Below are 42,334 nucleotides of genomic sequence, written 5' to 3'. Positions count from 1 at the left end.
TTCTACGACATACTTCCTTGATGTACCTGGCATCTCTGATCCTCCTGTACGAGATGCCGAGAGCATACAAAAGCATGACAATTAGAGATAGAGCAACTACTACGGGGGTGCGTGGCCATGTCTCACCCGATGCATCGATCGATGCTTCGGTAACCCTCGCCAGGCACGGCCTGACCTACTGTTTTAGCGTAGGTCAGGTTCCACCTGACGCCCCGGCCGATGCTTCGAAAGAAGCGAGGCGTGCAATCAAAAACGCTGCTCATCGCGGGCGAGTCGACCGGCCGGCGACCTTCGTCAGGCACGGCCTGACCTACGGGTTTTGCGGCTATTTCTTACACGACGATCGACCAATGCTTCGGCAAACCTCGTCTGGCATGGCCTGACCTACGGGGTTGAGAGGCCAAAATGCTCGGCGACAATCTTTCGGAGCCGCTGGGTGATCGGTTGGTTGTTGCTTGCTTCGTTGTCAATTTCGTGCGGATCACTGCGGTGATCGTATAACTCTTCGGCGATCAAATTGCCTTCTGCGATGGAACGCCACTGGGTGTATCGGTGGTGTCGGGTTCGCACGGAATATCCCCACGCCGTCCAACGTTCACGTGGTTGATAAAAGGGATGCTGATGCTGAGTGAAAGCGGCTCGTTTCAACTCTTGATCGGGATCATTCAGCAATTGGGAGACATCCATCCCCTCCAGGTTTCCCGGCAGGCCCTCCGACACGCCGGCGATGGCGGCTAGCGTCGGGAACAGATCCACCAACTCGGTCAGCGATGGAGTGCGTTGACCATGAGATGCCTCCCGTCGCGGATCAGCGGCGATGAATGGAACGCGAGCGTCGAGTTCAAAATTGGACGTCTTGCCCCACAAGGCTTTCTCGCCCAGGTGAAACCCATGGTCCGATAGAAACACAACCACGGTGGATTCGCGATATCCACTTCGATCCAAAGCCGTCAGCATTTTGCCGACTTGGGCGTCTAAGAAACTGATGGATGCGTAGTACCCATGTCGTAAGTGCCTGATCTGCGATTCTGACACCGGGCCTTCATTCGATACCCCGTCGTAACCACGGACTTCTCGGGACGGGTGCAGTGCAATATCCGGAGTGGATTCGCCGGGCTTATCGATGACCGGCAGAGGGATTTGCTCGGGATCGTACAGGTCCCAGTACTTTTCCGGTGCAACGAATGGCAAATGAGGTCGCCAGAAACCGACCGCGAGGAAGAAAGGCGGAGCGTCCTCGGGGTAGCTCTCGATCACCGAGCTTGCCAAATTCGCGATTTGACCATCGCGATAGGCAAAGTCGGGAACCGCGTGGCTTTCGGTGACCGGAGCCTTCTTCAGTTTGTGGCGGCGAAGAGCCGGCGGCGTGTTCGAGTACACGGTGTCCGCGGCGTGTGTGCCTTGATGAAACACTTCGTCGATGGACCAAGACCGGCGATCTTGCGTGTCACCCATGTTGTGAAAAATCTTGCCGATGTCTTGGCAGAAGTACCCGTGATTCTTGAAATGTTCCGGCAACGTGGTCAGCGTCTTGCCGGACGGTGCTGTTTCGCGAAAAGATTTTCTTAGATCATCCACCCCGACGGTGTTGGGTCGCAGTCCGGTCAAAAACGACGATCGCGACGGGTTGCAAACCGCCTGTTGGCAATAGGCTCGATCGAAGGTCAGACCTCGTGCAGCAAGCGAATCAAGATGAGGCGTGATGGCGGTTGGGTCGCCGTATGGACCAATCGCACAATTCAGGTCGTCGGCAACAATCAGCAAGACATTGGGCCGATCGTTTGCAAAACAGTTGGTTGCAAGGAAGCAAGTGAAGAGCCAGAGCAGCGGAGTTCGAATCATGTTGAGAGGGCGGGCAGTGGTGTGAGGTGGGAACGTCGACCACGAATGGCCGGACGTCGCCTCAGGGTATCTCATCGGCCGTCCAAATTCACGCGTTCGGCGTGGTGGACTCAGGCGGTCATCATCCGAAGCTCTTGGGGAGCACCGCGGCAATCACCATGCCAATGACCAAACCACCGACGTGGGCACCGTTGGCAATGCCTTGAATCAACGGTGTCATGCAAGCGAACATGAACCCGAGCATGAGGTAGACATTGAAAGGTGGGATGCCAACCGGATAAGAAGGTTGAAATTTTGGGCGAATCCAGATGTATCCAAACACACCGAACACGGCTCCTGACGCACCGATCGCCATCGGCGATTCCAACCAGTCGGGCAGCAGCACTTGAACCAGCGTGCCGACGATCTGACACACGATCAATAACAAAGCGAGGAACCACGAACCGTGCAATCGTTCAATCACACTACCCAGTGTGAACAAAGCCATCATGTTGAACACCAAGTGCATCGGTGATCCATGCAGAAAGGCTGGTGTGATAAATCGCCACAACTCGCCTTTCTTGATCGATACCCATGGGTCGTCGGTCTTTTGATATTGGATCGGATCAGCGAAGCAGAACGCAGAAAACAGCTTCTGTTCAAACGACAAGAAGTCGCCCGATTCAATGGCTTCCAGGGTCAGGCGATCCGGCAGGTTGCGATTTGGCCGTGGATTCCCAAAGCTGGTCGCGTAGCTGGCCAGACCGCAGACGATGATCATGCCGATCACCACAGGGATCGGGCCGGACATCGTCGCCCGACCACCAAAGGATCCTGATGACCCACGCAGCGATTGTTGGGACTTCCGCTGCATCGACAGTTTGCGTTTTTTCTCCGCTTCCTGTTCTTTGCGAAGCCGGGCAGCTTCCGCGGACACGTCAAATTTTGCGGAATTGGGTGACTGAGTGAATTCTTGCAAGGCTGTACGGGCGTGATCCACGTCCTTCTCGTCGCGAATCCAGATATCATGGGACTCGCCGTCGTGATCGACTTTTGACGCAATTTGTTGCGTTTGCAGATAGTCGTTGAATTGGTCCGCCAATTTGGGATCGGTAAAGCCGCCGATTCGCCGCATATCAGTCTTTCTTGTTCGAAACGAAAATGATCCCCATGTTCTACGTTGATTGCTCGAAAAATGCACGGGTGGTGAGCCGAGCGGTCGCGCGATGCGTTGGAAGCTTTTGGCTCGGCTGCCTCTTTGCAGGAATCTTCGCCAGCGTGTTCGTGACGACGGACGCGGCAGCGGACGATTTTCCGACGCCGATCAACACGGAGCCATTGGCCGAGCCTGGTGAAAACGGCCAGCCCGCGGGACCACCTTTGTTGTCCGCCGAGGAAGCCGCGAAGGCGATCCAATTGCCAGACGGTTTTATGACCACGGTGTTTGCTCACGAACCCGAGGTTCAAAACCCGATAGATTGTGCTTGGGATACCATGGGGCGTTTTTGGGTCGCGGAAAACTACACCTACGGTCAACGCGGCGTTGCTTGGCGGGCAGATCAACGCGACCGAGTCTTGGTGTTCACCGACGAAGACTTGGACGGAGTCGCTGATTCACGCAAGGTGTTTCTGGATTCCGTGCAGCAGTTGACCAGTGTCGAAGTCGGCCGCGGTGGTGTTTGGTTGATGTGCCCGCCGCAACTGCTTTTTGTTCCGGATGCCGATGGCGATGCTGTTCCAGATGCCGCACCCGAAGTTGTTTTGGACGGGTTCACGATCGCCGAGCAGAACTATCACAACTTGGCGAACGGTTTGCGGTTCGGTCCCGACGGATGGTTGTACGGTCGTTGCGGTGGATCTTGTCCGGGACGCATCGGGCGACCGGGGACGCCTGACGAAAAACGCATCGCGATCGAAGGCGGGATTTGGCGGTATCACATAGAAACGCAACAAGTCGAAGTCCTTTGTCATGGAACGACGAATCCGTGGGGACATGATTTCGATCGTCACGGAGAGATGTTTTTCATCAACACGGTCAATGGGCATCTGTGGCACGGCATTCATGGAGCTCACTTCATGCGGCCGTTCACATTGGATCCCAACCCAAATGCGTACGAATTAATTGACCAACACGCGGACCACTTCCACTTTGACACGACCGGTCGATGGCAAGACTCGCGTGATGGTGCCGCGAATGATTTCGGGGGCGGGCACGCACACGCGGGCATGATGATCTATCAAGAGTCGACTTGGCCAACGAAGTATCAAGAGCAACTGTTCACGCTGAACTTCCATGGCCGACGAGCTAACCAGGAACGCTTGGAACCCGTGGGCACGGGGTACGTCGGGCGACACGAGCCTGACTTTTTTCTCAGCGGAGACCCGTGGTTTCGTGGAATGGAATTGACCGCCGGTCCGGATGGGAACGTGATGGTCCTGGATTGGGCGGACTTGGGTGAGTGCCATGAGCACACAGGAGTGCACCGGTCCAGCGGTCGCGTTTTCCAGATTCGGTACGAAGCCGGCGTGCCCGACGATGTATCCGAGCGTTTGAAAAAGCTGAATGCAGAAACGCTCGACGCCGCAAGCTTAATCGAATTTCAACTGTCCGATTGGCGTTGGTTCTCGCATCAATCCCGATTGCGAATCGCTCAGCTAATCGGGGATGGCATGGATGCGACGCATTTGAACCAAGAACTTCTGGCTGCCTACGCGGATCCATCGCTTACCCCGCAACAACGACTGCGGTTGCTGTGGACACTGAACGTCACGGGCGGTGCCACGCGGGAATTCCTGATTGCCGGAATCGCGGATGAGTCGCCTCATGTCCGGAGTTGGTGCTTACGTTTGCTGACCCAACACTGGCCGATCGACGATGTGTTTGGGCCGACTGCAGCGAGCCGTGATGCGGCAGAACGCGTCACGAATGAGTATGCAGGTTTGCAGAGCGATTTCCTCTCGCTGGCCGAAGCCGATGTGCCCTCGGTGCGATTGACCGTGGCGTCCATCATGCAGCGATTGCCCATTCATTATCGTGGTGAGATTGCTGATTTCCTGACCGAGCTGAATAGCGGCATCGAAGACGCGGATGATCACAATCAAGGATTGATGATTTGGTATGGGCTGATGTCTTGTGCTGACGCCGACCTCGATCAGCTAACGTTCGGCGTGGAGCAAAGCCAAATTCCGTCCACCGTTCGGTTGGCCAGCCGTGCTTTGGCGGAGCGAATGAGCGAGTCTCCCAAGCCGTTTGCGGAGTTGCTTGCCAGTGTGACGCGACGTCTAAAAAGTGACGGTGATTTGAAAGGCGAGCCCAACGTGCGATGTGCGGATGCCTTCCTGGACGGCGTGGCGGCTGGCATGGTGGGCGTGCGGCGTGCCGAGCGACCCGAAAGTTGGGATACGTTCTATGAAATCATTGCGCAGCATTCGGATCTGCGAGAAAAGCATGCCGAGACGATTCGAAAACTGGCAACGTTGTTCGGTGACGGACAGAGTGTCGAAGCTTTGATCAAGGTGGCAACGGACCAGCAAGCCGATGTGCTGGAGCGTTTGGCGGCAATCAAGGGTTTGATCGAAAGCCGATCGCAATCCGAGAATGATTTGGATCAGGAGATTGTCCGTTTGGCAGCCCCGCTGATGAAGGATCCTCGGGTGAACGCCAAGCTGGCTCCCTCATTGGCCACGATCAAACGGCCGGAAGTCGCGAAGATGTTGTTGGACAACTACCGGCGTTTTCGTGCTCCCCGCCGTTCGGCGGTGATTGGATTGCTGTGTTCTCGCGACGTGTTTGCCGATCCATTGTTGAAAGCGATCGAGGAGCAGAAAATGCCCAAAGACGTTTTGAATGCGTCCCATGTGCGAACGATTTTATCGCTCGACAATCCAGAACTTCAGAATCGTGTGGAGCAAGTTTGGGGCAAGCTGCGCGACACTCCGGCCGACCGTGAACGTGAGATCGCCGAGTGGACAAGGACGTTGACGTCCGCTCGTTTGCAGACGGCCGATCGGTCGCGAGGTCGAGTGTTGTTTGAAAAGTCGTGTTCGGCATGTCACCGAATGTTCGGCAGCGGCGGACAAGTCGGACCGGATTTGACGGGTGCCCAGCGCAGTGATTTGGGATACCTGCTGCACAACATCATCGACCCCGACGCGGTGGTCGGCGCGGACTACCGAGCGACAAAAATTGTGACGGTGGACGGGCGATTGCTGGTCGGATTGGTGACCCAGCGTACGCGGCAATCCGTGACGATTGTCGCTGCGGATCAAACTTGGGTGTTGGCCAAGGACGATATCGAAATGGAAGCGGCGACGGATCAGTCGCCGATGCCCAGCGGTCTGTTGCAGCCGTACAGCGAAGACCAAGTCGCGGATTTGATGGCGTACTTGCAAAGTCCCACGCAAGTCGAAGCCGCGAAAGAGTGACGTGGGTGTTCTTTGGGTGGACGTCGGCCAGGAGTGGCCAACCTACGGGGGTTTGAATAAAGGTTGGGCACTCTTGCCCGACCACTAGACAGGCAGCGATCGAACCGTCATCGCAACGTGTACCAGATGGGGTGGCGCGGCTTCGGGTCAGTGCGGACGTCGGCCAGGAATGGCCAACCTACGGGCGATGCTGGTGGAGCTGTATCGCTTGCGCGTACTGACCTAGCACACTTCGTTTGGTCAACGACCGCGGCGGCGGCTGGCTTTCCCGCGAGCCGGTTTGGGGCCGGGTTTCTTGCCGGCTGTTCGTTTGCGAATGATGTTGGGATTCGATTTCGAGCGTTCTGGCTTGTCGGCGGCTTGCGGTGCATCGCCACCGATGACGGTGCCTCCAATGACGCTTCCGCTTCCGAGTTTGCTTGATTTGGGTTTGCCTGCTTTCGGTTTCCCCGAGTTCACTTTGCCGCGTGGAGTGCTCGACGATTGGGACTTCTTGGTCGCCTTGCGAGCCCCTTGGTATGCACCACGACCCGAGGCTGGTTTGGCAGCCACATTGCGGTTGGCACCGCCCGGACGGCGTTTGATCGACTGCCCCGATCGTGGCCGCGATGCCGCTTCGGCTTTCGCGGCACGTTCGGCGTGCTCGACGCCTCGCCGCAACTTGTCGACTTCGTCTCGCGTCAATTTTCGATAAGCACCGCGAGGAATATCGCCGAGTTTCAAAGGGCCAATCGCGATGCGTCGCAATTGTTGAACCTTGTGGCCCATGCGAGCGAGGATGCGGCGAATTTCGCGATTTTTGCCTTCCTTCAACCGAATTTCCATTTCAGTTGCTTTTGGGCGTGCCTTCAAAATCCGGGCCCCGTCGACTTGGACGAAGCCTTCCGCGATGTAGATGCCCTCTCGCATCTTCTTCATCGTTTCGCCGCGAACTTCGCCGGCAACCACGACTCGGTAAACCTTTTGAATGCCGTATTTGGGGTGAGCCAACTGTTGGGCCAAATCACCGTCGTTGGTGAGCAGGATCAGGCCTTCGCTGGACAAATCCAAACGTCCCACTGGAAACACGCGTTCCGTCGGCGGCACCAAGTCGATGACTCGAGGTCGGCCTTTGGGATCGGAATTTGTGGTGACGATCCCGGCTGGTTTGTTGACCGCGTAATAGACCAACTTCTGCGGACGCAGGTTGGCGCCGTCCACGCGAACTTTTTGGACGTTGGGATCGACCGTGACGCCCAGCTCGGTGATGGTTTGACCGTCGACTTCCACGCGTCCTTCGCGAATCAGTTCTTCGCACTGACGTCGACTGCCAAAGCCGGCTGACGCCAAAAGTTGATTGATGCGCTTCGCTCCGGAGTCCGATTTGTTTTGGGCTGAGGATCGGCTGCGTTGCGATTTCGAGGGTTGGCGTGGCATGAACGACGAACAAAGAAAAAGGTAGGGCTGGCAGGACTTGAACCCGCGACCTAGGAATTATGAGTTCCCAGCTCTAACCAACTGAGCTACAGCCCCGAAATGCGAGATTCGCAGGGGGAGATGATAGCTGCCACACCGTTTTTTTAACAGTCGTGAAGTTCGCGAACGGACGGGGCTAGTTGCCGGCGGAGGTCAATTCCGGGGCTTGTAGATTCGGGCAGACTCGATGAATGATCTCGGCCAGCAGTTCGATGTCGTGGTCGCGATGGGCGGCTGTGATCGAGACTCGCAAACGCGATTTGCCGTCGGGCACGGTTGGCGGACGAATTGCCGGGACGAAGAATCCGTTGTCGCGAATCGCTTGGCTGGCGAGAACGGTTTCCTCTTCATCACCGATGATCAGCGGCACAATCGGGATCCCCGATTCGAGACCGCTGGCATCGAGATTCATTAGCCGACGGAATTGCCGTGACATCATCGCCACGCGGTCGCGTCGGTCTCGCCAATGAGGCAAGCGCTGGATCACACGATGGGCACCTTCGGCAATCACGGGTGACAGAGCGGTGCTGAAAATCAGTGATCGACAGGCGTTGACGAGCGTGTCGATCACGATCTGCGGTCCCGCGACAAAGCCGCCTTGATGGCCAATGGCTTTGCTCAGCGTTCCAATCCGCACGGTGACTCGGTCGGTGACGCCATACGCATCGCACAGTCCCGCGCCACGTGGTCCCAAGACTCCGGTGCCATGGGCCTCATCAACGATCAGGTGGGCACCAAAACGCTCGGCCAAATCAGCCAAACCCGGCAGCGGTGCCACATCCCCGTCCATGCTGAACACGCCGTCGGTGACGATCCAAGTCATCCCGGATACGTCCGTTCGGTCACGAAGCACGTGTTCGACAAAATCCAAATCGCGGTGCGGGTAGATGACCCGTTCCGCTTTCGAGAGCCGGCAACCATCGATCAGAGAAGCGTGATTGAGTTCATCGCTGAGAATCAAATCACCGGCTTGCGGCAACGTGGCCATCGTGCCGGAACACGCCGCATACCCGGAGGGAAAGATTACTGCGGCGTCGGTCCGTTCCAATTCAGCGATGGATTGGGCCAGCGCGTCATGGCGAGGCGTCCATCCGCACACCAATGCGCTGGCGGACGCCCCATGAGTCGAACATGCGGTTTGCAAGTCACAGCCGCGAGTTTCGTCGGCGATGACACCGAGGTAGTCATTGCCGCCGAAGTTCATCAGCCGACGCCCATCGTCCTCGACGATGTGAACGCCCTCGACTCGTCGGCGATGAAGCTTTCGAGTCCGGCCGTCCTTGGCAATGGTGTTCAAACGATCGTGCAGAGGTTGAAGTGACATCGGTCTGTTCTCTCGTGAAAAGCGATCAATCCGCAGTAAGGTATTGGAGCAAACGTCCGACGTAGGAGTCCGCTCTTTCGGGCGAAAGTTTTGTTTTTCTCGGAAGTTTGCCGAGTTGCGTTTGCCAGCCATCCGATAGTTGGTCGCGATGATTGTCGATCAGGTTCAACGCGGTCATAGCGACGTAGTGGCCTTCGTTGTCGGCGTTGGACAAATCGAGCAGCAACGCTTGAGCTTGGTCGCGTTGTTGGTCATTGCCTGCCACCAACAAACCTTCCGCAGCCGCGGCGCGAACGATGGGGGCTTCATCGTCAGCAGCAGACTTCTCGAGAATCGACAGAGCCTTGGCTTTGGTTTCATCCGAGAGATCGGTGTTCGGCGACGTCAGGCCCAGAGCCAACGCACGGACTCCCCAGTAACGGTCGATGCTGGACGGGCGCTGCGTGACTCGTTCCAGACGTTGCACGGCGGTGTCGGGCAAATCATTCCAAGCGGCGGTTGCACGCCAAGCGATGTTGACCAGCTTTTCCCAATTGAGATCGCTGTTCAGTGCCCAGGTGCGAGGATCCTGTTTGCCGCTCAGCCGATGCAGTTCCGCTTCGGGCAACACACCCAGGTCTCGCGTCGAAACCATCCAATTGCGGGTCGCATTTCGCAGTTCACGAAGCTTGTCAGCGTGAGCCGGATCGTTCGCCAGGTTGTTGACTTCATCAGGATCCGATCGCAGATCGAAAAGCTCTTCGAGCGGTTTGACTTCCCAGACCTTGGATTGAGCCTCGTTCAGCTCACCCGCGTCGTACATTTCTTTCCAAACTTGCGTCGTCGGTGTTTGGAACATGTAGTCCAAGTACGCGAAGTAAATGCGTTCCGGATGGAAGTGACGCAGATAAACAAAGCGTCCATCGGTGCAGCTACGCACCATGTCGACTCGTTCATCCATGCGACCGCGATAGCCGAACAAGAGTTCTTTCGATTCGCCATTGAGTGGACCGGCGAAGGGAACACCCTGCATCGAATCGGGCACGTCGGCTCCGGCGAGGCTGATCGCGGTGGGCCCCATGTCGACGAAGCTGACCAAACGCTCGGTGACTCCGCCACTGGCGTAATCTTGTGGGGCCAAATGTTTGTACTTCTCAGGCACGTGCAGCAAGAACGGAACGTGCAAACCGGAATTGAACGGCCAGCGTTTGCTGCGAGGCATGCCGCTGCCATGGTCACCGTAGTAAAAGACGATCGTGGAATCGGTCAGTCCGTCCTCGTCCAGTTGCTTCAAGATGCGTCCGCACATCGCGTCCATCTCGGTGAGCCGGTCGTAGTACTGGGCCCAATCACGCCGGACTTTGGGGACGTTGGGGTGATAGGCGGGAACAGGAGCCTTGTCCGGGTCATGCACCAACGTGTGCTCGTTGCGAATCTTGCTTTCGTGGCTGATCGTGAAATTGAAAATGGCAAAGAACGGTTGATCTTTTCGCGGGCGGTTGCGGAAGTGGGCTTTGCCATCGCATTGGTGCCAGCCTCCTTTGCCGAGACCTTTGACGAAGTTGTAATCGGTCTTCGAATTGTTGGTGCAGTAGTATCCGGCTTCACGCAACACGTCGGGATAGAACTGGAACCCATCGGGCACCTTCACTCCGCTTCGCATGTGTTGTCCACCGAGGCTGGTGGCATACATGCCGCTGATCAACGTCGTCCGCGCGGGAGCACAAACGGGCGCGTTGGACCAACACTTTTGATAACGCAGCGAGCGAGAGGCGAGTTGGTCCAGGTGAGGTGTGTCGGCGTATTCATCGCCGTAGCAACCGAGCTGCGGACCGTTGTCTTCGCTGGTCAGCCACAGAATGTTGGGTGGTGCCAACGTTTCGTCAGCGGCGCGCGTTGATGTTAGATAGGCGGGGGAGACGAGCCAGCAGCCCAGTACGGCCGCGAGGGTCCAGCTTCGGATCATGGTGGGAAACTTCGTTCAAGGCGGGATTTAAAGGAGCGTGCTTGCCCCTTCCGCCTCTCATCGTAACCGAAGCGATGGCTCGGTGGCGCGGGTGAAGTGCACCCTTTGGCTAACTTCCCGGCTGATTTTGTGCGCGGGCGAGTTTAGGCGTCAGAAATCGACCCAGCGGCGATGCCAGTAACGCCGGTAGCAGCAAGACATCGCCGACCAAAGCCGCCACCAGCAGACCAAACATCATGAAGGCAAAACGCTGGGTGGGTTGGAATTCTGACAGCCCGTAAACCAAAGGTGAGATCGCGCAGACGGCGGTCGTTTGCCACATGGCGGGGCCGCATTTGTGAAGTGCCGCGATGGAAGCCTCCATTCGCGATTTTCCCTGCCGCGATTGGTTTTGGAATTTCGTCAGGAAGTGGATTGTTCCGTCGACCGCGATTCCCAGTGCGACACTGGCGGTCATCACCGATCCGATGTCCAGCGGGGTCTGCATCAAACCCATGGTGCCGAACAAGGTGATGGTTGGAAACAAATTGGGGAACATCGCAACCAAGCCACCGGACACACTTCTCAGCAGCAGCATCATGATGATGGCGACGATGCCAAACGCGGCTAGAAAGCTGCGAAAGAGGTCCTGCAGCAAAACGTCTTGCGATTCCGTTGTCATTGGAACGCCCCCTGTGAACGTTCCCGTGATGCCGTCGCCGGCTTCTTCCAAGATTGGGGTGAGTTCCGCCTGAACGCGTTCGAACTCTGACCGATAGTCGATGTCCTCGTCAAACGGAAAACGAAAACTGATCCGCCACAATTGGTTGCCGGCTTCGTCGCTGGCGATGTAGCCGGCGTCTTGCAACGCGGAATCGGGGTCGTTGAGTTGCCTGCGAATGTTGGCTTCCAGCACGGTGGAGCGAATGCTGCGGCTCTTTTTCGACGGCGGACTGGGAAGAAATGATCGTGCCGAGAAGACTCCGCCGACCAATTCCGTTTGTCGAAGATGGTCGTCCACGTCACGGACCAAGCGAAATCGATCGATTGGATCAGGCATCGCCTCCGGAGCGAACTGGACCACGACTTCCGCATTGATCGTGGGGCCAATGTGTTCTTCGAACCAGGCGTAGTCCGTCCGTATGCGGCTCTCGGCCGGAAACATACGTGGGATGTTCACGGAGGTTGTGAGGTCCGGCAATCCGGAGGCCGCAACGGCTGTGATGAGTGTAAAGATGGTGACGACCGTGATCGGCACCTTCATGAACTTTGCGGCAAAAGCCTCCCAGGCGTGGCCGATGTTCTTTCGCCACGTTTGAACAGGCAAGGGATCATTGTCCTCGGCATTCGTGCTCTTTCGGCTCGCACGATGTTTGGCTTGGTGACGGGCTCCATGCCACTGCATCGCGCCGGGCAGGAGAAGCAACAGCAACAACAGCGTGCTGAAGACTGATCCGGCGGCGATTAACCCAAAGGCACTGACTGGAACCAGTCGCACCAGCCCCAGCGAACCAAGGCCGATGATCGTCGTCGTCGCGGCCAACCAGCACGGCAAGATGCCCGCCTTCATCGCTTGGCGTGTTGCCGCGGTGGGATCGATGTCAGGATCGCTGCACATCGCGTCGCGGTAGTAGTTGCACAGGTGGATGCCGGCGCTGGCGGTCAAGACAAACACAAGCGGTGGCAACACAATCAGAATCGCGTTCATCTCGATTCCGGAATACAGCACCATCGCCAATGACATGCCTTGGCCAATCACCGCCACGATGATGATGATTGCTGTCAGAACAAGCGACCTCAGGCAGAAGACGCAGATCAATGCACCCAAGATCACCGAGGGCAGGGTGTATCGGTCGATCGATGTCTGAGCCTCCGCGTCCACGAGCGCCCCGTCGGTCGGTGGTCCTGCGGTGTAGATCTGCTCCGCGTCGACACCGATTTTGTCCGAGACAATTTGTCGGATGTCATCAATGACTTCCTGGCGTTTTAAACTGCCGGCTTCCGTAAAAGTCGCCAGCACGATCGTTTGCTCGCCGTCTTCTCCAATCAGCGAGCCACGCAGTCGAGCCCTGGTGGCACGCTCGGAGAAACTGGTTGGCGGGCTGGTCAGCACATCAAACACGCGTTGGCCCGAGCTGACCCCTTCGAGGTACGCCGCACGCTGCGGCGTGGACTCAGTCAGAGGCAGCAACGCTTTGGCGGCTTCGTCGACGGATTCGCTTCCGATCTTGGCCCCGTCCCAACCAATCATCAAAACGTCTTGACCCTGAAACAGCTTTGAGAAGTCGTCGTACTGTTTGCGGACCGGCATGTCTTCGGGCAACCACAACGCGGGGGCGTTGTACATCGTGCCGAGTGCACGAGCCGAATCACGAATCGCCAGCGGTGCGAGAATGCATACCGCGACCAGTCCGATGCAGAACCGCACTCGGTAACTGGTTGCCTGGTCCGCCAAAGATTTCAAAGGCATGTCGCATTCGTCGATGAAGTGAGTCCCGAAGAGACGCGGAGCGTACCTCATTCAGAACGTTCTGACGACGGTTGATTCGATGCGTTGATGCTCGTTCGCAGCAGAACCTATCCGATCAGATGGTTCATTTGATTCAGGCAAGAGAGTTTGCCTGACCAACGCAAATTACCGGACGTAGTGACGCGTCCACGCGAACTTGGACGGCGGTGGATGCAAATGGTCTGCCGTTCGAACGAGACCAGCCTGCAATGCCATGAGGACCCGCCACGCGAAACAAACAATCGCCGCAGGGACTGAACCAGCTTGCCGGTGATCCTGTCGACACAAGGTCCGATCGCCGCGGGTAACCTCAGAATGCGACTCGCAGGCAAGACACCGCTATCCCTTCGGCGATGGGCGATTGGCGTCTTTGCGTGCGGGTGGTTTGTGCAGTTTCAACACCGGAGTGTCCTCCGTGACAACGCGATCGTCGTTGACACGGGCACTTTCGCTCATCGAATCCAGTTCGACCCCGCCAATTTCACTCGCGGCGGCAATGCCAGATTGCCCCGGATCAAACGTGGGCTTTCCCAGATGGTCATGCCGGGGTTTGAAAACCTTCCCGAGCGGTCCAGCCAGCAAGGCTGGAAGCAAGATCAAGTCGCCGATCAAGGCCGCGGCGAGCATCACCAACATCAACGTTCCAAAACGCTGTGTCGGCGTGAACGTTGACATCGCGAAAATGAACAATCCTAATCCGCCGACGATGGTGGTTTGCGTCATCGCAGGCCCCACTCGACGGTAGGTCTCGATCACAGCTTCGCGACGAGTCTTGCCTTCTTCCAAGAATTGGCGAAACCAAGTCAGAAAGTGAATGGTGTCATCGACGGCAACACCCATCGCAACACTGGCCGTCATCATCGTTCCGATGTCGACCGCCGTTCTCAAGTGACCCATCAAGCCGAAGACCAGCAAAACCGGGAAGACATTGGGGATCATCGAAACGGCACCGGCCAACAATCCGGATTGGATGTTGGCGGGCATCAACCAGCGTGTTGGGAACGCCCCGGGGTTCAGCAAGACGATCATCACGATCCCAATCAACACGAATGCCAACAGGATGGACTCAACCAAGCTGCCCAAAAGCGTGCGTTGGGCTTTATAGACCACGGGGACGACGCCGGTGTAGATGACTTGCGGCGTGGCGGGTTCGTCCAGTTCAAAGATTGGCAGTCGATCCGGTTGCCCACTGGCGACTTTGTCCAGCGCCAAAATGTGTTTCGGAATCGACTTGGCGATCACATCCCGCGCGGTCAGCAAACGAGCCGCACCCTTTGTCGCCAATGCCGCACTGTCATCCGCCAATTCCGCAGAGTCAGCGAATGGCAAATCCGAGACATCGACCACCACGTCGGCGGCGGCAATGCGGCGGTCCCAATTGTCGTCCGTGGTTCGTGCGATGGCGTCTTCCGCGTTGGGATCGATCCAGCTCTGACGAATGCGTTCATTGCCGAGCAACTCACGAAGCGTCGACAAAAAGATCGCTTGTTGATCGACCACTTTTTCGCCCGTCGCTTCATCGACCTTCACCAAGGAAGCAGAATCGAGATCGACCACGTTCTGTGCCCCGAGCACCAACACCTTGGCTTTGGGAATCTGAGTGCCGTCAGGCTGTTGAATTTCTCGAATCAGTTCCGATCGCACTCGATAGGCCTGGACCACCGGATCAACGGCGTCTTTCAGTTCATTGATGAACAGTCCGTAGTCAACGTCGGACAAGGCACTGACGCGAAGGCTCAAACGCCACAACTCGCTGTCTTTCAGCGGGCCGTTCTTTTCGAGTTTGACGTAGTCGCTTTCTAACAGCTCCGATCGCGATTCCGTCAACCGGTTGTTGAACAGATTGCGTTGGGCACTCCAACCATTGCTGACGTCGGGCAGCGGAGCGATGAAGGTGTCCATGCTCGACGCTTGGCCAACTTTCGCGATGCCTTCCTCACCCAGTGATCGGGTGACGACTTTTCGAATTCGCGAGACCGCTTCGATCCGCTCGAGCAGACTCAGCGACACCGGATCGGACAACTTGTCTTCCGCTTCGGTTTCCTCCTCTGTGGTGGCGTTTGCCAATCGCATCGGACGTTGGATTTCGGGCGGCATGCGGACCACGATTTCCATCGGCACTAGATTGCCGAAGTGATCTTCCAACCATGCATAGTCGCGAAGGATACGAGCCTGAGGATCGAATAGCTTTAGCAACTGCACCGATGTGGTGATCTTGAACAACCCCAGCGAAGCCAACACCAACCCGACCAGGCAAACGGTGCTGACCATCGCATGGTTGCCCGTGATCCAACGCCCCACGCCAGCCCACCAAGCCGCCAATTCCAGTTCGCCGGACACGGCGCCCTTTTGCGGTTTGGTTGTGTCGCCGGGCGACGTGCCTTCCGCGTTCGCGGCTTTCTTGGCAGCAGCCAAACGTTTGCGTTCTTCAGCTTTGTCTTGTCCGAACTGCGGCGAGAATGTTTCCAGAGCGGCTGGGAGATAACTGAACAGCACGCCCAATGTCGAAATCACACCGATCGCGGAATACAGACCGAAGTTGCTGATCGGTTTCAGATTGCTGGTGAACAGGGACGCCAAACCAATGGCGGTCGTTAGCGCGGCCAAAGTACACGGCAACGCGGCGTGTTTCAGTGCTCGAGTCGCCGCGCCGCGACGGCCTCGGAAACGCACTTCGTCGCGGTAGTAGTTGATCACGTGAATGGAACCGGACAGGCCCAACACATACACCAGTGACGGCATCGACATCAAAATTGCATCGACTCGGCCGCCGGTCCAACCGACGACGGACATGCTGAGCATCGCAGCGGACCCGCCGACGATGAACAACATGATGGTGACTTTGAAACTGCGGAAGCAGAAGTACGACAGCAACACGCCAACCAAGATGCAATAACCGACCAGACGCACCAAAGTGACGGTGCCTTCTTCGTCGATGGCGATGTTGTCGACGGGAGGCCCACCCATTCGCAACGGCGGCATGCCACCGATCGATTCCGGTGGTTCGCGATTGAACGGTGGCGGTGCACTGCTGGGTGGCAGCGGCGGTTGAATGCCGGACTGTTTCGCGAGTTGCAACAAGCGTCCCTGAGGCATTCCGAGCGTGCCACGACCGATTGCGAACGCCAGGTTGTCTTTGGCAAGGTCCGTCAACGTGACCAGCAAGCATGTCAAACGTGGCGGTGGTTCCACACCGAGCGAATCGTAAACCGCGTACCAGGCATCCGTTTGAATCTGCGTCAGCGCCGTCGGCAATCGTGATGCATCGCCTTCCAATCGCGAATCAACGAACTCTTGCAATGTGGTTGCGATGCGTTGGTCGGCGTCGTCGGGAACTTCGGATCGCCGATCAGCCGGCAACTGCTCGACAAAGGATTCAGGCTTCCAGTCGAATTCGAAAGGAACGGCCGGAGCGAACAAGGTTCCGGTCAAACGCTCCATCGCCAAACGCTTGGCCACGATGGGCTTCTTCGTGACATCGGTCAAATCGATTGGCCACAGAGGTCCATCCTCGGCTGCCAACTCTTCCGCGATGGTGGCTCCCGTTTGCACCGTTTGAAACAGCGGCGCGCAAAGCAACATGGGATCGTTGTAGAACGGGTTGACTCGTTCCGGTGTGGATGGATCCCCAAAGGCGGTCACAAATTGCCCACGCAGTTCGTAACGACCCGCTGCCTTGTTGACCTTGCGGATGAGCGCCGCGGGGCCATTCATGGACTCTTCCCAACGGAACAGTTTGCCGTCGGGTTGGATGTAGTACCACGTCCCATCAGCCGAGGCCAACCACTTCTCGTCTTCGCCACCCCAGTTCGTCAGTTCCTGGCCGGGCGGCAGCAGTTGCAACTCTTCGCCGAGTTCACGCGCGCGAACGCGAGCCTGGATTTCGGCCAGCGACAACGCATCTTCGCCCCACGCTTCCTCGGCAGCCAATTGCTCACGGTAATTGGCGGATTCATGCAGCAGTTTCTCTTCCAGCAAACGCAGACGTTGATCGCCGACGTTGCAACCTTCCCAGGTCAGCAGCACAAAGCTCTCGCCGGCGAAGTGATCCGCGAACCAGTCGAGTTCCGCGGTCTCTGGGAAATCGCTGGGAAGCCAATCTTTGACGTCATTCTCTTTGTTCTTCAAACCCATGCGAGCCGCGCGGAAGGCGGAGGGCAAGAAGAAGAAAAATCCCATCAAAATCAACAAAGCCACGGTCAGCCCCAACGGGCCGGGTCGCTCCAGGAACGACGGCTTGGCTGAATCTGCGGTCATGAAGGATTCCGATGAAGAGAAGTCGATTCGGGTCGGCAATCACATGCCGATTTGAGTTGGACGGACGTTGTCAATCGAGCAGTAAGCTATCGGGGACTTGGCGTAAGGTCCACGTCAATGCGTTTGCACGGGCCAAACGTTTCACAGCTTGGAACACATTTGAACGGATTAGAAAAAATAGGAAGGTTTGGCTTGGATCATTTACCTTCGCGAAGGAATCCGGGATGAATCTTGAATGTGACCGATTGCCCCACCCCCACAAATCAGGCTCAATGCAGTCTAATTGGCAAAACAGCCCATTTCGCAACGCAAAGTGCTGTCATTTGAACATGTTTCAAGGTCCATTTTCAGGATCCACCCGTCCTGTGGTGGGGAGCTGTTCTTCTTCGACACACGGCGATCTGCATTTTGTGCCGCGACGCCCGTCGTTGGACATGGAAACCAGGTTTTCGCCCGTCGGGATTTCGGATCGCATTTTGCACGATTGGCCTGGTCGTTTCCTTTGCCCGTTCGCGTCGTTCGTGAAATCGTCAGCGATTTGACGAATGAACGTTTCCACTCTGCTCACTGAAGAGAACCGATGTCTGCATCCCTCCAGTCACTGATTGATTCCGGCACCAAGCTGTACCTGGATTCCGTCGAACCATCCGAAGTCGACCAAAACCTCGCTTGGGGCGCCGTCGGGGCGACCAGCAATCCGGCCATCATCTCGGGAATCGTCAAAGCGGGCGGTTTCGATTCGCGAATCGACGAACTGCTCAGCGAAGGTCACGACGACGAAGCCATCGCGTGGGCGTTGACCGACGAATTGGTCAACGACGCGGAAAAGAAATTCGCGTCGATCCACGAATCCACCGGCGGCAATGCGGGCTGGGTGAGCTTCGAATTGGATCCGATTTTGGAAGACCCGGATCAGAAGTTTTCAGCGGCGGACATTGCGGAACGCTACATCGAGCTCGGCAAGCAGTGGAACGCGGGCCACACCAACCGCATGATCAAAGTTCCTGCCACGGAAGCCGGCTTGGCCGCGTTGGAAGAACTGGCCGCCAACGGAATCACGCTGAACGTCACGTTGATGTTCACCGCGGACCAGTACCACGCGGCTCGTGAAGCCGTTTGGAAAGGCGCTCAGCGCGCGGCGGAAGCTGGCATTCGTTCGCTGGATCAATTCAAGTCCGTGTACAGCATCTTTATTTCGCGAATCGATGTTTACACTCAGAAAGAACTGCCGAACCTATCCAGCGATGCTCAAGGCCAGGTCGGCATCTTGAACGCCAAACGCATTTGGAAAGAGAACCAAGAGTTCTGGGCCGACAAAGGTTTGAAGCTGGAGCAGGAGTTGATCTTCGCCAGCACAGGTACGAAGAGCAAAGACGATCCACCGTGGAAGTACGTGGCGGCGTTGGCTGGCAGTGACATTCAAACCAACCCACCATCGACCAACGAAGCGGTCGACGCCAGCGGTGAAACGTTCAAACGTCAAGTCGACGAGATGCCTTCGCAAGCTGTCCAAGACGAGATTGATGGCGCGTTGGACGTGGCTCACATGCACAAGTTTTTGATGGACGAAGGGGTCGACAAATTTGTCAAACCCCAGCGTGAATTGCTGGCGATCATCGCCGCCAAGCGAGAAGAATTGTCCAGCAAAGCTTGATCGATCAGTGATATCCCAAGCGTCCGGTCCGGCCGGGCGCTTGGGGTGTTCGCACGGTTTCAGGTAATTGTCCTGTGGAACCGGACCTACGTTTTTGCGGCTTGGGCCGGGACAGTCTTTATTGAGCCGACTGGCCCAGGAACTCGATGGCTTTTTGAAGCACGTCGTCTTCCAATTCCGTGACCAAACGTCCGCTTTCATCGGGACGAGCCGCGATGTAGGTCGGTGGGACGGAGATATGAGGCTCCACGCCGTTGCGGCTGATCGCTCGGCCGCTGGGCGAATAGAACTTTGCGGTGGTCAAGCACAATCCGAACTGGGCGGCTTGCATGCGGAAGATCCCCTGCACGCTGCCTTTGCCATAGCTCTTTTCGCCCACCACCGTTCCGCGATTCGCATCGCGAATGGCACCCGAGAAAATCTCGCTGGCACTGGCACTGTTTCGGTCGATCAAAACCGCCAGCGGAACGTTCCAAGTGTTCGGACGGTGTGCCGTGTAATCAAAGTTTTCGCGAGCGTTGCGTCCGCGAGTCGTCAGAATACGGCCGGTCGAGATGAAACGGTCCGCAACCTCGACCGACGCTGGCAACAGTCCGCCTGGGTTGTCTCGCAGATCGATGATCAGTGACCGCATGCCTTGACGGCTCAGGTCCCACAAAGCCTGTTCGACTTCTTTGGGCGTCGACTTTTGAAAGTTCGTCAATCGGAAGTAACCAACCTTGGCTTCTGTATCGACCAGGTGCACGTTTTCAACGCAAGGCACATCCACACGACGGCGAGCGACCTGAATTCGGCGGGCGGGTTGATCCACCGAAGCGATCTCCAACGACACCGACGAGCCTTCTGGACCACGCAGCAAATCGGCAACGAAGTCTGGGTCGCGGTCGGCGGCCGAGGTTGTGTCCACACCCATGATACGATCGCCCGCCTTGATACCGGCTTCATCGGCCGGCCCGCCGGGAATCACAGACAAAATCTGCAAGCAGTCTTCGCCTGGTTTCAGCTCGACCCCCAGCCCAACGAAATTGCCGTCAATCGTGCTGAACATATCGTCCAACTGACCGGGCGAGAGCAATCGTGTGTAGGTATCCAGTGTCGACACGGCTCCGCTGACGAATTCCAGCACGGTTGCTGTTCCGCTCAGCCCGAGTTCTTGGTTGGCCATCGACGCGACTTGAGACACCGTGGCTCGCAAATCGAAACGACTCTGGGTGGAGCGGTTGCTAATGCGGTGATGGATCTCCATCCGGAACTTTTCAATTTGCTCCCGGCTTGTGTTCGGCAACATCGTTTGAACGAACGTTTCGTCGTCCAACGCGGTTTCGAGAGCCGCAGTGCCGTGCAACAGCACTCGCGACCACTCGATCGTGTCAACATAGTGTGTTTGCAGATTTGCCAAGATCTCGCTGTACAAATCCAGCGATTGCGACGTCGTCATGTCGCGGAGCGATTGCAGGTAGGTTTGATCTTGGTAGCGACGTTCGACATCAAAACGCAAACGGCTGATCAGCAGACGCTGGTACAACATCCGGTCTTGCGGGAAACGACGGGTGGCCGCTTCGTAGTGATCGATCGCATCGCCCCATTGTCCGGCTTCTTCTAATTCGATGCCATCGGCGAGTGCCTTGGATCGTTCTTGTTCGTCGAGCTGGCGTTCCGCGTCATTGGTTGGGGCGGAAGCAACGGGACCGCGCGAGGGCACGAAGCCTTGTGCCTGGGCTGGCAGGGCGGAACCGCCCACGGCGAAGGATCCGACAATCAACGCGAACGTGCGAAGTCGTTGCGAGGTGCGCTGGCGACCAACACGCGAAACAACTGCGTTGTCTTGGTGCGACACGTTGGTTTGCTTGTCCAAGGCAAAACATCGGTTGATCGTCGTTAACAAATCCATGCGCCGATTCCATCGAGAGTGTCGTTGGAGGGGGAATGCTGGACAGGGGTGTGTCCAAGCCCCGCGGAAGACACTCCGAACCGTGGGGCTGAGCAAACTTAGGTCACAAAACGTGCCCGGTCAAAAAACCGAGTCGATGAAATATCACCCTGTTTGCTCCAAACCGGACGACCCGATGAACGAGCCGTCGGTTGTCGCGGCGACGGAAAGATTGCCGGTTAGAGCAAGCTTGTCGCTGGGGCGGATCACGCCAATTAGGCGTGGTCTTCATCGCGTGTTGCGCCTCCAGTGCGCAGAAAGAGTCAACTTTGATGACAGGTTCTCGAGGAAGACTTGTCATCCGTTTCCAATCTGGGTTTCACACCCAAGTTGTGAAACGATCGCAACGCTCATCGTCGCGGGTTGACTCTTGGCATCGCGGTAAAGATAGGCAGTGTCCCGCACGCGGGCAAGCAAAGCGAAGCCAAGTGCAAGGCTCTATCTGGTGGAACCGGCCGTGCGACGCTGGAAAAGATGGACCGACGATTCGTCGCCCATCACGTCCGGCAACAGTTCGTTCGGCACTCGCTCGTTTGCCGGTGCTACTTGTCGGCACGAGCGGCGTTCGCGTCTGGGCTCTACACAATTGCTGACATGCCACCGCGATTCATCAGGGGGCGATGTTCGTCAACCGATGACGGACGCGGCGATGATGATCGAGATTCCAAGCACAATCGCTGCGACAACGATGGAAACGGCCAAGTTATGCTCTTCGCCAATCTCATGCAGGATCGAAAAAGGGGTCAACTTCTCCATCAACACCAGGCATCCCAAGAAGACAACGATGCCCACAATTGAAAACACACACGCCGCAATCAAGTGTTGCAGCAGCAGATCCAGACTGGTGACGGGTTCGACTGGGACGGCAACAGTGGTGCTTTGAGCAAGTTCGGTCCATGGTTGATTCATCGTTGGGCCTTCAATTTCGATTGTGTTGTGATGTGGTCAGTGAGAGGTCTGTTTCGCGAGCAAGTTTTGGACGGCTACTTTCCGCCACCCCATGAACCGCCGTAGGCTCGGCCGCCGCCGCTGCCATTGTTCATGTTGTCGACGATGCCAAGGTTGACGGCTTTCCATCCGCGAACGGCGGCAATCGTGTACCAGCCGCAAACCAGAAAGCCGACGATCAAATAAATCCGTAGCAGTTTCATCAGCTGTCTCCACTGGCGTATGGGCTGAAGTCACTTTCTTTCCAGCGGGAGACTTCGAAGTTGTATTTGAAAACGATGCAACCGATGGGAATGGCTGATACGAAGATCGCAGCGTAGAAGAACAACCATCCGTCAGCCGATGGCGTTGCCGATGCGCTGCGTTGGTTCATTACGAACATCACCAGCAGATAGAACAGAAAGAAAAACCATCCGCTCCAAACCCCGATCGAGATCGGCGGCGAAGGTTGAATGACGCCGACACCCCATGGTCGCGTCAAGTTTTCCACCTCAAACGCGGATTCAATTTCAGCGGGCGTCATGTAAGTGCCCAACGACACGACGCGTTCGCGAGTTTTGCCGTCGCCGCTGTCTTCGATCGATAGCATTCGAGGCGGTGCGATGAAGTCGGCGGTTTCGACACGGTCGCCTTGCTGCACTTTCCAGTAGAACTCACCAATCACATGACGCACGATCGCGGTGGCCCGATCGTAGACACGGAACGAGTCACCGTCGTAGCGGAGGCTTCGCGACATCGGGTTCATTGCGACGCCCGGAACTGGCTCGACAAACGACCAATGTCGGTCGTTCTCGACTAGCCAGCGGAAGCCCACACCGGGGGCGTACAACAAGTATTCCGTCCACGGGTATGTCGACCCGGCGTAGCGGACGAACCGAGCCATGATGCCAATGATGATGTACTCAGTTCCGCGAATATTTCCGCGAACGCCCAGAGGCAACGAAGTGTGCATCTCGCGTTGTTCCAGCATCGTCAGCAGTTGCAAACGACCGTCATCGTTCTCAAGCAACGCTCCGCAGTGTTGGCAACCAACCCGAAGCGTTTCTTTGGGAGCGTGCAGGTCCAACGAACCTCCACACTTCGGGCAATTCAAATGCAGCGATGGAACGGCGATCGTTCCCGACCCCGGATCCGGCTGCCAATCGGGTGTCGATAGATTGAGCTTGTCTGCGGTGACGGTTCGCCCGACATAGGTCGTCTGGTCGCCGCGGGAATAATCGAAAGTGGCGAACCACGCACCACCGTCCTCGTCGGCAGCACCGTGCAAATCGACGTAGCGGTGTTCATCGCCAGGACGGAACGGCCACGGGATTTCACCTTGTGCGGTGCGTGCTTTTGCGACTCCGATTTCAGCGACGGTCAAATCCTTGCCACCGAAATGAATTACATCGCCCAGCGATAGCGTTTCCATCGCGGGCAGCGGAGACTTTTTGCGAACCGGGCGTTCAAACGTCAGGTGAAGCTGACCCTGAGCCTCAGCCAACCAAGCCATCTTGTCGCCGGGAAACCGCAGGTACCATTCATCCCAAACGCCACCCGCGGAATGGTCGTATTGAACACGGCCGATGACTTCGAAGGGTTTGCCACGAAATGATCCGCTGGTTCCCAGTTGCACGACCGAATCGGTTTCGACCAGATCGCTGACCTTGCCATAGTCCTCGATGTCTTTGTCACCGCGAGCGACCGCGGTGTGACAAAACTCGCACACGCTGACTATCGAATTTCCGAATCGAAATTCGACCGGGGCCCCGCAGCCAGGGCACGACGCGCGACGAACCTTCATTCGTCGACCTCGCTTTCGCGGCCATTTGTGTTGGCCGAGTCATCAGCGAGGCAACAGGCGGCATCGTTCCATGCACCTCGGCGCAGGTGCCGAACATCAACATGGTTTGCACGCAAACGCAGCGTCAATTGACGTCGCCAATCCCAGTCGGCTCGTTCGCGACAGCACACCAAATTGAACGTGGCGATGCCGTGTTCGGGATAGGTGTGCACCGCCAAGTGTGATTCGGAAAGCAGGTAGAGTGCCGTCACACCGTGAGGTGAACCAAACACATGAGACTGAGGTTGGCCGATCACTTTCAATCCCAGCGATTCAATGACCTCTTCACAGATTGACTGAATGAGCGGAAGAGACTGCAACGCAGCGACCTCACAACCGGCCGCGTCGACGACCCACTGACCACCCACGCTGATCACCGGACCGTCAGCCTGGTCGTTGACCGGTGACCGGCGCGCACCACGCACCGCTCCTTGGTCAGCGAGACCGTTGGCATGTTGGTCGACGACATCCATCGTGGAAAGATCGTGTGGCGGGGGCGTTCCGGGCACTGAGTTCACTCCGTTGTCGCACGCTCACTGGGCCGGTGGTGGAGGCGGCGGAGCGGCGGCGCTGAGCATGGACGCCAAGGCGGGGACGTCTTTGGCCATCGACCATCCGGCCATCCCGGCAGACCAAACCATGGTTTGCGAGCTCATTTCGCCGCTGCCCAAACCACTGCGAATTTGATCGGGAGTGAACGGCCCGTGGGTGACACCGTCTTTGGCGACATACCACGCCGTCGCGGCGGGTGGAGGAGGCGGTCCCGCGGGAGCTGCTGCTGGAGCCGCCGCACCAGGGTTTACGGCGCCGGGTGACATCGCATTTGGCATCATTCGGCCGGCCATGGCCACGCCAAGTCCCAATCCCAGGCCGTCGGCTGCTCCACCGCCGCCACCGTTTTCGGCAGCAGACGTCATGGCTTGGCCCATTTGATATTGCTGGAATCGGTTCATGTCGCCGATCACGCCCATGCTCGTGCGGGTGTCCAATGCCTTTTCGACGGCTTCGGGAAGCGAGATGTTGACGATGAACAACTGCGGGCAATCCAGACCGTATTCATCGTCGATCTTTTCGACCACACGCTCTCGCAGTTGGGCGGCCAACTGTTCGTAGTTGCTGGCCAAATCCAACGCGGCGATTTGCGACGACCCGATCAAATCCGCGAAAGAGGATTGAATGATCGAACGCAACAGGACGTTCACGTCGTCGGCACCGAACTCACCGTCCGTGCCAACGATCTCCGTCAACAAGGCTTTCGGTTCCACCGCACGCAGGGCATAGGTCCCAAAGGCACGAATTCGAATTGGCCCGAACTCGGGGTCACGCAACATGATTGGGTTGGGCGTGCCCCACTTCAAATCGGTGATCTGTCGCGTGCTGACAAAGTACACCTCGGCTTTGAACGGACTGTCGAAACCGTACTTCCAACCTTGCAGCGTCGACATGACCGGCATGTTTTCGGTCGTCAGTTGGTAATGTCCCGGCGGATAAACGTCCGCGATTTCGCCTTTGTGAACAAACACGGCGGTTTGCCCCGGACGCACGATCAACTGCGCCCCGTTCTTGATCTCGTTGTCATGTCGAGGGAAACGCCACATCAGAGTGTGTTGCGTGTCATCGATCCATTCGATGATATCAATCAACTCAGAACGAATCAGATCAAACAATCCCACGTCGCGTCTCCTGTGTGCGGTTTCGATTTGGATGCAAAGCCTAGGGCGGTTGGGGGGCAGGGTCAAACCCGTCGATCCCACCGCTGGTTTCAGGCGTCAGTGCCATGGCGTGCGAGCAAAGTCTAGCGTTCAGCGGTTGTCTGCTGGGACGCTGACGCGACTTCGAAGACCCGCAATTTCGCTTTTCATGCCGCGTCCGATCCACGTGATCGAAGGCTACAAAGTTCGCCATGCCATCCGTCTAGGCGGAGAGAGTCAGCCGGCAGGGCGCGCCCGTTCAACTCGGCATGTCCGATCCATGTGGAATATCAAACGAAAATTGCGATGATTTCGTAGGGTACGTACCGAAACCTTCCCCGTCGTGGGGCGTTTCAATCGCAAACGGAGCCGGAAAAGACGGCTTTTGTGGCCGTGTTCGACGTCGGCAGATTTCTCAGGCGAAATTTCGAAAGCTATTCGGACAGTCTATGCAATCTGCTACAATTGAACCCGCTGCGGAGCGGTCAGTGTTCGCGTCATCACCCTTGTGAATGATGTCAGCGCTGTTTGAACGCCACCTCAGTCCTGCCTATCTACCCACCTTCCATTGATTGAGTGTCTGAACGCCTAGTTCAGTTGAATGGGTCACCGTTTTCGCGGTTCTCCATTGACACGCTCAACCTGCCGATGAGATTTCGCCTATGACCCCCGCTCGTCCCCAATTGGGAATTCGACGGCAACGAGGATTACAAAAGGCTCGCGTTTGGCATCCATTCGCGACGGTAGCATCGGTCTGGTCGTGGTTGCTCGTCTTGGCAATCGTTCCGGTCGCTGCGGCCGAAAATGATTCGTCGAAAGATCGAACGAGCGATTCCAACGCGACGGCTCAGAAAAAATCTGCTCAGCCTCTGGCGGTCGACCCGAGTCAGTGGGAGACGACGGGCTATTTGAAGCTCGAAGAATTCTGCCTCGATTGTCACAACGAGGACTACCAAGAAGCCGAAATCGATTTGTCGCTGCTGAGCACCGTCGAGAAAATTCGTCAGAACAGCGAATTGGCGATGCACTCGATCAGCATGATCCGATTTGGTGCGATGCCACCGGAAGACGCCGCGTTGCCCACCACGGATGAACGTCGCGAGCTCGCCGACCAATTGGATGATTTGGTTTACCACGCAACGTGTGATCTGCGTCCCAAACCAGGCCGCGTGACCGCGCGACGATTGAACCGAGCCGAATACAACAACGCCATTCGCGATTTGTTTGGCATGGACCTGCGACCCGCCGATCAGTTTCCGTCGGACGAAGTCGGTGGTGGGTTCGATAACAACGCTGATGTGTTGTCGTTGTCGACCATGTTGATGGAGAAGTACTTGACCGCCGGCGAAACGGTGGCTTCCGCGGTCATCGTTGACCCCGAAACTTTGCCTTCCGTCGGCAAAACCTTCGCCGACAAAACGCTGTATCCAATCGGTGACGGCAAACTGGCTTCGTTTGGCGAGTGGTTCATTCCCGGCGAGGACTTCGTTTGGATGCAAGTCGAAATTCCGGTCGAAGGCGAATACTCCTTCGACGTCCGCGGTGCCACGAATGTGTTGCGTTCGGAATTGAACCCCAGCGCCGAAAACGCGGACGAAAAGAAGAGGGATGAGAAAGAGAAGTCCGGTGATGAAGAAAACTCCAACCAGGATGACTCCGACAAGAAAGATTCCGGCGAAACGGAAGAGAAAACGGACAAGGTGAATCGCGTGGTGATGGTTCACAACGAAGACGGTTTGCTGATCGATCTGATGGACTTTCGCTATGAAGAGAAAAGCGGCCCTAACGACAGTGAATCTTTTCGTGTGACGTTGAAACCTGGCAAGCACAAGTTCTTCTTTTCACCAACCGACGTTTGGGTGGATGAGTTGCGTGAAAAGGAAGACCGCAAAGATCCTTTCCGAATCGGTGAATCGGTATCGAAGCGCATTCAGGCGCTGACCGAAGATGAATTGGCAAAGACCATTCATCCGGCGGATCAAAAAATCGAATTCACGCGACGAATCCGCGACGAAGACTACAACTTCAAGTTCCACTCGGTGTCCGTGCGTGGACCATCGGCTCATACTCGGACGGACTTGCCGCCAACGCAGCGTAAGTTGATTCGCCGCATGGCTCGTCAACGAGGCGACCGTTGGGAAGACGTGTACAAGTCGGCCAAGGAAAACTTGGAACCGTTGATGCGCCGTGCATTCCGGCGTCCGGTCAGCGAAGAGGAAGTGAAACGCTACGCCTCGTTGGTCGAGGATGCGACACGACGGCAAGAATCGTTCTATGTGGGGATGCAGCAAGCGATCACCGCGATCCTGTGTTCACCGAGCTTTCTGTTTCGCGTCGAGTTGCCGGAAACCGAAGAGGCTCAGAAGTTGGCGGATGCAGGCGAAGCGGTGCCTTTATCGTCGAACCAACTTGCAAGTCGCATGTCGTTCTTTCTGTGGAGCAGCCTTCCGGATGAGGAACTGTTGAAAGCCGCCGAACGAGATGACTTGGTCGATCCTGAAAAACGTCGCCGTCATATCCACCGAATGCTGAGCGACGGCAAATCGAATTCGCTCGGCAAACAATTCGCGACGCAGTGGTTTGGCTTGGGCAACTTGTCGGCTCGCGACATGTCGGCCTTTGGCGGCAATGAAGAAGGCCCAGCGATCACCGAAGATGACTTGGCATCGGAGACTCATGCGTTGTTCGACCACGTGTTGAAGAACAACTTGCCCGTCACTGAGTTGTTAACGGCGGATTACACCTTTGTGAATCCCGCGCTCGCTAAGTGGTATGGCGTGGATCTACCGGAAGAAGATTCGTCTGATCCGCAAAAAGTGTCACTGAAAGACGCTGGTCGGCGAGGCATCCTCGGGCACGCCGGCGTGTTGACGCTGACCAGTTATCCCACGCGAAATTCACCGGTCCTGCGAGGCAAATGGATCCTGGAAAATGTTCTGGGAACGCCGCCCCCGGAAGCTCCGCCAAATGTGCCTGAGTTGGAAGAAACCAAGGCGGCATCGGATGACGCGACACTTCGCGAGCAACTGGAACTACACCGTGCGGATCCTGGATGTGCATCCTGCCACCGCGTGATGGACGCATTGGGCTTTGGTCTCGAGACCATGGACCATCTGGGACGTCTGCGTTCTGCCGATGATCCGTCGGTGGCGGACGCCAACGGCGAGTTGCCAGGCGGACGCTCGTTCCGCGGTGCAATGGAACTGAGCGAAATGCTGGCGAAGACGGAGACGCGACGATTCGCCGACACAACCGTTCGTCGATTGCTATCATTCGCTATCGGACGTGAATTGCGCCCGGCCGACCGTTGCTTTGTCGAAGCCATCTTGGACGAAGCGGAGACCGACGGTTACCGCTTGCGTGACTTGGTGGAAGGCGTGATCAACAGCCCGCCGTTTTTGACCACCAGCGTTGCCGTGAATTAGTTTTGACCTTCCCGCCATTCATCCCGCCCGACTGACAACTTCCCGCCCGCCGCCTTCCCTCCTCCCGCTCCCGACCGTTCGTTCCTGCCTACCCAAGGCGCCTCGCCTGAACAAGGAAAGTCACATGACAGACTCGATGAACGTCCCCACCGCTCAGAATCAGCCCACTTCGATCACCCAAGTCGGTTCGTCTCGATTGAGCCGCCGGACCATGCTGCGTGCATCGGGACTGGCTCTCGGTCTGCCGTTGTTGGAAGCCATGACGCCGGCCGGTCGCAGTGCTTATGCGGCAAAGGAAGCGTTGCAAATCACGGATGCGTCACGTCCGGTTCGGATGGCCTGTGTGTTCTTTCCAAACGGTGTGATCCAACCCAAATGGCGTCCAACCGGCGAAGGCGACCAATGGGAATTGAGTGAGACGTTGCAGCCCTTGGCTCCGTTCAAAGACAAACTGAACGTGATTTCCAATCTGGCTCATGAAAACGGAACCGCGGGACGTGATGGCGCTGGCGATCACGCGCGGGGTGGTTCCACGTTCCTCACCGCAGCTCGTCCTGTCAAAACCAGCAGCAACATCCGACTGGGCATCTCGTTGGACCAAGTCGCCGCGACGGCACTCGCCGGTCAAACTCGTTTGCCTTCGATCGAACTCGGATTGAAGGGCAGCCGGAATGCGGGCAGTTGCGATTCAGGTTACAGCTGCGCGTACTCGTCCAACATATCGTGGAAGAACGAAACGCAGCCGATGCCCAAGGAGACCGTGCCGCGGCTGGCGTTTGAACGGATGTTCGGATCAGGCGATGCCGCGCTGGAGCGTCGTCAACGCATGGCTCGCAAGAGCATTCTGGATGTCGTTCGTGGTGACGCGGAACGATTGATGAAGCAAGTCGGCAAAACGGACAAACGCAAGCTGGATGAGTATTTCACCAGCGTCCGCGAGATCGAGCGACGCATTGAGCAAACCGAAGCGGAAGACCGAGCGTCGTTGCCGGATCTGGATGTCCCCATGGGACGGGTCGAAGCATTCCGTGAGCACGCGCGGTTGATGTACGATTTGATGGTGGTCGGTTTCCAAACGGACACCACCCGTGTCGCGACGCTTATGTTGGACACTGCCGGTGGCAACCGGACGTATCCAGAGATTGGCGTGAAGGAGGCTCACCACGGGCTCAGTCACCACCGGAACAAAGAAGAATCCGTCGCGAAGATTCAAAAGATCGATCACTACTTGGTCGAACAATTCGCGTATTTCTTGGAACGAATGGAAGCTGTGCAAGAAGCCGACGGAACGCTGCTGGACCACTCAATGGTTCTGTACGGCAGCGGTCTCGGTGACGGCAACCGGCACACGCACCACGATCTGCCAATTGTGTTGGCGGGTGGTGGCGGCGGCCAAATCCAAACGGGTCGTTACCTGAAGGTCGCCGAAGAGACTCCGATGGCTAACCTATTCCTAACGATGCTCGACATCATGGGCACCCCCGCGGAATCGATCGGTGACAGCTCGGGTCGACTCACGTTGGTTTGAGTCCGTCGAACCGCTGCCCCGGTTTGAAACGAGATGGAATTCCCCTCGCCCTTGGACTAAGAAGTCGAAGAGCGTTAGCTCCGGTTATCGAGCGTTAACCGCGGCTAAGGCCGTTCGGCTGTGTGGAGCGGCGGAATGTTGGGTGGGTTCGCGAGTGTGTTGTTGTTCTTAACGCAGAGTCGCGAAGACGCCGGGACGCGGAGAGTCATCGTTCGATGTTCCCCGTCGGTGGACTAAGTAGCCGAAGAGCGTTCGCTCCGGTTGTCGCGTGTTAACCGCGGCTGAGGCCGTGCGACTGTTTGGGGCGGCGGAATGTTGGGTGGGTTCGCGAGTGTGTTGTTGTTCTTTAAGCAGAGCCGCGAAGACGCTTGGACGCGGAGAGTAATCGTTCGGTGTTCCCCGTCGGTGGACTAAGAAGCCGAAGAGCGTTCGCTCCGGTTGTTGCACGTTAACCGCGGCTAAGGCCGTGCGGCTGTGTGGGGCCGCGGAATATTGGGTGGGTTCGCGAGTGTGTTGTTGTTCTTTACGCAGAGCCGCGAAGACGCTGGGGCGCGGAGAGTAATCGTTCGGTGTTCCCCGTCGGTGGACTAAGAAGCCGAAGAGCGTTCGCTCCGGTTGTTGCACGTTAACCGCGGCTAAGTCCGTGCGGCTGTTTGGGGCGGCGGAATATTGGGTGGCTTCGCGAGTGTGTTGTTGTTTCTTACGCAGAGCCGCGAAGACGCCGGGACGCGGAGAGTCATCGTTCGGTGTTCCCCGTCGGTGGACTAAGTAGCCGAAAAGCGTTAGCTCCGGTTGTTGCGTAATAACCGCGGCTAAGGCCGTGCGACTGTTTGGGGCGGCGGAATGTTGGATGGGTTCGCGAGTGTGTTGTTGTTCTTTACGCAGAGCCGCGAAGACGCCGGGACGCGGAGAGTCATCGTTCGGTGTTCCCCGTCGTTGGACTAAGAAGCCGAAGAGCGTTAGCTCCGGTTGTCGAGTGTTAACCGCGGCTAAGGCCGTGCGGCTGTTTGGGGCCACGAATTGTTGAATGCGTTCGCGAGTGTGTTGTTGTTTCTTACGCAGAACCGCGAAGACGCCGGGACGCGGAGAGTCATCGTTCGGTATTTCCCGTCGTTGGACTAAGTAGCCGAAGAGCGTTAGCTCCGGTTGTCGAGTATAAACCGCGGCTAAGGCCGTGCGGCTGTTTGGGGCCGCGAAATGTTGAATGCGTTCGCGAGTGTGTTGTTGTTTTCAACGCAGAGCCGTGAAGACGCTGGGACGCGGTGAGTCATCGTTCGATGTTCCCCGTCGTTGGACTAGGAAGCCGAAGAGCGTTAGCTCCGGTTATCGAGCGTTAACCGCGGCTAAGGCCGTGCGGCTGTGACGGGCTGCGGGGTGATTCGCCGGCGAATCGGCGTCATTCTTGAGGAATCTGATTGAGCGTGTAAAACGCTTTTTTGTGAAGCAACGGATTGCCGTCGACGCTTCGCACGCCGCTGGCGTTCAGCTCGTGAACATAGAGTTCTTGCAGTCCCTTCACCTCAAGATCCACGCTCAATCCGTCCTGCGACACAACCGCCGAGCGTATCTCCAAGTCACGCGGATCAATCTCGTCGCTGCCGTAATTGGAGTGATACAGATACGTGTACCGTTTCATCTGATAGGACGCGACATCGGCGGCGGTGACCGGATCCACTGGTGTCGTGAACGTCAAACGAAATCCGTCCGGGCGAGCCCGCATGGTTTGAATTTCAAACGGAGTTTCGCCGCTCCATCGCAAACGCTGCAAACCGTACGGCGAGGTGCCGAGGCTGCTCCACCCGCGATTCGTCAGCCCGACGAAAACTGCGCCCGACGGGGACTGCGCCAAACGAAACACCGCGGAAGCAAAGCCTCGTCGGAACGGAAAACAAGCTCCCTGGTACTCGCCGTTGACCTTCTCCAAAAAGACACGATGAATCGCGGCCTGTGTGAATTCGCCGACGAACAACTGACCGCTGAACGGCCCAAACTTTCCACCGCTGTCGTCCAGCATCACATCCGTCGCGGATTGGCCGGCCTTTTTGTAGGGAAACCAAACGGCGGGGGGCTGCAACGCTTGGAATGACCGGACCGCATCGGGATAGGGCACGCCATCGGGGATTTGCTTGACGTCGGAAATCGTGGAGCCAGGCAAATTCATAGACGCGAGCGATTCTGGGTGATGAAAGAAGGCACCCGTTCGCATGTGATGCAACGAATTGGTTGGCACCCAGTTGCCTTGTTGATCGGTGTAAAACATGTCTCCGGCGGAGTTCGCACCCAATCCTGAAGGCGACCGCATTCCGGCGCAAATGGGATGAAGCTCACCATCCGCGTCCAGCATCATTCCCCATCCGCGCCAAGCGGCCTGTTTGAAACCAAGCGGCGCGTCAGGAACGATGCGGCTGAGCTGTTCGCCTTTCAGGCCCATGCCGATGTTCAACGTCATCCACAGGTTGCCGTGACCGTCGGGCTTGGGGCCATAAGCGTATTCGTGATAGTGACCGGAGACACCCCAGCCGTTGGCCAGGGTCTCGTACTCATCGGCAACATCGTCGTTGTCGAGGTCTCGCAGCCGGGTCATTTCGGTCCGTTGCACCGTGATGAACGAGTCATCTTGTTGCAGCAATCCAAGAGGCTCATGCAATCCGCTGGCAAAACGGTGATAACGGACGTTGAGTGACTCACTCGATTCGACTTCGTTGAGATCCAACAACCAAACCTCGCCCTTGCGGATTGCGATGGCAACTCGTGAGTCGCTCAGAACCGCCATCCCGCCGACTTCCAAAGCGACGCCGTCATCGGCTGGTTTCCAATTGCGGTCACGGGAATGCGAAGCGGATTCAGGGGCGAGGATGGTTTCGATCGGATAGTAGTCGGCTTCTGTGGGCGGCTGAGCTGATGCGAACGAGGTGGCAAGCAGTGCCGACACGAACACACTCGCGGCCTTGGAGGCAAACCGCTTGGATCGAGAATTCAAAGGTAGTTGCCGAATGGAGTGGTTCACCAGATGTACTCCAGCATCAATGGTTGGTCAGGCTGGATCTCCAACCGAGTCAAACCGTCGGGGTTCTGCGAGCCTGATTGGTGTGATTCATGCTCACTGAGAATACGAATCTTCATTCCCGTCGAAGCGTCTTCGTCACCTGATGCTGCTGGACGAAGGTCTTTGCTCGTGGGAAGTCGCCAACGCAGCGAGGCGGGCGGCGTTTCGTTTGGAGAACTCAGTGTGATCGTGCGCAACATGGTCTTTTTGCCGGACGGTTGCAATTGGTCGGTAATTTGCATCCCGTTGAATTGATAGCGAAACGATGGAATGCCTTGGCGATCCAGTCGAAGGCCTTTGAAATCAAGAGATTCCCCCGCAGGCAACTCAAAGGATGATTCCTTTGCAAACACAACCACTTGCTCACCCAGCGGCCCGACCGATGGTGCGAAACGGTCGAACCAAGTGCTGCGGGCGTCCATAAATCTGCCTTTCCAGAGCATTGCCAACCGAGGTGTTTCAGCGTCTACGGCGAAGTGGATGCCCTCGGGGAAGCCGACCGCGATCGCGTGCGTTCCCACGTCTTGCATGAACGTTCGATGAACGATGGGACGTTCGCTTGGCGATAGCTCGTAATCCTTCGCCAAAGCCTCCGCGATCTTGTCTGGGACACCGTGTTTGTCCGACGCGTTCAGGTAGTGCCACATGGCGGCGATTTGCAGTGGCGTGTCGCCACCAAGAATTTCGTGGTTTTGGCTCTCGCCGTTGGGGAAGAATGCTGGCATGCGCGTGCCTTTTTTCTTCGACGCGGGTTCCAGCAGAAACTCTTTCATCCACAGAGGACGCAACCGCCGCGTCGCGAGGTGGAGGTCCATGCCGATCACTCCGGGGAGTGAGTTCCCATTGAAAACATGACACTGAATGCAACCGATTTCCATCAAGCGTTTGCCTTCAGCACCCAAGTGTTCAAGGGGGTGTTGACCATTTGCGAACACCGTTTCAGCGGTGAGTTCGGAGGCATCGTCCGCGACTGCCAATTGTTTGGCGAAAGGCTTCCAGTCGCGTTGCGGATAACGTGGCATGCGGATGGTCATGTGCGGTCGCAGTCTCGTCGACGCGTGGCCTTGCAGGACTTTCACGATCCAGTCTGTTTTGAGTTTCTGACCGACTCCCGTCAATGGCGGCGGCAAGCGGCCTTCGTCCCCCAGGTCAGCGAGGGCGGACGACTCGAAATAACCTTTCCGATTGCGACCGATACCACCCAAGTCGCCTCTTGCGTGGCAAGCGACACAGTTGTGTTGCAGCAGGGCAAGTTGCACAGCGTGTTCTGACGCGACCTGGGAGGTCTGCAGACTGTTATCTTCGATTGCCCGGATCAGCAACTCACGTTGCAAGGCATCCAACAAAAAATGAGGCTTTCCGAGTTTTTTGTTGGCGTCAGAAAGACAGGAGTGCTTCGCCGCTGCATCGAGGTCTGCCCAAGAAGCGATACGAACGGGAGCTGGCGTTGCTGTTGTGTCGTGGCATTGGCCGCAATTCAATTGTTGGAACCATTGTTGCCCAAGCTCGATTTGTTCTTGAGTGGGCTGGTCAACCTTTTTGATCGTGGTGGATTGCTGGTTGAACTGTGAGTTTGAAAACAGATACTCGGTGATGTCGGCCGCTTCATCCGGCGTGAGGTGTAAGTCTGGCATTCGGCCGGACGGACGTACGGTCGAGGGCGAATGCAAAAAGTGCGTCAAAGACTGCCGAGTGTATTTTTCGGCAACATTGGGAAGTGGAATCGAGGGAACCGAGCGAGCGGCGGACGCCAAACCCATTTCCTCCAACTCGTCGGTTGTCAATTCGTCGAGCAATCGATCGAGTGTCGATACCGTGTTTGAGGCGGGTGTGACCGTCTCGTCAGGAGCATGACAAGCAACACAGCCGACTTCATGAAACAGTTCCTTGCCGCGATTCGAATCTCCTTTGTTCCAAAATTCGTCCTGGAGCGGGTTGGCACCGCCGGCTTTGAGTGTTGGAAATGGCTTCCTCAATTGGCCGAGATAGGCCACGAGTCCGTCGATCACATCGGCTCGCTGGTCCTCGGCGATTTGAGAAACCATGTTTGGCATGGTGGTGCCCGGATCGGTTTGATGCGGGGCTTGAAGAAATTCCCGGAGCCAGTCTGCTTGCAGGCGATTACCGACGGATTGCAGGTTGGGTCCACGTTTGGGATCCAGGTTGGAATCGCCCGACGCGTGACATGCGGTGCAGCTCAGCTCGGTGACGAGTAACCGTGCGGCTATCGCTGAGTCGATGTCTTGGTGCCGGCCAAAACGCTCGATTGAAATGACAAAGGGAGCCTTCGCCGATGGGGCGTCCGCCGCGCTGGCACTCGGCGTGGCAACACACATCAGCGATGTCATCAGCAGCGTCGTCATCATCCGCAACGTCATCATCTGAACGACGAAGCCGCGAGGAGTGGACACTCGGTACGAAGGGGCAGTCTCGTCGATCACGGCTGGACTCTTTCTCGTCGTGAAGAAGACTTTGAAACGGGACTTTCGTCGCAGTTGCGACATCCCGTCATTTCAAGCGGTCTGACGGCGTTTGAAGTTGCTGCTTCCACCATTCCAAGTAATCGCGATCGGAAATGTCAGGAGACAAACCACGACGCTGCATCGTGCGTTCGTACCATTGCCGTTTTTCAGCCATCAAGGCTTCCATGTCCACGACGAGCGATTCGTCCTGCGCTCCCTGATCGTTGGTTTCTTCCATCCAGTTGTTCAGCGATTGGCGAAACCGTTCCAAAGTGGATTGATGATCCGGCGAAGCCGCCAAGTTGTTCATCTCGTGCGGGTCATTCTGCAGATCGTAGAGTTCTTCTTCTGGGCGTGACGTGGCCATCCAAGGTGAATCCCATTGGCCGTTTGCATGCAGAACTTTCATCAGAGTCTCGACCGGGTACGACAACTTTTTGTAGCTGCTGAGTTGAAGGTACGACTTTTCTGGATGGAAGTTGCGGATGTACTTGTATCGGTCGGTTCGAACGCTGCGGATGCGATCGGGGGCATCGCCACAACGGTCTCGAGCAGCAAACAGTTGTTGATGTCCGGTCCATTCTTTCGCGACCAAGTTCTTTCCAGCAAGGTCGTTGGAGTCGACTCCGGTGGCCTGCAACGTGGTCGGAAGCACATCCAGAAGAGATGCCATCTCGCTTTCCACCGACGGTTTCAGTGCGTTGGGCCAACGAACAATCAACGGCGTGTGCAGTCCGCCGTCGTAGAGCCACTGTTTACCGCGAACATGCGGTCGACCGTGATCGCCGAAGAAGATCACCAAGGTGTTGTCGCGAATGCCTTCGTTGTCCAGGCGATCCAGGATCTGGCCAACAATGCGATCGAGTTTTTCGATGCTGGCCAAATAGTTGGACCAGTCCGCTCGTGTGATGGGGTGATCGGGATAGTACGGTGGAATGGGGGCTTGCTCGCGGATGCGATCGCTGGGGACAAACGGTCGGTGGGGTTCTTTGATGTGAACCTGTGCGAAGAAAGGTTGCCCGTCCGCGCGGCCCGCCCAATCCATCGCGTCGAAGTGGGTGGCTTTGTCGTACGGATAATTGACCCCGTACTTGTGACGTTTTGTGTTGCCCGCCGAACCATCACCGTGTGAGATGAAGTAACCAGCTTCTCGCATCCGATCGACGGCGGTTGGAACGGTTAGCGGCGGTTTGGCTCGCGTCAGGTGATGGTGATATCCAATCTCGGTTTGGTAGTGCCCGGTTTGAAACGCGGAACGCGAGGACGAACAAACCGGTGATGTGCTGAATGCCTTTTCGAAACGACGTCCTTCGCTGGCCAAACGATCCAGGTTGGGCGTTTGCACATCGGGGTAGCCGTAACAGCCAAGTTCAGGGCCGAGGTCATCGGAGATGATCCAAACGACGTTGGGACGGTCGTCCGCGGTGGCTGATTGAATGCAGAAGACGCTCGCGAAAAGGATCGCGAGCCATAAATTGGCGTTGATTCGCATGAGGTGGGATCGTCGGAAAAAGCCACGCTCAAATCCGAAGCGGTTTGGATTGGACGGGCGATGGGGTGGGAATGCGGGGAACGCATTCTAACCGACGCTGGTGATCGAATCAGCTCGCGTCCGCGGAAACTTCGCTCCACCACCCGAGAATACATCCACGGAGCAAATCATTTCCCGATGGGGCCGCAGTCCCAATCGCAAAGGGCCGACTCAGCGTTGCTGGATGCAACGCTGGTCGGTTTCGCTGTTGTTTCCCATCAGTTCGAGAGCGACTCGCGAATCAGTTTGGGGCGATCGGTGGTGATGCTGAGGAAGCCTCGATCGACGAGCTGTTTGGCAACGTCGGGATCATTGATGGTCCATCCGTGCATGCCGCAGCCACTTTCGCGAATCGCATCGCAGAAGTCTTGGGTCATGAACGAGCTCAACAATTCAGGTTTGACTTGGGTGCCAAACCCGGAGGCGTTGGTCGACTTCAATGACTCGATGACACCTTTTTGACTCGGTCGGTAACCGCCGGTCAGTTGCTTTTTATACGACGTCAACCAGTTCGCGTCGTAAGGCATCATCTCGCGTGCTTGCCGCACGACCTCTTCGTTGAAGCAGATGATCGTGATCTGTTCGGGCTTCAATGAAGATTTGGCTAATTGTTCTCGGAGAGCCGGAAGGATCTCTGGTCCGCACTTGATTTCAACAAAAATGCCTTTGCCTTCGGGCACCGTCGCCAGCACTTCTGTGAGCGTTGGGATCTTCTCACCGGCGTAGCGTTCGTGCTTCCAAGAGCCGACATCGAGCTTTCGAAGTTGCTCCAAAGTGGCGTCCGAAACCTTCAACGATGGTGACCCGGGCGCGGTGCGAGAGGTGGTCTTGTCGTGCAGGCAAACGATCTCACCGTCAGCCGAAAGATAGAAGTCACCCTCGACCGCATCGGCACCTTGTTCCCAAGCCAGATTGAACGCGGAGATCGTGTTTTCCGGTGCGGAATACGATGATCCGCGGTGAGCAACGATCATGGGAACGGCTTTCGAAGACGTTCGTTTGGAAAGGTTTTCGTTCGCAGAAAGAGGTGTTGAATGGACGCTGCAAAAAGCGGTCGCCAAAAAAAACGCCGTCACGAATTTCGTCGCGACGGCGTGGAGAGTTGTGTTCGTCAAAGTCATCAGGAATCAGTCCCACCACCATTGGCCTGGGGCCAATTGATCCGGCCCCGAAGATTGTTTGACCTGCACATGCTGGCCTTCGGTGTCGATTGTGACGCGGTCATCATTCAGTGCAATGCGGGGCTGCATGTTCACGCCACCACCCAGTGGTGTCATCAGGGTGTTGCCTCGCCAAATCGCGTTCACAGCGGTCTCGACCTTCTCGGGAACCGTGTACGTTTCAACACTGACGGCTGACTCGTTGCCCAAGATCGGCATCGACCAATTGGCTTGGCCGTAGAAGTCTTGTTCGTGGATGTATGCCGCGGCGATGGAAAGGTCGATCAATTGACGAAGCTCGGCGTACACGCGAACTTGATCTGCAATCAGGTTGTACTTCTCGGTGAACTCTTTCGTGAATCCTTGGCTGGCACGATTCACCCGACCTGTTCCAACGCGAACGCCGTCGCCTTGGACACGTTCGTTGGCACCGACCAATTGAACGCCGCGTTCATTGATTCGCATGGCCAAGTTGTCTTCGCTGACCGAGACGCCGTCGTAGTTAGGTTGGAAGTACCAGCGTTCCATGGAGTTCGCCGACGCGGTGGCTGGGTTGGTGCGCGCCACATAGCTGCGAACGGGAACGGGCAGTTGTTCCAACCCAATCCCGATCAACTTCATTCGGTAGTCAGCTTCGACCAACACGCGTGCGAAGTGGGTGGCGGCTGGGATGCCCTCGATGGTGACCGTTTGCAAACCAAGGTTTTGTTTCAGTCCACGAACCAACTGCATGGTGTCGCCTCGGCCGGCACGACCACCCACTTGCAGCAAGAATTTCTGCATGCGTTGCAGGCCTTCAGGTGTCGGATCGATCGAGACCGAAATCACGCGAGCCGATTTGCCTTGGGCGGGGAAGGCTCGCAGAGCGACGATGACATCCTCCAGCAACAGGCTGGGGCGACCGGATTCGATGCCAACGAAACGCTCCGAAGCGTCGGTCACGTAACCTTCGGCGGGACCGGCCAGCACGATGTCCTTGGTTTCGGGGTAGTAGAAGACGTATTCCACCGATGTCAGGCCGGCCATCGCCAGCATTTCAGCAGGCAATGTTCGATTGGCTTCCACATATTCCGCGACCGCCTTCTCCAAGCGGTTCAAAGAAACCTTGCGAAGCTTGCTGGTTTCCATCGACTCGCCGGGTGCAGCGTTGGCGCGAGCTTGCATCAAACGCTGGCGATTCAGGCGTGGATCGACGGTTCGCACCTTCAGAACGCCTTGAGCGTCAACGTCGACACCGGCCGGCGGGTTGCCGAAAATGATGTCTCCACCGTCACCCCCGCCACCGTCTTGGCTGAAGCTCGCGGGGGCCAAAAGCGCCACAAACAACGCGGCGAGCGCGAATCGGGTCAGGGCGTGAAAGGAGAATTGGCGATCGATCAGTCGCATCGGTGGATTCTTTTGCAGAGAAGAGCGTCAAAAGTGGGAATCGAGACCGCCGACCAACGGATGCTGGGCGGCGGCCTGTGCTCAGTCTAATAACGGCGCAGGCAAACCTCAACGAATTTTCACGGGCCGATTTGGCAGTGGGCGGCCGGCATTGCGAGCGGTCGCAATGGATCGTTCGGTCGCAACGGTCCTCGGGGGTGCGGAATTGGGTGTGGTCAGGCGTTCTGAACGCGGACCGTCAGGTGTATGGAGGCAATTGGCAGGTGCAAAGCCCGTCTGGGCCTTTTCGCCGTGCCCCAGTCATTTACACTGCTGGCCCGCGTGAGCCGCTGCGGCACGCTTGGATTGCCGCACTCCGGGTCATCACGCCCCCGTCTAACACACGAAACAAAAGTACAGCTATGAGTGGTGATTGTGATTTCGGCCTGATTGGTTTGGCCGTCATGGGCGAAAATCTGGCCTTGAACGTTGAAAGCCGCGGCTACAAGGTCGCCGTCTACAACCGCACCACGTCCAAAGTCGACGCCCTGATGGAAGGTCGTGCGAAGGGCAAGAATTTCGTCGGATGTCACTCGATCGAAGAATTCGTCAAATCGGTCAAACGTCCTCGTAAATTGATGATGTTGGTCAAAGCCGGCCCCGCCGTGGACGCCCTGATTCAGCAATTGCTACCGCACTGCGAACCTGGTGACATCATCATCGACGGTGGCAACGAGTACTACGTGCACACCGAACGTCGCACAAAAGAAGTCGAAGCCGCTGGTTTGCTGTACGTCGGTTGCGGCGTCAGTGGTGGTGAAGAGGGAGCCTTGAAAGGGCCTTCGTTGATGCCTGGCGGAAGTGCGGAAGCTTGGCCACACATCAAGGAAATGTTCCAGTCCATCGCTGCCAAGGTCGGCCCAAACGACGACATTCCTTGCTGCGAATGGCTGGGTGCCGGTGGTGCTGGGAACTACGTCAAAATGGTTCACAACGGCATCGAATACGGCGACATGCAGTTGATCTGCGAAGCCTATCAGTTGCTCAGCGAGCTGGGTGGTTTGTCCAACGACGAACTGTATGACGTTTTCGCCGATTGGAACAAAGGTGAGCTGCAAAGCTACCTGATCGAGATCACCCGCGACATTTTCAGCGTCAAAGACGATCAAGGTGGCGACGGATTCTTGGTCGACCAGATCATGGACGTCGCTGGTGCGAAGGGCACCGGCAAATGGATGAGCCAACTGGCACTGGACCTGGGCGTGCCAAGCACCCTGGTGACCACCGCCGTGTTCGCTCGCGGTTTGTCGGCACAAAAAGAAGCTCGCACGCGAGCCAGCAAGGTGTTGAACGGTCCATCGGAATCGTCCAACCCAGAAATGCAAGCTGCTGCGAAAGCGTTGGTCGGTGATCGCGCCGAGTTCGTCGAAGCGGTTCGCCAAGCGTTGTACGCGTCGAAGATTGTCTCCTACGCTCAAGGCTTCGTGCAGTTGCAAGCGGCCTCGGCCGAGCACGGTTGGGGATTGGACTACGGTGCCGCTGCATTGTTGTGGCGAGGCGGTTGCATCATCCGCGCTCAGTTCTTGGATCGCATCAAAGAGGCGTTCGACGCGGATCCCAACTTGGAAAACTTGTTGTTGGACAAGTACTTCGAAGACGCCGTCGAAAACGCGCAAGAGAAATGGCGCAAAGTGGTCGCCGTGGCATCCATCATGGGCATTCCTGTGCCAGCCTTCAGCACCGCCTTGTGCTACTACGACGGTTATCGTTTGGAGCGTTTGCCAGCCAACTTGCTGCAAGCCCAACGCGATTACTTCGGAGCCCACACGTATCAGCGTTTGGACAAAGAAGGCACCTTCCACAGCGAATGGTTGCAACTCCGTAAAGAGCCCACCGCTTGAGGCGAGTGAGCCAATCGCAGACAAGTCATCCACGCTGCCTCGAAAGAGGCAGCGTTTTTGGTTTGCCCAGCGAAGCTGGCAACCCCAGTCGGTGCTTGCCACCGACCAAGCCCTGTTCATGGGGAATTGAATCCGATTCGCAAGGGCGTCGTTGGC

Annotated in this window: 23 protein-coding genes and 1 tRNA gene; 5 read left to right on the top strand and 19 right to left on the bottom strand. The window is 57.0% G+C overall.

Annotated elements, in window-relative coordinates; genetic code table 11:
- Positions 1–384 precede the first annotated feature (384 nt).
- The gene (locus LOC70_RS12035; RefSeq protein ID WP_230253826.1) at positions 385–1,917 is read right to left on the bottom strand and encodes a sulfatase; all 1,533 of its coding nucleotides are present in this window, start codon (positions 1,915–1,917) and stop codon (positions 385–387) included.
- Between the two features lie 46 nt (positions 1,918–1,963).
- Positions 1,964–2,956 carry a rhomboid family intramembrane serine protease gene (locus tag LOC70_RS12030; protein WP_230253825.1) on the bottom strand — a complete coding sequence of 331 codons (993 nt, stop codon included), beginning with the start codon at positions 2,954–2,956 and terminating at the stop codon, positions 1,964–1,966.
- Between the two features lie 143 nt (positions 2,957–3,099).
- Here LOC70_RS12030 and LOC70_RS12025 point away from each other — a divergent pair, with 143 nt between their 5' ends.
- Positions 3,100–6,246, top strand: a complete 3,147-nt coding sequence (locus LOC70_RS12025; protein WP_230253824.1) for a PVC-type heme-binding CxxCH protein — start codon at positions 3,100–3,102, stop codon at positions 6,244–6,246.
- A gap of 240 nt (positions 6,247–6,486) precedes the next feature.
- Here LOC70_RS12025 and LOC70_RS12020 read toward each other — a convergent pair whose 3' ends face one another.
- From LOC70_RS12020 to LOC70_RS11995, 6 genes are all read right to left on the bottom strand, one after another.
- Positions 6,487–7,662, bottom strand: a complete 1,176-nt coding sequence (locus LOC70_RS12020) for a pseudouridine synthase (protein WP_230276586.1) — start codon at positions 7,660–7,662, stop codon at positions 6,487–6,489.
- Positions 7,663–7,684: 22 nt separating this feature from the next.
- Positions 7,685–7,758: transfer RNA gene (locus tag LOC70_RS12015), tRNA-Ile, on the bottom strand.
- A 79-nt stretch (positions 7,759–7,837) separates the two neighbouring features.
- Positions 7,838–9,025: an aminotransferase class I/II-fold pyridoxal phosphate-dependent enzyme gene (locus LOC70_RS12010; RefSeq protein ID WP_230253822.1), complete on the bottom strand. Its 1,188-nt coding sequence runs from the start codon at positions 9,023–9,025 to the stop codon at positions 7,838–7,840.
- Between the two features lie 25 nt (positions 9,026–9,050).
- Positions 9,051–10,970, bottom strand: coding sequence for a sulfatase-like hydrolase/transferase (locus tag LOC70_RS12005; protein ID WP_230253821.1), 1,920 nt, complete (start codon positions 10,968–10,970; stop codon positions 9,051–9,053).
- A gap of 109 nt (positions 10,971–11,079) precedes the next feature.
- Complete coding sequence (locus LOC70_RS12000) at positions 11,080–13,419, bottom strand: efflux RND transporter permease subunit (RefSeq protein WP_230253820.1); 2,340 nt, start codon at positions 13,417–13,419, stop codon at positions 11,080–11,082.
- A gap of 378 nt (positions 13,420–13,797) precedes the next feature.
- Entirely contained in the window at positions 13,798–17,715 is a 3,918-nt protein-coding gene (locus LOC70_RS11995; protein WP_230253819.1) for an efflux RND transporter permease subunit, read from the bottom strand.
- Between the two features lie 580 nt (positions 17,716–18,295).
- Here LOC70_RS11995 and LOC70_RS11990 point away from each other — a divergent pair.
- The gene (locus LOC70_RS11990) at positions 18,296–19,369 is read left to right on the top strand and encodes a transaldolase family protein (protein WP_230253818.1); all 1,074 of its coding nucleotides are present in this window, start codon (positions 18,296–18,298) and stop codon (positions 19,367–19,369) included.
- Between the two features lie 118 nt (positions 19,370–19,487).
- Here LOC70_RS11990 and LOC70_RS11985 read toward each other — a convergent pair whose 3' ends face one another.
- The 6 genes from LOC70_RS11985 to LOC70_RS11960 all read right to left on the bottom strand — a co-directional run bounded on the left by LOC70_RS11985 (position 19,488) and on the right by LOC70_RS11960 (position 25,742).
- Positions 19,488–21,260, bottom strand: coding sequence for a S41 family peptidase (locus LOC70_RS11985; protein ID WP_230253817.1), 1,773 nt, complete (start codon positions 21,258–21,260; stop codon positions 19,488–19,490).
- Positions 21,261–21,926: 666 nt separating this feature from the next.
- Positions 21,927–22,208, bottom strand: a complete 282-nt coding sequence (locus tag LOC70_RS11980; protein WP_230253816.1) for a DUF350 domain-containing protein — start codon at positions 22,206–22,208, stop codon at positions 21,927–21,929.
- A gap of 74 nt (positions 22,209–22,282) precedes the next feature.
- Positions 22,283–22,450 (bottom strand): hypothetical protein, encoded by a 168-nt coding sequence (locus tag LOC70_RS11975; protein WP_230253815.1) that lies wholly within the window; start codon positions 22,448–22,450, stop codon positions 22,283–22,285.
- Positions 22,450–24,030 (bottom strand): DUF4178 domain-containing protein, encoded by a 1,581-nt coding sequence (locus LOC70_RS11970; RefSeq protein WP_255716001.1) that lies wholly within the window; start codon positions 24,028–24,030, stop codon positions 22,450–22,452. The genes LOC70_RS11975 and LOC70_RS11970 overlap by 1 nt, the downstream gene beginning before the upstream one ends.
- Positions 24,027–24,578 (bottom strand): S-adenosylmethionine decarboxylase family protein, encoded by a 552-nt coding sequence (locus LOC70_RS11965; RefSeq protein ID WP_230253813.1) that lies wholly within the window; start codon positions 24,576–24,578, stop codon positions 24,027–24,029. The genes LOC70_RS11970 and LOC70_RS11965 overlap by 4 nt, the downstream gene beginning before the upstream one ends.
- Positions 24,579–24,602: 24 nt before the next feature.
- Positions 24,603–25,742, bottom strand: a complete 1,140-nt coding sequence (locus tag LOC70_RS11960; protein ID WP_230253812.1) for an SPFH domain-containing protein — start codon at positions 25,740–25,742, stop codon at positions 24,603–24,605.
- Between the two features lie 680 nt (positions 25,743–26,422).
- On the opposite strand from LOC70_RS11960, the gene LOC70_RS11955 reads away from it, so the two are divergent.
- Together LOC70_RS11955 and LOC70_RS11950 are read left to right on the top strand one after the other, a co-directional pair.
- Entirely contained in the window at positions 26,423–29,185 is a 2,763-nt protein-coding gene (locus LOC70_RS11955) for a DUF1592 domain-containing protein (RefSeq protein WP_230253811.1), read from the top strand.
- A 124-nt stretch (positions 29,186–29,309) separates the two neighbouring features.
- Positions 29,310–30,713, top strand: coding sequence for a DUF1552 domain-containing protein (locus LOC70_RS11950; RefSeq protein WP_230253810.1), 1,404 nt, complete (start codon positions 29,310–29,312; stop codon positions 30,711–30,713).
- A 1,396-nt stretch (positions 30,714–32,109) separates the two neighbouring features.
- On the opposite strand, the gene LOC70_RS11945 is transcribed toward LOC70_RS11950, so the two are convergent.
- From LOC70_RS11945 to LOC70_RS11925, 5 genes are all read right to left on the bottom strand, one after another.
- A complete protein-coding gene (locus LOC70_RS11945; RefSeq protein WP_230253809.1) occupies positions 32,110–33,645 on the bottom strand; it encodes a hypothetical protein in 1,536 nt (511 codons plus the stop codon).
- Between the two features lie 71 nt (positions 33,646–33,716).
- Positions 33,717–36,263 (bottom strand): c-type cytochrome, encoded by a 2,547-nt coding sequence (locus tag LOC70_RS11940; RefSeq protein ID WP_230253808.1) that lies wholly within the window; start codon positions 36,261–36,263, stop codon positions 33,717–33,719.
- A gap of 4 nt (positions 36,264–36,267) precedes the next feature.
- Complete coding sequence (locus LOC70_RS11935; protein ID WP_230253807.1) at positions 36,268–37,713, bottom strand: sulfatase family protein; 1,446 nt, start codon at positions 37,711–37,713, stop codon at positions 36,268–36,270.
- Between the two features lie 257 nt (positions 37,714–37,970).
- Complete coding sequence (locus LOC70_RS11930) at positions 37,971–38,726, bottom strand: glycerophosphodiester phosphodiesterase (RefSeq protein ID WP_230253806.1); 756 nt, start codon at positions 38,724–38,726, stop codon at positions 37,971–37,973.
- A gap of 153 nt (positions 38,727–38,879) precedes the next feature.
- A complete protein-coding gene (locus LOC70_RS11925; RefSeq protein ID WP_230253805.1) occupies positions 38,880–40,298 on the bottom strand; it encodes a DUF1598 domain-containing protein in 1,419 nt (472 codons plus the stop codon).
- Positions 40,299–40,699: 401 nt separating this feature from the next.
- Here LOC70_RS11925 and gnd point away from each other — a divergent pair, with 401 nt between their 5' ends.
- Positions 40,700–42,178, top strand: a complete 1,479-nt coding sequence (gene gnd, locus LOC70_RS11920) for a decarboxylating NADP(+)-dependent phosphogluconate dehydrogenase (RefSeq protein WP_230253804.1) — start codon at positions 40,700–40,702, stop codon at positions 42,176–42,178.
- The last annotated feature ends 156 nt before the right edge of the window (positions 42,179–42,334 follow it).

The organism is Rhodopirellula halodulae (assembly GCF_020966775.1).
In the GTDB taxonomy this organism is placed as follows: domain Bacteria; phylum Planctomycetota; class Planctomycetia; order Pirellulales; family Pirellulaceae; genus Rhodopirellula; species Rhodopirellula halodulae.
This window is presented reverse-complemented; position numbering and strand designations above follow the sequence as displayed.

Coding starts and splice junctions, on each gene's coding strand:
- LOC70_RS12035 (WP_230253826.1), bottom strand. CDS start 1,917: ATGAGATACCCTGAGGCGACGTCCGGCCATTCGTGGTCGACGTTCCCA.
- LOC70_RS12030 (WP_230253825.1), bottom strand. CDS start 2,956: ATGCGGCGAATCGGCGGCTTTACCGATCCCAAATTGGCGGACCAATTC.
- LOC70_RS12020 (WP_230276586.1), bottom strand. CDS start 7,662: ATGCCACGCCAACCCTCGAAATCGCAACGCAGCCGATCCTCAGCCCAA.
- LOC70_RS12010 (WP_230253822.1), bottom strand. CDS start 9,025: ATGTCACTTCAACCTCTGCACGATCGTTTGAACACCATTGCCAAGGAC.
- LOC70_RS12005 (WP_230253821.1), bottom strand. CDS start 10,970: ATGATCCGAAGCTGGACCCTCGCGGCCGTACTGGGCTGCTGGCTCGTC.
- LOC70_RS12000 (WP_230253820.1), bottom strand. CDS start 13,419: ATGCCTTTGAAATCTTTGGCGGACCAGGCAACCAGTTACCGAGTGCGG.
- LOC70_RS11995 (WP_230253819.1), bottom strand. CDS start 17,715: ATGACCGCAGATTCAGCCAAGCCGTCGTTCCTGGAGCGACCCGGCCCG.
- LOC70_RS11990 (WP_230253818.1), top strand. CDS start 18,296: ATGTCTGCATCCCTCCAGTCACTGATTGATTCCGGCACCAAGCTGTAC.
- LOC70_RS11985 (WP_230253817.1), bottom strand. CDS start 21,260: ATGGATTTGTTAACGACGATCAACCGATGTTTTGCCTTGGACAAGCAA.
- LOC70_RS11980 (WP_230253816.1), bottom strand. CDS start 22,208: ATGAATCAACCATGGACCGAACTTGCTCAAAGCACCACTGTTGCCGTC.
- LOC70_RS11975 (WP_230253815.1), bottom strand. CDS start 22,450: ATGAAACTGCTACGGATTTATTTGATCGTCGGCTTTCTGGTTTGCGGC.
- LOC70_RS11970 (WP_255716001.1), bottom strand. CDS start 24,030: ATGAAGGTTCGTCGCGCGTCGTGCCCTGGCTGCGGGGCCCCGGTCGAA.
- LOC70_RS11955 (WP_230253811.1), top strand. CDS start 26,423: ATGACCCCCGCTCGTCCCCAATTGGGAATTCGACGGCAACGAGGATTA.
- LOC70_RS11950 (WP_230253810.1), top strand. CDS start 29,310: ATGACAGACTCGATGAACGTCCCCACCGCTCAGAATCAGCCCACTTCG.
- LOC70_RS11940 (WP_230253808.1), bottom strand. CDS start 36,263: ATGTCGCAACTGCGACGAAAGTCCCGTTTCAAAGTCTTCTTCACGACG.
- LOC70_RS11935 (WP_230253807.1), bottom strand. CDS start 37,713: ATGCGAATCAACGCCAATTTATGGCTCGCGATCCTTTTCGCGAGCGTC.
- LOC70_RS11930 (WP_230253806.1), bottom strand. CDS start 38,726: ATGATCGTTGCTCACCGCGGATCATCGTATTCCGCACCGGAAAACACG.
- LOC70_RS11925 (WP_230253805.1), bottom strand. CDS start 40,298: ATGCGACTGATCGATCGCCAATTCTCCTTTCACGCCCTGACCCGATTC.
- gnd (WP_230253804.1), top strand. CDS start 40,700: ATGAGTGGTGATTGTGATTTCGGCCTGATTGGTTTGGCCGTCATGGGC.